Below are 41,482 nucleotides of genomic sequence, written 5' to 3' on the forward strand. Positions count from 1 at the left end.
CCGGGCATTACGGTGGGACACGAAGACCTCCGCGCGGTGAAGACTCGACACCTCCACCACACCGGAGGTCTTCGCCACGATCAAGACCGGCCAGTGTCAACAACGCTCGTGATCAATACACCTAGCCCGGCCGGCCCGGCGCGACGACCCAACGACCTGCCGCACGCCGGCCGGAGGCCCGGTGCCGACGTGCGCGCCCGCGCACCCGCACTGCCACACGGCCGGCACGGCCCGGGCAGCCCGAGCCGCGCACCGCGGCTTCCGGCGGCCAGACGTGCGCGCCAGCACAACCGGTCATCCCGCCCACGCCACGGGCCCGCGGCTCGGCGTGCGCCGGAACGAGCAGAGGCCGGGGCGCCGCCCAGCCGCCGGCGGTACCGCACCAGGCTCGCCACGTTCACCGAACGCCGCCCCCCGGGCGTGCTCGGCCGAACTCACTCGCACCGACCCCGCCACGTCCCGTGGCCCGGCCGGCAGGCCAGCTGGCAGGTCGGCCGTGGTCGAACCGGGCGTCAGGCCATCTCGTAGGCGTCGGCTATCAGTTCGTAGCTGCGCAGCCGCGCCTCCGGCGTGTGCACGTGGCCGGTGATCATCAGCTCGTCGGCGCCGGTGCGGCGGACCAGGTCGTCGAGCCCCTTGCGGACCGCGTCCGGGGTGCCGTGGACGACGTTGGACAGCCAGCCGTCCACCACCTCACGCTCCACCGGCGCGAACTGGTAGGACTCCGCCTCCTCCGGCGTCGGGATCAGCCCGGGCCGGCCGGTGCGCAGTCGCAGCATGGACAGCGCGCCGGTCATCACCTGCCGGTCGACCTCGCGCTCGTCCTCGCCGGCCAGCGCGTTGACGCCGATCAGCGTGTACGGCGCGTCCAGCACGGCGGAGGGCCGGAAGGTGTGGCGGTAGAGCTCGAGCGCCGGGATGGTGTTGGCGGCCGAGAAGTGGTTGGCGAAGGCGAACGGCAGGCCGAGCCGGCCGGCGAGTTCCGCGCTGAAGCCGGAGGAGCCGAGCAGCCAGATCGGTGGCCGCCCGGTGCCCCGCACCCCGCCCGGCGTGCTGCCCTGTACGGGGCCCGGCACGGCGTGGATCCGGGAGTAGGGGTGGCCGTCGGGGAAGTCGTCGTCGAGGAAGCGGGTGAGCTCGGCGACCTGCTGCGGGAACTCGTCGGGGCCGTCGGTGCGGCCGCGCCGCAGCGCGGCGGCGGTGGCGCCGTCGGTGCCGGGCGCGCGGCCGAGGCCGAGGTCGATGCGCCCCGGGGCCAGCGCCTCCAGGGTGCCGAACTGCTCGGCGACGGTGAGCGGCGCGTGGTTGGGCAGCATGACGCCGCCCGAGCCGAGCCTGATGCGCTCGGTGTGGGCGGTGAGGTGGGCCAGGATCACGGCCGGCGTCGAGCTGGCCACGCCCGGCATGGAGTGGTGTTCGGCGACCCAGAAGCGGTGGTAGCCGCGCCGCTCGGCGAGCCGGGCGAGCTCGGCCGTGGTGCGCAGCGCCTGGGTGGCGGTGCGGCCGGCGCCCACGGTGGCCAGGTCGAGCACCGACAACGGCACGGGCGCGAGCCCCCGGCGCACGCCCCTGATCTCGTCCGCCGCGCCCGCGCCGTCGCTCGCTTCGTCTCGTCCGGCCACCGCCGCCCGCCGCCTTTCCCTGGTCGCTGCCCGCGTCTGTCTCCAGGCGGCAACCAGGGCGTGGCGCGGATCATTCCGCGCCACGCCCCACGTCGGTGCCGGCCGCGCCGGCCGTGCCGGTCACGGCAGGTAGCGCTCGATGGCGGCCGCCCCTTCCTTCTCCAGCCGCCGCCGCGCCTCCGCCACTCGCTCGGGCGTGGGCTCGCGGCCACTGAGCCGCACCAGGTCCTCCGGGTCGATGGGCCGCTCGGAACCGGTGTGCAGCAGGTGATCGGGGGTGGGCAGATCGTCCTCGGGCTTCGATTGGGACTCGTCGGCCATGGCTACAACACCTCCCACACCCCAGCGTAGGAGCCGCCGGGCGGCCCTGCACACCGGCGCGGGGCCGCACCCTCCAAAATTGCTTGACCTCTATCAATGATTCGCCGAAGACTGCTCGCATGGAGTCGACGCAGCCCACGCAGCAGGACGTGGCGGCCGTCCGCCGCTTCAACCGGTTCTTCACCAGGCGTGTCGGGGTACTCTCCGACCGCTATCTCCAGCGGGCCCGCCCGCTGGGGCAGGCGCGGCTGCTGTTCGAGGTCGCCAGCGCCGCCACCCAGCGCGAGCTGCGCGAGCGGCTCGGTCTTGACGCCGGCCAGCTGAGCCGGATGCTGGCGTCGCTGGAGAGCCAGAGCCTGGTCCGCACCCGCCCGGACCCCGCCGACCGGCGCCGACGCGCGGTCGAGCTGACGGCGCGCGGCCGGCGCGAGCTGGCCGAGCAGAACCGCCGCGCCGACGAGTTCGCCGCCGGCATGCTGACCGGCCTGACCGACGACCAGCGCGCCCGGCTGCTGGACTCCCTGACCACCGCCGAGCGGCTGCTACGACTCGCCGCGTGCACCGTCGAGGCGCCCGCCGACCCGGCCTCGGCCGCCGCCCGGCAGTGCCTCGCCGCCTACGCCGCCGAGCTGGACGAGCGCTTCCCCGAGGGCTACGACCCGGCCGTGCTGGTCACGCCGGCCCAGGTCTCGGGCGACGCCGGCGTCTTCGCCCTCGCCCACGACGAGGACCGGCCGGCCGGCTGCGGCGCGGTCCGCGACCTCGGCGACGGCGTCGGCGAGCTGCGGCACCTGTGGATCGCGCCGCACGCGCGCGGCCTCGGCCTCGGCCGCCGGCTGCTGTCCGAGCTCGAACGACTGGCGGCCGACCGTGGCCACCGGGTGCTACGGCTCGGCACCCACCCCGTGCTGACCGAGGCCATCGCGCTCTACCGGGGCGCCGGCTACCGCGAGGTGCCCTCGTACGGCCCGGACGACCCGTACTCGCTCCTCTGCTTCGAGCGCGAGCTGCCCTCCGGCAGGCTTGCCCCATGACGTCCTCCTCCCCCGAGATCCCCGAGATCCTGCTGTGCCTCGCCCCCGAGCTGCGGTTCTTCGTCGCGCCGGCGCGGCGGGCCGAGCGGACCCCGGTCCGCGTCGACGGCGTCTCCTCGCTCGGCCACGTCGTCGAGTCGCTCGGCGTGCCGCTGACCGAGGTCGGCCGGCTGCTGGTCGACGGCCGCGAGGTGCCGGTCTCGCACGTCCCGGCGGCCGGCGAGACGGTGGAGGTGACCCCGGTGGCACGCCCGCAGCGGGTGCCGGGCGCGCCGTTGCGGTTCCTGCTCGACGTCCACCTCGGCACGCTGGCGCGCCGGCTGCGGCTGCTCGGGGTGGACGCGGCGTACGAGTCCACCGACATCGGCGACGCGGCCCTGGCCGCCCGCTCGGCCCGCGAACGCCGCGTGCTGCTCTCCCGCGACCGCGGCCTGCTCCACCGCCGCGAGCTGTGGGCCGGCGCGTTCGTGCGCAGCGACCGCCCGGACGAGCAACTACGCGACGTCCTGGGCCGCTTCACGCCCCGCCTGGCCCCCTGGACCCGCTGCACCGCCTGCAACGGCGCGCTTCGCCCGGCCGACAAGTCGGCGGTCGCCACCCGCCTGGAGGGCGGCACGCGGCGCTCGTACGACGTCTTCGCCGAGTGCCCCTCCTGCGGCCGCGTCTACTGGCGCGGCGCGCACCACGCCCAGCTGGCGCGCATCGTCGACGAGGCGCTGGCGGAGTTCGGGGCCGGGGACGTCGACTGACCCGGTCATTCGTTGGCTCGACCCACAAATCGGAGTATGGTTGGCCCAACCAACATTGGATACCCCAACGAATGGAGTGCCCTGCCATGTCCGCCACCACGATCGCCGCCCTCGCCGACCGCACCGAGGTCGCCGAGCTGTTCGCCCGCCTCGCCCGCCTTCTCGACGAGGGCCGCTACGACGACGCCCACACCGTCTACACCGACGACGTGGTCGTCCACTCCCCGCGCGGCGGCGAACTGCGCGGCCTCGCCGAGGTCACCGCCCACCTCCACCGCCAGCACCCGGAGGGCGAGCACACCCACCACCTGCACGGCGACGTCCAGGTGACGCTCGACGGCGACCGGGCCACGGCCACGGCCAACCAACTCGCCTTCTTCTACCGCGACGGCCAGCCGCCCTACCAGGAGGCCGGCACCCGCCTCACCTACCGCGCCGTCCGCACGACGGCCGGCTGGCGCTTCGACCAGGCCGACATCGCACTCACCTTCCTGCGCCCCCTGAGCTGAGCGCCGCGTAGGCCTCCCGCAGCCGCGCCCTCGGCCCGGCCAGGGCGACCGGGTCGAGCAAGCCGGCGCGCTCGTACCGCTCCAGGATGTTGAGCATCTCGGGAAACATCCACGGCTGGGGAGGCCCGGCGAGGAACCGGTCGAGCGCGCGGCCGGCCGCCTCCGGGTCGGGCCGCATGCAGTGCAGGAGCACGAGGTTCCCGAGGGCCACGTCGTTGCCCTCGGCCTTCGCCGTGAGGAGCTCCTGGGTCCGCCGCCAGTATGCGCCCTCCTCGGCATCGCCGAGACGCCGAGCGACCAGCGAGCGGACAAGGTACGCCCAGGCGTGGTCAGGTGCCCGCTCCAGCGCTTTGACGACGTCGTCGAGGGCCCCTTCGGCGGCGCCGGAGAGAAGCCGAGCCTCGCCGCGCCTGATCAGGACCCAGGTGTGTGTGGTGCTCGACTCGTGGGAGTCCTGGGTGAGCCCGCCGAGCCGCAGGGCCTGGTCGTAGTCGCTGATCGCGTCGTCGTAGGCCCCGGTCGCGAGGTGGCAGTGCCCCCGGTTGACGTATGCCGTCACCATCTCGGGATCGAGCCGGATGGCCTCGTCGAAGTCGGCGATGGCCGCCTCGTGATCGCCGGCGTCCTGGCGCGTCTCCCCCCGGTCGTGGCGCAGCCAGGCCGCGTCGGGGTTCAGCTCGATGGCACGGTCGTAGTCCTGCAAGGCAGCCTCGGAACGTCCGACCGAGCGGTGGACCCGCCCACGTGCGTGGAACGCCCATACGTGCTCGGGGTCGATGTCGATTGCCCGATCCAGGTCGGCGATCGCCGCGTCATACCGGCCGGCGAGCCGGTGCGCGTCCCCGCGCTCCGCGTACGCCCACGGATCGTCGGGGTTGAGTCGGAGCGCGCGATCCAGGTCGGCGATCGCCAGGTCTCGATGTCCAGCCAACCGATGGGTGGACCCTCGGGACAGGAGCACCCACGCCGTGTCGGGCTCCAGTTCGAGGGCACGGTCCAGATCCCGGACGGCCTCCTCGTAACGGCCCGCCAGCCGATGGACCTCGCCCCGCGCACCACGGATCCACGCGGCGTCGAGACCGAGTTCAGCGGCCCGATCCAGGTCGGCGATCGCCGCGTCGTACCGGCCCAGGCTCCAGTAGACCTGGCCCCGCACGCCGTGGTCCCACGCATAGTCGGGCCGCAGTGCGATGGCCCGGTCGAGGTCGCTGAGCGCGTCGACGTACCGCCCTAAGCTCCTGAACGTGCTGCCGCGGCTGCCCAGGGCGTCCGTGTCGTCCGGATCGAGTTGGAGGGCTCGGTCAAGATCGCGGAGCGCGTCGTCGTAGCGGCTGAGGAGGCGGTAGGCGTCCCCGCGGCAGGCGAGCGCCCACGCACCGTCCGGAGCGAGTCGGAGAGCCTCGTCGTATTGCAGGACGGCCTCTTCGTACTCCCCCTTGTCATAGTGCAGGCGGCCTCTGAGCGTGTGGGCGGCGGACCGAGCCTCGGCGTCGAGTTCCGGTGCGACCACCAGCAGAGTCAGGACGCGTGCTGTGGGCTGCTCGGACTCGGCCGCGTCGGCGAGTCGCCGCGCCCAAGGAGCCAACTCCGAGGCGTCGGCGTCCCGCCAAGCACTCCCCAGCATCTGCACCCACTGCCGCAGCGCGGACGCCCCCTGGCCGCAGGCCTGAACGGTGTCCGCCACCGCACCGGCGAGGGCAGCGGCCGGGTTGGCGCACAGGCGGTGGTAGGTCTCGTCCTGCCGCGCCTCGCGCCAGCGCTCACTGTCCCAGTACCCTCGGTCACGATGCGGCGTGAGGTCCGGTTCCAATGCCTCGCGGCGCTTCCCGTAGAAGTCCGCCAGCGTGGCCTGCTGCTCCGCCCAGCGCGTCGGATACTGGGTGCGCTGGTGCCGCAGCATCAGCGCCCGCACCGTGTCGTGGTAGCGGTGGTTGCCGTCGTGGTGACCCATGAACGGCAGGCCGCGCAGCCACGGGTACTGCTCGGCGGCGCCCTCCGGCGCCAGCGCCCGGTAGACGTCCTCGTCCAGATGGAGCGGCAGAGCGCAGGCGAGCGTCGCGGCGCGGCGGTCCGGGTCGTGTTCCCACTTCAGGAACCGCTCCACGGCTGTCTCCGCCGGATCGACCACCTCGCCCGGGGAGAGCGGGCGCGGGTGGGCCAACATGTCGAGGAGGACAGGCAGTCGGCCGGAGAGCCGCAGGATCACCTCGACGGTGTCCGGGTCGGTGACGCCGCGTGCCGTGAGCAGGTCGCGCGCCTCCTGCTCGCTGAACACGTCGAGCGGCACCTCGGCGACCTCCGACGCCCAGTCGGCCCAGTGGCGTGGGTCGAGCCGGCCCTGGCCGGACAGCACCACCACGACGTTGGCTTCCAGCACGCCGTGGGTCTCTTCCTGGATCACCTGCCGCAACCAGCCGTCGAGCAGCGGGCCGAGCCGCTCGTACACGTCGAAGAAGAGGACGAGCAGCGGCCGTTGGCGGGCCACCTCCGCGAGGTCGGTCAGGAAGACGGGGGTGAGCTGCTTCACCGGGGACAGGACCAGCTGCACGTCCTCGGGCGCACGCAGCCGTGCCGACGCCCACGAACGGATCCGGTCGACGCCCAGCGCGGTCGTCGTCGGGTCCATCGCCCCGGTGACCGCGCCGAGCAGCGGCACGGCGCCGGCAGCCGCGAGGCCGACCTGGGCGGTGACCATCCCACCGACCGACGGCACATCAGCCGCCGGCTCTGCGGCAGCCTGCCCCCGCTCGACCTCGTGGCGCCGCTGCCGGTACTCCTTCAGCCGCTTCTTGAACCGGTCGAGCGGCAGGCCCTCCTGCTCCAGCCGGTCCGCCACCGCCGTCATGGCCTCGACCACGTCGTGCACCTCGTCGCCGATGATCGCGGTGGCCGCGCCGCGCTCCCTGGCCTGCTGCTCCCACTGCCGGACCAACGACGTCTTGCCGACGCCGCCGTTGCCGTGCACGTGGAAGAGGTAGCGGAAGTCAGGACTCTGCGGATCGCGCCCGAGATTGCGGCGGAAGACATCCAGCTGCGCCTCCCGCCCGATGAAACCGCTCCGCCGCCGCTGCCGGTTCAACTCCTGCCGCGACAACCGCCGTTCGGCCACCTGTCCCCCTCTCGACCGGGACCAGCCTGTCGCAGCGCGCTAGCGGTCGGCAACGCCCCCGGTCCGGGCGCCGGTCAATGCCCCTCGTCTTCACGGCCACCGTCGATGACGCCCAATAGCTCGTCGATCGTGTAGTCAGCCGTCGCCGCCTCGCGCGCCCGGGCCAACGTGTCGTCATTGGCCGCCACGGCGCGGTCGCGGAAGTCCTCTCCAGTCATACCCGCACCGTAGCTGGGCCGGCGGCTCGTGGTGGTGTCGGAGCGGATCGGGGAGGTGCTGGACGAGGCGCCGGCGGGGCCGGCACCGGTTGACGACCGCGGCGCCGTCCGGGCCCGGGAGGGAGGGCCGGACGGCGCCGCGGTGGTGGTGAGGGGTGGATCAGTCGCGGGGGAACGTGTCGAGGAACGCCGACCACGAGGCGGGGGCGAACCTCAGGCGCGGCCCGGTCGGGGTCTTGGAGTCCCGGACGGCGAGGAGTTCCCGCGCCGGGGACTTCACCTCGACGCAGGCGCCGTTACCCCCGGAATATGACGACTTGGTCCAGGTGCGCGTGCTGCCGTGCTCGATTGCCATGTTCTCCGCTCCGGTCGGTTATGTCGGTGGGGAATGTCCTGACGACGCGGTGACCGTACTAGTCAGGATGGGTGGCGGTTGTGCTGCTTCACCCGACCGGATGGTTCGTCCACGGCTTTTCCCCACGCGACCGGAAACCTGGGTGTAGGCTGCGCCGGCCCCGCCGCGGAGCGCCCCGTGAGGCGCTAACTCCCGTACTCCTCCGCGATCTTGGTGATGAGCGTGCGCGACTCCTCGGGGCTGAGCGCCTGGGCCCTGAGGTGTTCGTACATCACGCTGTAGTGCTGGACGTCGTGCGGCTTCTCCAAATAGAGATCGCTGGTGCCGCCCTCCAGATAAATGACCGTGGAATCGGTCGCCTCGGGAAACTCCAGGATCGTGTACTGGCCATTCACGCCGGGGTGCGCGCCGGCGGTGAAAGGCATCACCTGGAGCGTGACGTGCGGCAACCGCGAACATTCCATCAGCCGCGCCAACTGGTCGGTCATCGTGGCGCGACCGCCGACCTGGCGGCGCAGCGCCGCCTCGTCCACCACGGCCCAGAGCCGCAGCGGCTGCTTGTCGTCCCAGACCCGCTCCTGGCGCCGCATCCTGACCTGCACCCGGCTGGCGACCTCCTCCTCGCCGACCTCCGGCAGCGCGCCCGATATCACGGCCGAGGCGTACGCCGGCGTCTGCATGAGCCCGGGGACCACCTGCGGCTCGTAGACGCGTAACGAGGACGCGTCGGTCTCCAGGCCGATGTAGACGCTGTAGGTGGGCGAGAGTTCGGCGAAGGCGTGCCACCAGCCCTGCTGGCGCGACTCCTTGGCCATCTGCATCAGGGAGTCGACCAGGCGCCGGTCCTCGACCTCGTAGACCCCGCACAGGTCGCGGACGTCGCGCGGGCTGATGCTGCGACGCCCGTTCTCCAGCCGGCTGATCTTCGACTGGGAGACCAGCAGCCGGTCCGCCACCTCCTCCGCGGTCATCCCGCGGTCCTCACGGAGCCGCCGCAGCTCCTGGCCGAGCCGGCGTCGCCGGACAGTCGGATTGACATTGCCCGCCACGGACTGTGCACCTCCGTCGTGATCAGCTGACTTCCCACCAGCAGACTGCCATCCAACGGGGCGTCTCCGCTGGCTATTGGCGACAGAACGTGCCCAGGAACAGACAGGGGGTGTGGCGACGGCCGCCGTTCCTCACGGCCCTCGCCACACCCCGTGCCCGAAACGCGGCTCCCGGTCAAGTCAAAGGGGTGCTCAAGGTGCTTGCACGCATGCGTGGTGCGTGGTGTGTGGTGCTGCTCGGTGGTGCGCGCCGTGCGCGTTGCGCTCAGTGCGACAGCGAAGGACGTACTGCGGCTCGCGTCACTCCTCTCCGCCGAATCTGCTCAGGAGCTTGGCTCGACTGTCCGACCACAGCCATGGCCGCCGGCGCCGGCGTGCGCGCCGCCTTGCGCGGCGCGGCGCTCGGCTGCGCGCGCCGGGCGGCGGCGGCCGCCACCTGGCCGGCGACACCGTTCTGCACGTCCATCACGGCGTGCGCCACGAGACCGCCCATGGGGTCGTGCCTGATGAGGTCCCGGAGCCGGGAGCGGGAGGACCGCCCCTCGTTCCCGGGGTACAGGTGCTTACCCAGGCCGACCGCGTGAGCCAGCGCCGCCAGGGCCGCGGTCCGCGCGTCCGGCGGGGTGCCGGTGCGGATCGCGGTGTCCAGCCGAGCCCGGATCTGTCGACTGACCGCGGTATCCGTCGCCTGGTACCTGGTCGTCGGCAGCACCCCACACATCTGGTTCTCCACCGCGGCGACCATGCCGCAGCGCTCCAGGTGTGTGAGATAGGTTTGGCGTAGCCCGAGCCTGGGCCCGCCGATCCAGTGGACGGCCCGCACCGGGCTGCCGCGCCTGCGCAGCAACTCCAGGGCGGTGTCCAGGGTGGGATCTCCGGTCGGCCGTGGCAGTATCACGGCTATTCGGTCCCCGTCAGGGGCTATCCGCCCGGCCAAGGCCAGCTCGACGAGCTGCGCCCCGGCAAGGCCGAGGTCGAGCGACTGCGGCTGCGCTGTGGTACCCGTGGCCGGGTCCAGAGCGAGCAACAGCAACTCCTCCGGAATGGTTCTACGACTCCTGCCCATCCATGCCTCCCCGCGTGGATGAAAGACAGGGTGACGCCTCTCACATTGTTCTGTCGAGAGTGCGTGGTTGATTTGTGATGGAACCCGTAGATATGTCGTTGTCGTCCAAGGGGTCGAGCCGCGCGTTTCCGCCATCGCGGGAGTGGCGTACCGAGGTGCACAGGACCCGGCAGACTGGTAGGGCGAGCGGTTCGGATCATGAACAACTGCAAGGAGGCACGGGTGTCGGGCGAGTCCCCGGACATTTCGGGACGGGATCGGGAGCGGGAGTCATCGGTGAAGACGCCTGAGGGGCCGGAAAGGTTTCCCGACGACGCGAAGGTTCCCGAGACCGACACGGACTCGCCCACGGCGGGCGGCGAGAGCGACACGACACGGCCCGCCGCCGGCGAGAACGACGCCCAGCCCGCAGACGCGGGCGAGCCGCCGGCCCAGCCCGCGAACGCGGGCAAGGCGCCGGCGAAGCGGGCCACGGCGCAGCCGGCCACGGATGCCGCGCCGAGCGCGGCCGACGGCCGGCGGGCCGGCAAGGCCGGCGCCGACGAGGACCCGAACACCGCCGACCAGCCACCGGCAGCGGACGCGCAGCGTGCGGACGCCGCCAGCGACGGCGACGAGCCGGCCGCGGACGCCGACGAGTCGAAGCCAGCAAGCGCGGCGAACGAGGCCACGCAACGCCCCGCGGAGGCCGATGACGGCGGTACGCCGGCAGCGGACGGCGGCCGGCGGGCCGCCAAGGCCGGCGCCGACGAGGAGCCGAGCACCACCGGCCAGCCGCCGGCGGCCGCCGCGCGGGGTGCGGACGCCGCCAGCGACGGCGACGAGCCGGCCGCGTTCACCGACGAGTCGAAGCCGGAGAAGCCGGCAAGTGCGGCGGACGAGGCCGCGCAACGGCCCGCGGAGGCCGATGACGGCGACAGGCCAGCAGCGGATGCCGCGCCGAGCGCGGCCGACGGCCGGCGGGCCGGCAAGGCCGGCGCCGACGAGGACCCGAGCACCACCGGCCAGCCGGCGGCAACCACCGCGCAGCGTGCGGACGCCGCCAGCGACGGCGACAGGCCTGCAGCGAACGCCACGCCGGGCGCGGACGACAGCCAACAAGCCGCCAAGACCGGCGCCGACGAAGAACCAGGCCCCCCCGGTGGTGACGGCGGTAAGCCGGCAGCGGATGCCGCGCCGAGCGCGGCCGACAACGCCCGGCAGGCCGCCAAGGCCGGCGCCGACGAGGAGCCGAACACCGCCGACCAGCCGCCGGCTGCCGCCGCGCAGCGTGCGGACGCCGCCAGCGACGGCGAGGAGGCGCCTGCAGCGGACGCCGACCGTACGGCCGTCGGCGAGCGCCCGGCAGCGGGCGCCACGCCGAGCGCGGGCGACAACGGCCGGCAGGCCGCCGAGACCACCGCTGACGAAGAACCAGGCGCCGGCGACAGCGAGAAGCCGGCCAGCGCGGCGGACAAGGCCGCGCAACGCCCCATGGGGCTGCCCGCCGCGCGGAGCGCCGGAGACGGCGACGAGCCGGCGGCGGACCGCCCCGCAGGGGACGCGTCCCGCCCGGCTGGCAAGGCCGCCGGTGGGGAGCGGACCGCCGTGTTGCGGCTGCCGGAGCAGGCGAGGGACGGGGTCGATCAGACGACGACGTTCCTCCGCGTGCCGGCCGAAGCCGATGCCGACGAGGCTAAGCAGGAGCGGGAGGAGGCGCGGGAGGAGAAGGCCGTCGACCAGGCCACGACGTTCCTCCGGGTGCCCGCCGACAGCAAGCCCAAGACGGACCAGGCCACCACGCACCTCCGCACGCCGCCCGCGGCGGACGCGGCGGACGCGGCGCCGAAGCCGGCCGACCAGGCGACCGCGCACCTCCGCACGCCACCACGCGAGCCGGACGCGGCGCCGAAGCCCGCCGACCAGGCAACCGCGCACCTCCGCACGCCACCACGCGAGCCGGACGCGCCGGACGTGGCGTCGAAGCCCGCCGGCCAGGCGGCCGCGGCCGCCCCGCCCAGGCCCGAGAGCGCGCCGGCGCCCGCCGCGCAGGCGCCCGCTCCGCCCATGCCGTCCGTTCCGCCGCCGCCGGCGGACGCGGAGCGGGATCCGTTGGAGCTGCTGGCCGCGCTCACCAACCGGCCGGCGCCGCCGCCGACGCCGCTGCGGACGGCGATCCGGCGGATCAAGATCTACACGCCGCTCGCGGTGCTGCTGCTGATCGTCTTCGTCGTCGCGCAGTCGCTGCGGCCGCTGCCCGAGCCGGGGCTCACGCTGACCGCCGCGGAGAGCTTCACCTTCGACGGCGAGGCGCCGTCCGTGCCGTGGCCCGCCTCCGGGCAGGCCGCGCTCGAGGTGGAGGGCCTGGGCGACTTCGGCACCTCGGGCGAGCAGCAGCCGGTGCCGATCGCCTCGGTGGCGAAGGTCATGACCGCCTATGTGATCCTCCGGGAGCACCCGATGGAGTCCGGTTCGCCGGGCGCCGCCATACCGGTGGACGAACAGGCCGAGGAGGACGCGGGGTTGAGCGACGACGGCGAGTCGACCGTGGAGGTCACCGCCGGCTCGGAGATCTCGCAGTACGAGGCGCTGCAGGCGATCATGATCGCGTCCGCGAACAACGTGGCGCGGCTGCTGGCCCGTTGGGACGCCGGGTCCGAGGAGGCGTTCGTCGACAAGATGAACGAGACCGCCGCGGAGCTCGGCATGGAGAACACCACCTACACCGACCCGAGCGGCCTCAACTCCGACACGGTCAGCACCGCCGAGGACCAGGTGCTGCTCGGCCGGGCCGCGATGGAGGACCCGGTGTTCAGGGAGATCGTCGCGAGCCTCTCCTACGACGACAGTCAGGGCGAGAACCACCCCAACTGGAACCAGTTGGTCACGCCGGGCAGCGGCGTGGTGGGCATCAAGACCGGCACCACGACCGCCGCCGGCGGCAACCTGCTGTTCGCCGCCGTACAGGAGATCGGCGGCGAGCAGCAGACGATCATCGGGGCGGTGCTGGCCCAGCCGCCGGACGCGGTGAACAACTCGATCCTCACGGGGGCCCTCAACGCCGGGCGCGAGCTGATCGAGTTCGCACAGGAACGGTTGCGCGGGGAAACGGTGTTCAGCGCGGGCCAGGAGATCGGCCACGTGGACGACGGGCTCGGCGGGCACACCCCGCTGGTGGTCACCGAGGACGTCCAGGCGGCCGGCTGGGACGGCCTCGAGGTGCGGGTCGAGTTGGCGGCGGGCGGGGACGGCGTGCCCGGCACGGCCGACGCCGGCACCGAGGTGGGCACGGTGACCGTCGGCGGCGCGTCCGTGCCCGTGGCGCTCGGCGAGGAGCTGACCGAGCCCGGGTTCACCGACAGGCTGCTGCGCCTGGGCTGAGGTCGCGCTAGAGTCGTTGGCCCGGCGGCCGGGGAGGCGCGAGGAAGCGTCCCTCGTCCCACCCCTCCGGCGGGCCTGATGGCTTTGGCTTGACAACGGCATGGGGCACCGACTGTGGCTCGGTCACCGCAGGATGAGGCGGCGTGGCGGGACCTCGATCCCGCCACGCGGGAACGGCTGGACTTCCTGGACCCGGAGGACTTCACCGTGGGTCCGACCGCTGAGGCCGCCGCGCAGTGGGAACGCTTCACGGCGATCCTGGACAAGGCCGAGCGATACCGCTCGCCGCGCTGAGCCGACGGCCGCCGTGGGCGGCGTCAACCCGGCCTTCCTCCGTGCCCCGGACGTGCCCCCGCCGGGGATCGTTGACGGCCACCTCCGCTTCCATCCGGTGGCTATCCCTGAACTGCCCGGCCGTGCACGGCTGTTGACCGGCGCGGGGGCGGCGGCCGGCGCGGGGGCGCCGGGGTCCTGGCCGGGCGTGGTCACGCCGCGGCAGGTGGCGTGAGCGCCGGGTGAGGCGGGTGAGGTGAGGGTCGGCCGCGGGCGGGCGTGGCTTACCCTTCGCAGGATCTCAGCGTGATTCGTGACGTGCCGTGATTGGGACGTGGTTCGCGCGTTTTCTCGTAGACACTCGTCGACATGTCATAGAAAGTCTTCCCGCCATGACACAGGACCTCAGCCAGGTGCGTTTCCCGGACGGATTCGTCTGGGGCACGGCGACCGCCAGCTACCAGATCGAGGGCGCGGTGCACGAGGACGGCCGGCTGCCGTCCATCTGGGACACCTTCTCGCACACCCCTGGCAGGACCGCGGGCGGCGACACGGGGGACGTCGCGGACGACCACTACCACCGTTACCCGGAGGACCTGAGCCTGCTGGCCGACCTGGGCGTGAGCCACTACCGGTTCTCGCTCGCCTGGCCCCGCATCCAGCCCGAGGGGCGCGGCCAACTCAACGGCGCCGGCGTCGACTTCTACCAGCGGCTGGTGGACGGGCTGCTGGAGCACGGCATCAAGCCCTGGGTGACGCTGTTCCACTGGGACCTGCCGCAGACCCTGGAGGACGCCGGCGGTTGGCCGGCCAGGGACACGGCCGAGCGGTTCGCCGAGTACGCGGCGCTGATCCACCAGCGGCTCGGCGACCGGGTCGAGGACTGGACGACGCTCAACGAGCCGTGGTGCGCGGCGTTCCTGGGCTACGCCAGCGGCCACCACGCGCCGGGCCGCACGGACGGCGCGGCGGCGGTGCGGGCCGCGCACCACCTGCTGCTCGGCCACGGCCTGGCGGTGCGGGCGCTGCGCGCGCAGGGCGCGACGAACCTGGGCACCACCGTCAACCTCTACCCGGTGGACCCGGCGACGCCGGCCGAGGCGGACCGGGACGCGGCGCGCCGCATCGACGGGCTGATGAACCGCTTCTTCCTCGACCCGCTGCTGCGCGGCTCCTACCCGGCCGACGTGTTGAAGGACCTGACGAAGGTCACGGGCACCGACCACGTGCGGGACGGCGACCTGGGCGTGATCTCGACGCCGATCGACTTCCTCGGCATCAACTACTACTCGCGGCACGTGGTGCGGGCCGGCACCGCGCGGCCCGGGCAGCCCTCGCACTGGGTGGGCTCGGAGGACGTGGAGTTCGTGAAGCGGCCCGGCGTGCCGGTGACCGAGATGGGTTGGGAGATCGACCCGGACGGCCTGCACGAGACGCTGGTCCGGGTGTGGCGGGAGTACGGGCCGCTGCCGCTGTACGTGACGGAGAACGGCGCGGCGTTCCCCGACGAGGTGACGCCCGACGGGCGGGTGCGCGACGAGGACCGCCGCTCGTACCTGGAGCGGCACTTCGCCGCCGCGCACCGGGCGATCGGCGACGGCGTGGACCTGCGCGGCTACTTCGTGTGGACGCTGCTGGACAACTTCGAGTGGGCGCACGGCTATTCGAAGCGGTTCGGGCTGGTGCACGTGGACTTCGAGACCCAGCGGCGGACGCTGAAGGACAGCGGCCACTGGTTCTCGGAGATCACCCGCGCCAACGCGCTCTAGGGCTGGCGCCCTGACCGGCTCAGAAGGTTCGCGCGCCGAACGCCGCCGGCGGTGTTCGGCGCGCCAGGGCCCACCCTCGGGGCGGCTGGGGCCGCCCCCGGTGCGGCGCACCGGCACGTGCCGCGGCGCGCCGGCCGTCCGGCCAGGGCCGGCGCCACGCGCCGCGTCGTCAGGTCGGGCAGCCGTCCAACAGGGCGGTGAGCGTGTCGCGTTCGGCGGCCGTGACGGTCAGCTCGTAGGTGTCCTTCACGGCCGTCCACGCGGCGGCGTACGCGCAGTGGAAGTCCTCGGCGGGCGGCAGCCACTCGTCCGGGGACTGGTCGCCCTTGGAGCGGTTGCTGGCGGCGCTGACGGCGAGGAGCTGGGGCCCGGTGAGGTCGTTGGCCAGCTCCTCGCGCCGGTCGTCGGTCCAGGAGTCGGCGCCGGAGCGCCAGGCGTTGGCGAGCGGGACGATGTGGTCGATGTCGAGGTCGCCTGGGTCGTCGAAGGTCTCGCCGTCGTAGGCGCTGACCCAACTCCCGGACGTCGGCTGGCAGTCGTCGTCCACGGTGACGTCGGCGCCGTCGCGGGCCAGCACGGTCTGGCGGGTGGTGCAGCCGTCCGTGGTGGTCCAGTGCGGGAACTCGTCGCGGGAGTAGCCGGTCATGGGGCGGGGTTCGGCGACGGTGAGGCCCGCGAGCAGGTCGCGGGCCTCGTCGGCGGTGGGCAGTCCTGGGAGTCGGGCGTCGGTGCCGGACTCGGCCGGGGCGCTGGGGGCGTTGGCCCCGTCGTTCTCCTCGACGGCCTCGTCGAGGGCGCAGCCGCCGACGGCGAGGGCGAGCGCCGCCGCCCCGATCGCCCTCGCCACTATGTGGGTTCCGCCGCCTCGCATGGTGATGCCCCTCCCGGTCCGCCGTGGTCACGCCTGCACCCAGAACGGTAACCCCCGGTCAGGCGTGGTGGCTTCGACGGAACCTGAGGTAGAGCAGGGCGGCGCCGGCGAGCAGCAGCGGCCACAGCAGGTAGCGCCCGGACATCAGGAACAGCGCGAGCACCGCGGTCAGGGAGACGAGCGCGGCGACCCAGCCGGGGCTGCGGCGGGGCAGCAGCCTGAGGGCGGCGGCCACGCCGACGGCGTAGACCGTGACGAAGCAGCCGGTGCTCAGCAGCACCAGCGGTTTCGGCCCGAGGTCGAGCGCGACGACGACGGCCAGCGAGAGCGCCGAGCCGCCGGCGACCACGGCGAGGCTGCGGCGCGGCACCTCGCCGGCGACGCTGCCGCGCGCCAGCCACGGCGGCAGCGCGCCGTCCCGGCCGAGGGCGGCGCCGAGCTTGGCGGCGCTGGCGAAGTAGGCGTTCATGGTGCCGAAGCAGAGCAGCAGCGCGGGCCCGGCGGCCAGCAGCCGGCCGTCGCCGCCCAGGGCGTGGGCCATCAACTCGCCGAGCGGGGCCTCGGTGTCGGCGGCGGCCGGGCCGAGGACGGCGACCACGGCGAAGGCGACGGCGAGGTAGATCAGTCCGACCACCAGCACGGCGACGGCGGTGGCACGCGGCAGGTCGCGGGCCGGCCGGCGGAACTCGCCGGCCAGGTGCGTGATCGCCTCCCAGCCGGCGAAGCTCCACACCAGCAGGGTGGCGGCGGTGCCGACGGCCGCCCAGCCGTGTGGCGCGAAGGGCTGGAGGTTGCCGGTGTCGGCCTCGGGCAGCGCGAGCAGGGTGGCGCCCAGGACGAGGGTCACCAGCAGCCCGGCCAGGACGAGTTGGAGTCGGCCGGTGAGCCGCAGCCCCACCGCGTTGGCGCCGGTGACGGCGAGGATCAGTCCCGCCGCGGTGATCACGACGGTGCTGGTGCCGCCACCGACGGCGGCCTCGACGTAGGCGCCGGCGAACAGGGCGGCGGCCGGCGCCCCGGCCGGCACGGCGAAGAAGAAGCACCAGCCGACGACGGCCGCGGCGCGGTCGCCGAAGGCCAGCCGGGCGTAGGTGGAGACGCCGCCCGCGTCGGGGTGGCGGGCGCCGAGCGCGGCGAAGGTGGCGGCCAGCGGCGCGGACAGCGTGACGAGCGCGAGCCAGGCCAGCAGGGAGGCGGGCCCAGCCGCCTCGGCGGCCAGCGCGGGCAGCGCGATCACGCCGGTGCCGAGCACGGCGCCGACGTACAGGGCGGTGCCCTGGGCGGCGGTGAGCCGGCCGGTGGGCGGGCCCTGGACGAGCGGGACGACGGGTGGGCGGCGCGCCGACGGTTCGGTGGGTGTCGTGGTCACCCCGGAAGCGTCGGTCCTGCGGCCGGTCCCCGGCCATGGGCGGAAACGACGTGGTGCGATAAATTCCCGACATGAGCGCGAACGGTTCCGCGAGGCGGCACGTGGTGGCGCTGGCCGTGACCGACGGCCTGCCCACCTTCGAGCTGGCCGTGCCCTGCGAGGTGTTCGGCATCGACCGGCCGGACATCGCCGACCCCTGGTACGAGCTGCGGATGTGCGCGGCCGGTCCGGGGCCGGTGCGGACGGCGCACGGGCTCGTGGTGCCGACGCCGTTCGGCCTGGACGAGCTGCTGGTCGCCGACACGGTGGTGGTGGCGGCGTGCGACCCGGCGTTGACCAGGGAGCCGCCGGCGGAGCTGCTGGCCGCGGTGCGGCGGGCGCACGAGCTCGGCCGGCGGATCGTGTCGCTGTGCGCCGGGGTGTACATCGTGGCCGCGGCCGGGCTGCTGAGCGGCCGGCGGGCGACCACGCACTGGCTGTACGCCGAGGACTTCGCGCGCCGCTTCCCCGACGTGCGGGTCGACCCGGCGCCGCTGTACGTCGACCACGGCGACGTGCTGACCTCGGCCGGCACCGGCTCCGTCATCGACCTGTGCCTGCACCTGGTGCGCGCCGACCTCGGGGCGGCGGCGGCCAACGAGGTGGCGCGCCGGATGGTGGTGCCGCCGCACCGGGAGGGCGGCCAGGCCCAGTTCGCGCGGCGGCCGCGCCGCGTCTCGGCGGCCGTCACCGGCGGCGGCGCGGGGCTCGGCCCGGTGCTCGACTGGGCCCGGGCCCGTCTCGAACAGCCGTTGACGGTGGCCGAGTTGGCGCGGGCGGCGGGCCTCGGCGAGCGCACGTTCGCGCGCCGCTTCCGGGAGACGCTCGGCACCACGCCGTTGCAGTGGCTGCTCCAGGAACGGGTGCGCCTGGCACAGGAGTTGCTGGAGACCACGGACGCCCCGATCGAGGCCGTGGCGCACCGCACGGGCTTCGGCACGGCGCCGAACCTGCGGCACCACTTCCGTCGGCTCGCGGGGGTGGCGCCGGCGACCTACCGGGAGGTGTTCCGGCACCGGGCGGGGCGTCCGCGGGGCGCGGCGGCTACTCGACGATCAGCGTGACCGGCACGTTCCCGCGGACGGCGCGCGAGTAGGGGCAGACCTGGTGGGCGCGCTCCACCAGCTTCTCGCCCGCCTCGCCGGCCAGCTCCTCGGGCAGCTCCACGCGGAGCGCGACGTCGAGGCCGAAGCCGGCCTCGTCCTTGCCTATGGTGACCTCGGCGGTCACCGAGACCTCGCTGACGTCGGTCTTCTCGGCGCGCGCGACGTTGGCCAGCGCGCTGGCGAAGCAGGCGGCGTAGCCGGCGGCGAAGAGCTGCTCGGGGTTGGTGCCCTTGCCGTCGCCGCCGAGGGCCGGCGGCAGGGCCAGCGCCAGGTCGAGCTGCCCGTCGGTGCTGACGGCGCGGCCGTCGCGCCCGTTGGCGGTGGCCGCGGCGGTGTAGATCGCGTCCATGGGGTCCCACTCTCTCTCGTCGTCGTCCGTCGATCCGTCGTCGATCAACGCGGCATAGCATTGCACGCTATTAAATTGTGCGCAACCCAATTGGGGGCGACTCGGCTACCCTGGAGCCATGACCTCCGAGTACCTGCGCCTCGACCAGCAGATCTGCTTCGCCCTGAACGCGGCCTCCCGCGCCTTCGGCAACGTCTACCGCGTGGTGCTCAGGGACCTGGGGCTCACCTACCCGCAGTACCTGGTGATGCTGGTGCTGTGGGAGCACGGCGAGCTGCCGGTCAAGCGGATCGGCGAGCTGCTGCGGCTCGACTCGGGCACCCTCTCGCCGCTGCTGAAGCGCCTGGAGGCCGCGGGTCTGGTGCGCCGCCGGCGCAGCGCGGACGACGAGCGCTCGGTCACCGTCAGCCCCACCGAGGCCGGTCTCGCGCTGCGCGCGGACGCCGAGCGGATCCCGCGCCGGATCGCCGAGGCCACCGGGCTGCCGCTGGCCGAGGTCGTGGACCTGCGGGAGCGGCTGACCCGGCTCACCGCCGCGCTGGACGCGGCCGTGCCGTGATCCCCGCCACCCACGCTTGACCCTGACACCGATGTGAGGTCCTAGCTTCGGCCGCATGACCACCTCAGCCTCCACCGGCCTGGGCCGCGTCGTGCGCGGCTCGGGACCCGGACTCCTCCTCGCGCACGGCGCCACCGGCTCGATCGACGGCAACTACGGCCCGCTCCTGGACGGGCTCGCGGCGCGGCACACCGTCGTCGGCCCCGACTACCCCGGCTCCGGCCGCACGCCACGCGCCACGGCGCCGCTGGACGTCGACCGCCTCGTCGACGACCTGGTGGCCACGGCCGTCGAGGAGGGTCTCGACACCTTCGCCGTCCTCGGCTACTCGCTCGGCGGCGCGCTGGCCGTCCGCGCCGCCACCCGGTACCCGGAGCGGGTGACGGCGCTGGTGCTGACCGCCACCTTCGCGCACGCCGGCCCCCGGATGCGGCTGCTGGTCGAGGACTGGCTCGACCAGCTCACCAGCGGCGACCGCGAACGCTCCGCGCGCTGGGCGGCGCTGCACGGACCGGGCACCCCGTTCCTGGACGGGCTCGACGCGGCCGGCCTGGCCGCGCTCGTCGACTCCTGCCGCGCCCCGGCGCCGCCCGGCGCGCTCGACCAACTCGGGCTCGTGGCCGGCCTGGACGTCCGCCCCGACCTCGGCCGGATCTCGGTGCCCACGCTGGTCGTCTCCACCGTCCACGACCTGCTGGTGACCCCGCACCAGCACCGCGCGGTGGCGGCCGGCATCCCGGGCGCGGAGTTCGCCGAACTGCCCTCGGGCCACCTGCCGTTCGTCGAGGCACCCGCCGAATGGCTCGCGCTGGTCACCGACTTCCTCGCCCGGGCCCACACCGGCTGACCGGGCCCTCTGGTCCGCGCCCCGGCTCTCGGGTCACTATCGTCGCGGAAAGAGGTGATCTCCATCGCTCTCGTGGCGCGGACCTTCTACCGGTATTTATGTGACAATCCAGACTGCACGTGGCAGTCGCAGCTCACCGGGTATCAAGCACGTGCACAGGAACAGTACGCACACCACGTCGACCAGCACCACGGCGGGGACGTCGCCTCCCCGTGCGGCCGCTGCGCGGGCGGCGGCCACGGCGCGGGGGAGCGCCGCGGCGACCCCGGACAGCGGAAGAGAGCGACCCAGGTATGACCACCACAGCCACCGAACTCGCAGCCCAGAGCACCCCCGTCGCGCTCAAGCAGTGCCCCGACTGCGGGGCCACCTGCCCCGACGACCGCGTGGCCTGCCTGGCCTGCGGGCACCGCTTCTGAGCGACTTCTGCGCGGCTTCTGAGCAACCGGCGCCCCGGCGGCGTCAGTCGGCGAGCGCGGCCCGCACGTCCGCCTGCCCCAACACCTCGACGCACCAGGCGAAGTGCCCGTCCCGGCCCGCCGGGTCGTAGACACACGCGCCGGCCACGGCGTAGCCGGCCAGCTGCGCCAGCAGCCACCGGCGGTCGTACCCCAGCGTCTCCGCCAACCGGCCGGCCAGCGCCTCGTGGTGGGCCGCGGCCTCCGGGCCGTACATGTCGAAGAACGCGGCGGCCGTGGCGGCGTCGAAGGCGTTGTCGCCGGCCGTGGTGAGCAGGCCCCAGTCGAGCAGCGCGGTCGGCCGACCCGCCGTGTCGACCAGGATGTTGGGCGGACAGATGTCACCGTGCACGATCCGCTCGCCGGCGGCCGGCGCGGCCGGCTCCCCGCCCGGCCCGGCGTCCAACACCGCGAGCAGCCGGGCCAGCAGCGCGTCGAAGCCGGGCACGGACGCGGCCAGCACCGGGCGGAACGCGGCGCCCCGCCGCCGGACCAGCTCGGGCAGCACCGGCCGGTCCGCGATCCGCTCGTTCAACACCGGCAGCGCGCGGGTCGCGGGACCGGCCGTGGTGGCGGCGAGGGCCGTCACCACGGCCACCACGGCGTCGTGCGCGGCGGCCGGCGCGAGGCCGGCGTCGCTCAGCGGCGTGCCCGGCAACTCCCGCTCCACGGTGCACGCCCGGCCGTCCCGCTCCGCCACCTCGACGATCAGCGGGGTGGCGAACGGCAGCCCCTGCGCGGCCAGTTCCCGGTAGAAGTCGACCAGCGGGCGCAGTTCGTCGACGCCGCGCTCGCGCCACACCTTGCCGATCAGCCCGCGACCGAGCCGGTAGACGGTGCCTTCCATCCCCTCGCCGACGAGTTCGGCACGCGACAGGTCCATGGTCGACCAGGGTAGACACCCCGACATGATCCGACCAATTCCCACCCGGCCCGCCGGAGAACGCCAGAAACCGCCCCGCGCACGAGGGTTGACGGCGGATACATCGGATCTCTACCGTCGTGGACACTGAGCCGCCCGAGCACAGCGCACAGGCCGAACAGCCGGGCCACCGGCGGGCGCTCAGGAGCCGCCCGTCCCCACCGCCGCGACAGCGCCCCCGCACGCCCCGGCTCCCCCCGGGACGGCGATCACCGACGCACGTCACCTCCCCCGGTACGACCCCGGTCAAGAAAGGGACACCTGTGCGCCCCCACACCGATCGCAGAGACTTCCTGGCCCTCTCCGCCGCCGCCGGCGCCGCCGCCGTGGGCGCGGCCAACGCCCCGGCCGCCGCCACCTCGCCCGCCAGCAGCACCGCCAGCAGCACCGCCACCGCCGCCGACCACCGGCTGCGGCTCTGGTACCCGGAACCCGCGGGCGAGTGGCTCCGGGCGCTGCCCGTCGGCAACGGCCGGCTCGGCGCCATGGTCTTCGGCGGGGTCGAGGAGGAGCGGCTCCAGCTCAACGAGGACACGGTCTGGGCCGGCGGGCCCTACGACCCCGCCGCGCCCGAGGGGCTCGCCGCCCTGCCGGAGATCAGGCGCCGGGTCTTCGACGGCGACTGGGCGGGCGCGCAGGAGCTGATCGGCAGCTCCTTCATGGGCACGCCCCTCGGCCAACTGCCGTACCAGCCGGTCGGGAACCTGCGGTTGACGTTCCCCGCCGGCGGGGCGGCGACCGACTACCGCCGCGAGCTCGACCTCACCACCGCGGTGGCCCGCACCCGCTACACGCGCGACGGCGTCACCCACACCAGGGAGACCTTCGCCAGCGGCGCCGACCAGGTGATCGTCGTCCGGCTGACCGCGAGCCGCGCCGGCCGGATCTCGTTCACCGCCGCCCTGGACGGCCCGCACCCGGACGCCACGTCCCACTCGCCCGACCCGCTGACCATCGCCCTGGACGGCACGGGCGAGACCTTCGAGGGGGTCGCGGGCCAGGTGCGGTTCCGCGCCCTGGCGACGGTGCGCGCCACCGGCGGCACGGTGACCAGCCGGGACGGGACCCTGACCGTCGCCGAGGCGGACGCGGTGACCCTGCTGGTCTCCGTCGGCACCAACCACCGCGGCTACCAGGACCTGACGGGCGACGCCGAGCGCCGCGCCCTGGAACCGCTGCGCGCCGCGGCCGACCGCCCCTACGCGCGGCTGCGCTCCCGCCATGTCGCCGACCACCGGCGGTACTTCGACCGCACCACCCTGGATGTCGGCGCCACCTCGGCCGCCGACCTGCCCACCGACCAGCGGGTCGCCGCGTTCGCCGACGGCGCCGACCCGCAACTCGTCGCGCTGCTCTTCCAGTTCGGCCGCTACCTGCTGATCTCCAGCTCCCGGCCCGGCACCCAGCCGGCCAACCTCCAGGGCCTCTGGAACGACCAGCTGCGCCCGCCCTGGGACTCGAAGTACACCATCAACATCAACACCGAGATGAACTACTGGCCCGCCGGCCCCACCAACCTCGTCGAGACCATGGAACCGGTCCTCGACCTGCTGGACGACCTGGCCGTCGCCGGCCGGCACACCGCCCGCGTCCAGTACGGCGCCGGCGGCTGGGTCTGCCACCACAACACGGACCTCTGGCGCGGCACCGCGCCCGTCGACGGCCCGTTCTGGGGCATGTGGCAGACCGGCGGCGCCTGGATGGCGCTGCACGTCTGGGAGCACTACCGCTTCACCGGCGACCTGGCGGCGCTGCGCCGCCGCTACCCGGTGCTCCGCGAGGCCGCGCGGTTCTTCACCGACTCGCTGGTCGAGGACCCGAACACCGGCCACCTGGTGACCTGCCCCTCCAACTCCCCGGAGAACGCCCACCACCCCGACGCCTCGGTCTGCGCCGGCCCCACCATGGACACGCAGATCCTGCGGGACCTCTTCCAGGCCGTCGCCGACGCGGCCGAACTCCTCGGCACCGACGCCGACTTCCGCGAGCTGGTGCTGCGGCTGCGCGACCGGCTGGCCCCGACCACGATCGGCGCCCAGGGCCAGATCCAGGAGTGGCAGGAGGACTGGGACGCGATCGCGCCCGAGCAGCACCACCGGCATGTCTCGCACCTCTACGGCCTGCACCCGAGCAACCAGATCACCGTCCGCGGCACCCCGGAGCTCGCCCGGGCCGCGCGCGTCACCCTGGAGCAGCGCGGCGACGCCGGCACCGGCTGGTCCCTGGCCTGGAAGATCAACTTCTGGGCCCGTCTGGAGGACGGCGCCCGCTCCTACCAGCTGCTGCGCGACCAGCTCACCCCCGAACGCACCGCCCCCAACCTCTTCTGCCTCCACCCGCCGTTCCAGATCGACGGCAACTTCGGCGCCACCGCCGGCATCGCCGAGTGGCTGCTCCAGTCGCACACCGACGAGCTCCACCTGCTGCCCGCGCTGCCGCCGGAACTGCCCGCCGGCCGCGCCACCGGACTCGTCGCCCGCGGCGGCCACACCGTCGATCTCGCCTGGGCCGGCGGCCGGCTCGACCACGCCGTGCTGCGCGCCGGCCACGGCCGCCGGGTCACCGTCCGCACCGCCTCCCCCGTCGAGGTGACGGCGGGCGGCCGGCGGGTCGCCGTCACCCGCCCGGAACCCGGCGTCGTCGCCTTCGCCGCCACGCCCGGCACCGCCTACCGGCTCGCCCCGGCCGCCGGCTGAGCGTCGGCGGTCCTTCACCGGTCTGGGTGTTCAGCGGGCACCCCGGGTTGACGACCCTGAAGGGGTGTGACGGCACCCGCGCACTTTCACGCGTACCACTGGCAGGGGGAGCGCCGCGTCTACGACCAGGAGGCCGACCGCAGGCCGGGCCCCTGGTCCTCCCCCACCCCCGGTTTCCTGGCCAACACCTGCACCCCGGTCGTGATCAGCCACTGGCTGCTGCGGCCGGCATCCGCCATCACCCACACCTGCCGGACGGCCGAGGAGGCGGCCGAGTGGTTCCGGCGCGAGCTGGGCCGCGCCGCGCCCGCCTTCGCCGTCGAGCACGACCGGGAGCGGGCGGCGGCCCGCGCCGCGCTCGCCGCCGAGACCCTGGCCTGGGGCGGTGACGTGCACGCCGGCTGGTACCTGCGCGGCACCGGCTACCTCACGCTGGACGTCATCGGCTGCTCCCCCAACCACACGGACCCCCGGCTGCCGTGCCCGCTACGCGGCGGGCCCCGGCCCTGAGCCGTCCCGCTCCCGGCGCCCCGGCTCCAGCGGTGGCGCGTTGACGGCGCAGTGCCGGGTGCACTCCGGCGTCGGCGCCGGCTCGCCCTCCCCCTGCGGGAGCCGGCCCGGCACCGTCGCCAGGGTGAGCAGGCCGCCGGCCGCCATCAGGCCGGCGCAGATCCACACCGCCCGGCCGAACGCCGCGTCCACGGCCGCCGAGGAGCGGTACTGGTCGGCGGCGAGGCCGATGACCAGTGGCAGCGCGGCGACCGCGACCAGCTGCGCGACCCGCGCCGCCGCGTTGTTGACGCCGCTGGCCACGCCGGCCCGCCGCACCGTCACGGACGCCAGCACGGTCGCCGTCAGCGGCGCCACGAACAGGCTCAGCCCGAGGCCGAGCACCACCACGCCCGGCAGCACGTCACCCAGGTAGGAGCCGCCAGGACGCACCCGGTGCAGCAACAGCAGCCCGCACGCCCCGAGCAGCGCGCCGAGCGCCATCGGCAGCCGCGGCCCGATCCGCTGCGCCAGCGCCCCGGCGGGCCCGGACAGCGCCGTCAGCAGCAGCGTCATCGGCAGCGTGGCCAGGCCCGCGCCCAGCGCGTCGTAGCCGAGGCCGTTCTGCAGCTGGGTCGGCAGCAGGAAGAACACGCCACCGAGCGCCGCGTAGAGGCAGAGCGTCACCAGGTTGGTGCTGGTGAAGAGCCGGGACCGGAAGACGCCGAGCGGCAGCATGGGCCGCGGGGCGCGGCGCTCCCACCACACGAAGGCGGCCGCGACCAGCAGGCCGCCGACCGCCGCCGGCCAGAAGCGGCCGATCAACGCGTAGGTGACCCCGCCGAGGCCGAGCGCGGCCAGCGCGGCGCCCAGCACGTCGAACCGGCCGGTGGCCCGCCAGTCCCGGCTCTCCGGCACGCCACGGGACAGCAGCAGGATGACGGCCGCGAACGGCACGTTGATGAAGAAGATCCAGCGCCAGCCGGGGCCGTCCACCAGCCAGCCGCCGAGGAACGGACCGAGGGCGGTGGCGACCCCGCCGAGCCCCGACCACAGGCCGACCGCCTTGGCCCGCTCCTCGGTCCTGAACGAGGACTGGATCAGCGCCAGCGACCCCGGCGTGAGCAGCGCGCCGCCCACCCCCTGCAGGGCGCGCGCGCCGATCAGCGCCGGCCCGCCGGGCGCCACCCCGCACAGCAGCGAGGCCACCGTGAACCACACGACGCCCCAGACGAAGACGCGCCGCCGCCCGTAACGGTCCCCCAGCCCGCCGCCGAGCAGGATCAACCCGGCCAGGGTGAGCATGTACGCGTTGAGCGTCCACTGGAGGTCGGAGAGCGGCACCCCGAGGTCGGCCCCGATGCGGGGCAGCGCCACGGTGACGATGGTGCCGTCGAGCATCGCCATCCCCGAGCCGAGCACGGCGCAGGCGAGCACCCGCCGCCCGGCCGGGGAGCCGGCCGTCAGCTCCCCGGCCTCGGCCTGTCCCGTCCGCGCCATGCCCACATCATCCCCGGCGGGCGCCGGGGCCGCCCCCTCAGCCGAGCCGTTCCACGGCCGTGCCCGTGGTGTCGCGGAACTCCTCGACGGGCGCGGAGTCGAGCCGGCCCAGCTGCCCCCACACCACGACCGTGACCACGTCGCCCTCGCGGCCGACGCCGAACAGGTGCACGTCCTGGGTGTAGCCCTCGTGGGACGAGTCGATGCCGTAGACGTGGCCCCCGTCCCCGGCGGCGACGCCCCCGTAGTCGACCCAGTCGGCGGTGTTGTCCGGGTGCTGCCGCTCGAAACCGTCCGCGCAGTCCTCGATGGCCGCGCGCAGGCTGTTCACCGTCCGACGGGCGGCGGCCGCGCTGTTCCGCTCGATGATGAGCTGGGTGGCCGAGGTGTCCAGCTCGGTACGGAAGTCGCGCCGCACCGTGCCGCGGTCCGAGACCACGCCCTCCAGGCAGAACAGCGGGTCGCCCGCGCCCGCCGTGAGCGCCCCCGCGGTCCACGGCGTCGAACTGGCCGGCAGGTCCCCCGCCTCCAGCGGCCGGTACCCGGTGTCCGCGCTCGCGGTGCCCCCACCGAACGCGAGGGTGCCGGCGAGCGCGGCCACGCTGATCCCGACGACACCGGCGGCGCGGGCGAGGCCAGAACGGTTGGTCATGACGAAAGTCCCCCTGAGAAACCGGATGGACGTGCCATCCGAATGGTTGTGCCAACGCCACGGAGTCTCGACCGGCCCCCGTCCCACCCACAACGCCCACTCCCCGATCAGACATGCGGGAACGCGAAAACCGCTCCTGACCTGCGGAGACCTTGGAGGGGTGGGACGGCGCGGCGGGACGCCCGAGCGCCTGCCGCCGGCGGGGGCGCGCGCCCGCTGGCCTCCCGGCCATGACCGTTTCCTCGTCTCTCTCCGCGTTCGTCGAACCGGCGCTGGTGGGTGAGCGGCTCGTCCCGGTGCTCGCCCGCCGGGTCGCCGCCGCGCTCGCGGCCCGCGCGGAGGGGCGGACGGCCGAGCTGCGCGAGGGGGTCGTCGTTCCGGATGCGGTGTGGGGGTAGCGCTGCCAGCATGGTGGGGTGGCCAGGGACGACCTCACCGAGTACCGGCGGAAGCGGGACTTCGGCAGGACGGCGGAGCCGCGGGGCGGCGAGTCCGCGCCGGGTGCGGAGCCGCGGTTCGTGGTGCAGATCCACGACGCCTCCACCATGCACTTCGACTTCCGCCTCGAGGCGGACGGCGTCCTGAAGTCCTGGGCGATCCCCAAGGGGCCCTCGACCGACCCGCAGGACAAGCGGCTCGCCATGCCGACCGAGGACCACCCGCTGGAGTACCGGGACTTCGAGGGCGTCATCGGCGAGGGCGAGTACGGCGCGGGCCCGGTGATCATCTGGGACGAGGGCACCTACCACGTCGAAGGCCGCCCGGTGGCCGAGGCGTTGGACCGCGGCCACCTGTCGTTCCGGCTCGACGGCGCGAAGCTGCACGGCGGTTACGCCCTCACCCGGTTCCGCGAGAACGCCTGGCTGCTGGTCAAGCGCGCCGACCGCCACGCCTCGTCCCGCGGCACCCCCGACCCGCAACGCGCCCGCTCCACCCGAACCGGCCGCACCCTGCGGCAGGTCACGGCCGAGGAAAGATAGCGTCCGCGACGGCGCGCAGCTTGTCGGGGTTGGCGACGTTGTGGATCGCGGTCACCCGGCCCTCGGCGTCGAAGTCGAGGGTGACGGTGGCGATCACCCGGCCCGGCGCGCTGAACAGGATGCCGGGGCCGCCGTTGAGCTCGACGAGTTCGGCGCGCATGTCGGCCGGGTCGACGCCCTGGTAGGTGACGGTGCCGATGGCCGCGAACCAGGAGGCCACCGTCGCCGCGCCCACCACCGGGCGCAGCGCCTGGCGCACCTTGCCGCCGCCGTCCGTCCACAGCGTGACGTCCGGGGAGAGCAACTCCATCAGGGCGTTGACGTCACCGCCGGTCGCCGCCGCGAAGAACCGCTCGGTGACGTCGCGTTGCCGGGCGCGGTCGGCGGTGAAGCGGGGCCGCCGGGCCCGCACGTGCTCCCGCGCGCGGTGCGCGGCCTGCCGCACGGCGGGCTCGGAGCGCTCCACCGCCTCGGCGATCTCGGCGTGGCTGAAGTCGAAGACCTCCTTCAGCACGAACACCGCGCGCTCCAGCGGGGAGAGCGTCTCCAGCACCACCAGCATCGCCATCGACACGGACTCGGCGTTGGTGACGACGTCCGCGGTGTCACCGCTGGTGAGGATGGGCTCCGGCAGCCAGGGGCCCACGTAGCTCTCCCGCTTGTGCCGGGCGGAACGCAGCTGCGCCAGCGCCTCGTTGGTCACAATCCGCGTCAGGTACGCCCTGGGGTCGGCCACCTGGGAGCGGTCGGCGGCCGACCACCTGAGCCACGCGTCCTGGACGGCGTCCTCGGCGTCGGCGGCCGAGCCGAGGACCCGGTAGGCCACGGAGAACAGCAGCCTCCGGTGCTCATCGAACACCCGCTGGTCGTCGTCGGTCCCCGGCACGGTCACCGCGCCTTCCGGACGCGGGTGAAACGGCCGCCGCGCGGCCAGAACGCGCCCGAGGCGGGCAGCTTCCTCATCCGGCCGTAGGTCGGCCACGGCGCGGCGGTCACCGTCTCCTTGTACCAGACCGCCGCGCGGCCGGTGAGGCAGACCCGGCGCGGGCTGTCGTCGGGGCGGGTGAACTGCACCACCGCGTCGCCCCGGCCCAGGCTCACCGGCGTGTGGTAGTAGCCGAACCTGAACGGCCTGGGCCGCCGGCCCGCCAGCACCCGCAGGATCGTCAGGGCGGCGTGCACACCCGTCGGCATGCCGCCCTGGCAGGTGCCGTGCATGACGCCGTAGCCCTGGGTGATCGCGGCCGCGTCCCCGACCGCGTACACCTCCGGGTGCGACACCGACCGCAGCGCGGCGTCGACGACGACGCGTCCCCGCTCGTCCACGGTCAGCCCCGCGGCGGCCGCCAGCGGCGAGACCCGCGTGCCGCTGGTCCACAGCACCGCGTCGGCGGGCACGCTCTCGCCGCCCACCAACTCGACCGATCCCGGCAGCACCTTCGCCACCTCGACCCCGGCGCGCACCCGGACCCCGAGCCGGTCGAGCGCGGCCCGCACATGCGCCCGGGCCCTGGGGTTCATGGTGGCGCCCGGCTCGGTCCTGCCCAGCAGGACGACGTCGAGCCCCGGGTGCCGCTCGGCGATCTCGGCGGCCGCCTCGACGCCGGTCAGCCCGCTGCCGCCGACCACGACGGTCCCGGCCCCACCGAGCCGCGCCAGCCGCTCGGCCAGCACCTCGGCGTCCTGCGCGCCGTCCAACGTGTGGCCGTGCTCCCGGGCGCCCGGCACCGCCGCCGTGTCCGCCACCCCGCCCAACGCGTACACCAGCGTGTCGTAGCGCAGCACCCGCTCGTCGTCGACCCGCACGGTCCGCGCGTCGGCGTCCACCGCCGTCACCCAGCCGCGCACGAACCGGGCGCCGGTGCCGTCCAGCAGCTCGGGCACGCTCAGCTCGGCCAGCCGCTGCCCGCTCGCCGCCGCGTGCAGCCGCATCCGCTCGGTGAACCGCTCCTGCCCGTTCACCACGGTGACCGCCACGTCGGCCCGCTTCCTCGTGCGGGCCGACAGCTGCACCGCGGCGGCCAGGCCGGCGTACCCCGCCCCCAGGACGACCACGTGGTGCTGCCGCCGCTCTTCGCGCTGTGCGCTCATCGCTCCGCCTCTCCATCAGCCGTTTGACGACCAGCAGATGCGGCGGCCCCTCCCATCCGTGACACGGCCCGAGTGTGACGTGCGCCACCCAGCCCTCTGGCTTCAGGCGGTGACGATGTCGGCCCGGAGCGGCCCGAGCCTCGCGGCGATCACCCCGATGGTGTCCTCGTCGACGCCGGCCTCGGCGAGCGAGGCCGCGAGATGCCCCACCACCCGGTCGAACGCCGCGTCCGTGACGCCGAGATGCCCGTGCGCCTTCTCCATCGACCGCCCGCTGTAGGGCCTGACGGCCCCGAGCGCCTGCCCGATGAAACGACTCTGGTGCCTCTTGAGCCGGTCGACATCGACGCCGTCGAAATACCCGGCGAGCGCCTCGTCGGCCAACACCTTCCCATAGAAGATCTCGACGACCGCCCCCACGGCGGCCTCCCCGCCGAGCCGGTCGTACAGCGTCTCCTCGGTCACCTGCTGGTCTGCTGCTGGGGAGTGAGTCATGCGCTCCACTGTGCCGAACGACACGCACATTCTGATGAGCCGTCAGTTTCCGTCTTGCCACGTTCCGTCCACACGGACCGACGGGTGATGGTGAACCGAATGACTCCCATTCGTAACGTTCCGTTACTGGCGAGCCGGGGGAGACAGGCGGGAAACACGCGAGCCGACGCGGCGAGTTCGACACGGACCCCGCGCACGGGGACGCCCTCGATCGCCCCGGGCCCTCCGGCGCTCTACGCGGAACGCATCCGATGCAGTAGGAGAAGCGCCGCAGCCGCGTTGGCCGCGCGCACCTCTCCGCCGGCGACGAGCCCCGGCACATCCGCCAGAGGCACCCACTCACGCTTCTCGGACTCGAAGGCGTCGACCGGTTCCCCGACATACTCGGCACCTTCACACCAGTACACGTGATGCCGGGCATCGCTGAACCCGTTGGACGGCTCGACAGTCATCAGGTGCCGAAGCGGCGCAGCCGGCCGCCACCCCGTCTCTTCGAGCATCTCCCGCGCCGCGGCGACTTCGACGTCCTCGCCGTCCTCGACGACGCCGGCGGCGATCTCCCAGCCCCACGAGTCGGTGATGAACCGGTGCCGCCACAGCAGGAGAACCTCGTCGCGCTCGTTGACGGCTGTCGCGAGGGCGACGGGCCGCTGGCGCAGCAGGTAGTGGTCGAGATGCCGCCCGTCCGGCAGTTCGACGTCGGCGAGGTTCAGCCGGACCCAGGGGTTCTCGTACACGGTGTGCTCGCTCAGGTTCTTCCACTGCACGCCTGCTCGCCCTCTCATCATCGGGAGTGCTCATCCCAGCACACCGAGAGGCGGCGAAGGCGCGGTCAGCCGATCGGCACGTTCAACGTCTCGTCGATCATCTCGACGGCGCTCGCGGCCGCGGCACCGCCCGCCTGTGCGAGCGTGCGACGCACGGAGACGAGTCGGTCTCGGAGCCGACGGGACTCCATCCCCTGCACCATGTGAACCATCTCCGCGGCCGTCGCGGCGCCCTGTTCGGCATCGCCTGCGGCCACCTCCGCGCGGGTGAGCGTCGCGAGCCGGTGCACCCGGCCCCGGGCATGGGCCTGGATGTCCGCGGCTTCGACGGCATACGCCTGAGCCGGCTTCACGTCTCCAAGGCTCATCAGCGCCTCGGCGAAGTGCGCCTCAACGAGGCCGGGCTGGACGTAGCCGGTCTCGTCCGGTTCCTCGTCCCGACGGATCCGGCCGGCCGAGGCTTCCGCGAGCCGCATGGAGCGATGCGCCGAGTGTTGGTCTCCCATGCGCGCGAACGCCTTGGCCTGCATGGCGTGCAAGTCCGTCGCGAGCGCCGGTGAGATGTGCGCGCCCGCCGCGCGCAGCCCGGCCTCGGCGAACGCGACGGCCTGGCGGTACTCCCGCAAGTACACGGACTGGTTGACGAGCAGGGCCATGATGTAGCCGCCGAAAGCACGGTCGCCACTCGCCTTCGCCAGCCGCAGTGCCTGATGAAAGTACCTTTGGGCCAGCCCCTGCCGATCGGAGTCGTAGGAACAGATTCCGGCGATGGCCACGAGGCCACCGACCGCTCGGTGGAGTTCACGGCCGATGGCATCCGAGTAGGAGCCACGCAGCAGCAGTGCCGCTTCTCCGTTGAGGAAGGCCAGGATCCGGCCGCGAGCGGCGACCCCGCCGGCCTGCGGTACATCTGCTCGAAGTGAATGCGTGCCGCGCGCAGTACGGCGACATCGTCACCGCTGACCCGCAGCGAGCCGCGGCGGGAGACATCCGCGTCGTCGGGCGGATTCTCCCATTCCCACACCGGGGCTGCGGCGGCCATGCCGGTCAATATGGTCAGGTTCGGCATGCGCCGTTGCTCGTCGGATCGCCAGAGCGCGGTGGCCCGCTCGACGAACCCCGGCAGGGGCGCGTTCGCCGCCGGTGGGGCGCCCGGCTTGCCCATGCCGACATCATCCAGGGAGACCGGGCGCTGCAGCCGGGCGGCCAGGATCGCGCAGATGAGATCAGGTACCTGGCCGCGCGGGCGCTGGCCCTTGAGCCAGCGGATGACGGACGTGTTGTCGTAGCGGAGGCGCATGCCTCGGGCATGGCCCGCCTGGTTGACGCGGGCGGCGAGGCCGACGTGCGAGATCCCCGCTTCTTCCAGTAGGGCGTCAAGCAGCGTGTTGGGCTCCATCGCTCCCCCTCGGTGGGTGGGAGTCGATTCTAGTGACGCCCCGATCACACAGTGTGTGAATCATTCGCCCTCGCCTGGGACAAACACACACTGCCCATCTCGGGTCGGCCCGGACATTCTGATCGCGATTTCCGATCGATGCTCCCGCCCACCTTGGAGGAAGATGTGGGTGCGCTCGCTGTTCCCTGGATTCCCACCGCCGAGCTCGGGGTCCGGACCGTTCCGGCCGGCCGCTGGTGGGACGCCGTCGAGGCCCACAGCTTCGCCGCCGTCTGCGTGCTCGGCGAACTGACCGGCCGGTGCGGGCCGGTGGTGGAGGACGAACCGCGAAGGCTCGCCTGGTGGCTGGCACCGGTCGGGACCGCGAGCGCCTGGGACCTACCCGAGGCACGCGTGCTCGGTCACGGGCACTACCTCACGATCCCACCGGCCGAATGGCGCTGGCGGCTCTGGGAGGGCGGCCCACCGATCCGCTGGCTGGTACCTCCGCTCAGCGAACGCCATCTGGCCGATCCCGCCGTCCTGCGACCCGCATTGACCCGCGCCATTCGGCACGGGATGAACCATGACTGACCCACCGCACGAAAGCACCGCGGTCACCGTGGTGACCGGCCTGGAAGGCCCCGTGGAACCGACCGTGCCGGTCCGCTGCCTGTACTGCGACCGCGGGACCGTCACGGACGACGACCACGCGACCGACTGCTTCTGGAAACGCGGAGAGGCCCCGCCCCGATGACCGGTCGCCGCCGACGGCCCCGCCGCGACCTCCGCGGCGCGCTGGACTCCGAAGCCGCGCATGCCCGCGTTGGAGTTCGGTCGAGACACTCGGTCAGCAGCGGCGGGCGGTTCCACGTAGGGACCTCGATTCCGTGTTCGTCCACGTGGCTCCGCCGTCGCTCACACCCGTCGTCGTCGGCCGTGGACGTCCAGGAGAGGCTTCCGCCGTGTCACTTCCTACGCGTCTTAGCGGCTGGACCCAACGCCCCGATGCTCGTGGCAACGAGAGTGCCCCTTCATCCTCGGCCGCTTGCACGGCTTACCTGTCGTTGTTTGCAAGCTCCCGCATTTGCCCTGCTTCCACTCCATGACTTCCTCCCCTGTCAGCCATTGCTTCTGGACTCGGGCACGATGGCCCTGAGCTTCACTCTGGATTCCTTCTCAGCTGTGGGGCAGGCGCATTTCCCATGACCTGAAGCACGCTCTGAGCGCATACGGCTTCGGCGACAGGGCAGTCGGGACGACTGCGCGGCGCCTGACACCTGCGTCGGGGAGTCACAGCACCATCAGCGAACCAAGAAGCGCAGGTACCGATCGCATGGGCCCCGTGTCGCCCGGTGGTCCAAGCGGACCAGGACGCACGATGGCCAGCTGACTGAAGGGGCCATGGGCTTCACCGTCGCGGCGACTCTGACCGGTTAGGCGAGAGCCGCGAGGCCGTCGCCCCAGGAGAAGGCAGCGATGTCGCCCTGTTTAGGCGGGTGCGGCTCGCCGGCGCCGAAGATGACGCGCACCCCCTGCTCGCGCAGCGTCGCCACCGCTCGGTCAACCGCCGGCTGCGCGCCGAGTGCGGTGGACCAGAACGGCATGGCCACCACGGGCACGCCGAGGTGCACGCCCTCGGCAGGGAGGCCGAGGGCGACGGTGTCGGTGATGCCGGCCGCCCACTTGCAGGCGCTGGTGGTGGTCAGCGGCGCCACCAGCATCGCCGTCGCCTTCGGCAAGGCGTCCTTCTCCCAGGGCAGTTTGTACTGCGAGCGCACCGGGTGACCGGTCAGCTCGGCCAGTTCGGGCAGACGCGGCTCCCACCAGCGGGCGGCCGACGGCGTGAGGATCAGGCACACGTCCCACCCCGCAGCCTGCGCCTGCCGAACACCCTCGTCCACGTGCTGCGCGGGACCGGCCGCACAGGCGATGAGGTACAGCACCTTGGTCATGCGTGAACCCCACAGCGTTCGGCCAGCGTTCGCAACTCCAACGAAGGGACCGGCACGAGCAGCAGATCCCACACACGACCGCCAGCACGGCCGGCCGACACCTCGTCGCGCCGACAGGCCAGGGCGCGTGCCGTCGTGACGAGGTGCCGGGCGCGGCGCTCGCGACCGAGGGCCGCCAGGGCGCCGGGGGCGATGCCCGTCTCCTACACGTTCTGGAGGGGACGGAAGCGCTGTCCGTGTCGGCGAACTGGCCCGGACGCCTTCCGCTCCCTCAACGCGCTCGGCTGGTCCAGCAGAACAAGCAGCGAGCACACGTCGTTGGGCCGCTCGATACGCCGCCTTTGTGGGGACCGTGCACGAGTAGGCCGGCTCCTTGGGCGTCACGGCGGCTGGCCGGTCGCCTGGAAGGCGCTTATGGCGCGGGGCCGGTTGGCTCTACAGGGCGTCGGGCAGAAGGCGAAAGGCGTGGTTGCCGGTGAGTGGGGTGACGGCTCTGAAGTCCCGGCGGTCGAGGGTCAGGATGGTCTCGGTGTCGAACGCCTCGGCCAGGACGACGTTCACCGCGTCGGTCAGGTCGAGTCGCAGAGCCGCGTAGCGGTTCTGGACCATGCGGGCCTTACGCAGCGTGTCGGCTGACAGCTCGGGGATGGCTACGCGTCCGGTGCGTTCCTGGGCCAACAGCCAGTCGTTCACCACGTAGGCGGCCCGGCGGTCGACATTGCGCGTGGTGATGTGCTCGATCTCAAGGATCACGAGCGGCGACACCACGGTGAGCGCCGCCTGGCGCATGGCGGTGCGGGCGGCTTTGTGCTCGGGATCCGAGGTGTTGAGGGCGGCGACCAGGCCGGAGGTGTCGCCGACGACGATCACTCGGCGTCCGCCACGCCGTCCGAGACCGCTCGGTCGATTTCCTCGGTGGTGACCGGGCCGCCGAAGTCCAGGCGCGGGATGTCCCACTCCTCGTCCCAACGCCGGGTGCGGAGGGCGGCGAGATGGAAGGCCTCCCGGAAGTACTCCGACTCCGGCCGCCCCTCCCGCGCCGCCGCCTCCTTGATCAGCGCGAGGTCCTCCTCGTCGACCATGACGGTCGTCTTCTTCAAGGCCATATGGTTATGGTACCTCCGCCATATGCTCCTCCCGGGGCCGTCCGCGACCGCGCTCGTTCATGCCGGAAGGGGATGCCAAACGCCCCGGACCGTGCTCGGTCCGGGGCGTTCGCACTGGTGCCCCCGGCAGGATTCGAACCTGCGACACCCGCTTTAGGAGAGCGGTGCTCTATCCCCTGAGCTACGAAGGCGCGTCGTGGACGACCAGTGTAGCGGGTGGTGGGGTGGGGGGCGGGGGCACGTGTGACAGGGGGCGGGGGCGGCTACTAGCATCGAAAGTGGCGGAAATGTCGCGATTCTCCTGATGGAGGTGAGCCGCCATGACACTTCCCACACGACGGCAGCGGCCGATGCCCGAGAGTCGGCGGTCGTGGGGTCGGGACGCGATGTCCGAGTTCGATGATCTCTTCAGTCGGATGGGGACCCTGCTCGAGTCGACCGTCGGCGGTGGGCTCGCGCGTGGCACGGCGTGGACGCCGTTCGCGGATCTGACGGAGTTCGACGACGCGTACGTGATCGAGTGCGAGCTGCCCGGGATGGCCCGCCAGGACATCGACATCGAGCTCGACGAGCGCGAGGTGACGATCAGCGGCGAGTACATCCAGCAGGAGCGGCAGGGCACGCTGCACCGCGGGACCCGGCGCACCGGCCGGTTCGAGTACCGGACGATGCTGCCGGGTCAGGTGGACGCCGAGCGCGTGACCGCGACGTTGCGCGAGGGGCTGTTGACGGTGCGCATCCCGAAGGCGGCCGGCGCCGGCACCCGGCACATCGAGGTCACGACCGAGGAGTGAGGCGGTCCGCGCGGCTCAGGCCGGCACCGCGAGGAGCACGGCGAACCGTTCCTGTTGGTCGGTCCACCAGTGTTCGAGCGTGAAGCCGGCCTGGGCCAGTTCCGGCTCGAGCCCCTCGCGCCGGAACTTGACGGAGATCTCGGTGCGCAGGTCCTCGCCGCGCAGGAAGTCCAGGGTGAGGTCGAGGGTGGGGATCTTGACGCTGTGGGTGACGCGCGCCCGCAGCCGCATCTCCATGCGTTCCTCCTCCTCGTTCCAGATCGCGCGGTGGTCGAAGGCGCCGGGGTCGAAGTCGGCGTCGAGCTCGCGGTTGAGGATGGTGAGCAGGTTCTTGTTGAACTCGGCCGTGACGCCCTGCCCGTCGTCGTAGGCGCGCAGCATGCGGGCCGGGTCCTTGACGAGGTCGACGCCGAGCAGCAGCGCGTCACCCTCCGTGGTCAGTGCCTGGCGCAGGCGGCCGAGGAAGGCGGCGCGCTGTTCGGTGTCGAGGTTGCCGAGCGTCGAGCCGAGGAACGCGACCAGGCGGGGCCCGGCGGAGGGCTCGGGGAGAGCGAGGTCGGTCTCGAAGTCGGCGACGGTGGCGGTGATCGCCAGCCCCGGGTAGGCGGCGGCGAGCGCCTGGCCCGCGGCGGTGAGCGCCGACTCGCTGACGTCGAGGGGGGCGTAGCGGCGCAGGGTGCCGGCGGCGGTGAGGGCGTCGAGCAGTATGCGGGTCTTCTCCGATGATCCTGAGCCGAGTTCGACGAGGGCACGGGCGCCGGTGAGTTCGGCGACGCGTGGGGCGTTGGCGCGCAGCACCATGCGTTCCGCGCGGGTGAGGTAGTACTCGGGGAGCCGGGTGATGCGGTCGAAGAGCATGCTGCCGCGGGCGTCGTAGAACCACTTGGGCGGCAGGGACTTGGGGCTCTCGGTCAGCCCGGCCTGGGCGTCGGCGCGCAGCGCGCGGGTGAGGTGGTCGGCGGCGATGCGGCGTTCGACGGTGAAGTGGCCTGTGGCGTCGCCCGTGGTGGACGGGGTCATGGGGGGTTCCTTTCGGGTGGGGTCACAACGGGGCTATCTCCGCGGTGTGTTGGGTGGTGAGGAGGAGCGACTGGTCGGGGACCTCCTGCCAGTCGCGGTCATCGGTGGTGGGCTCGGACGCGACGGTCACCTCGTCGCTCGTCCTGCGGTAGTGGAGGGAGGCGCCGCGGCGGATCGCGGCGATGGCGCGGCCGTCGGTGAGCAGGAGGTTGAGGCGGGCCGCCGGGCGGGCCGCGGCGGTGAGCCTGGCGACCTCGGCGAGCGCGTCGCCGGCCGGGGCGCCGGCGGTGAGGCGGCGGGCGACCATGACCCAGAGCAGGGCGGCGTCGGTGTGCGCCTCCATGGTCAGCAGGTCGGCGGCGGACAGCGACTCGCCGGTGTCGCCGGGCAGCGACTCCCAGCGCTCCACGAAACCGTTGAGGGAGAACAGCCAGCGGCCCAACGCGTAGGGCGCGGCGGCCGACTCCTCCAGGCTGTTGCCCGGGGAGGCGGAGCGGACCGCGGCGAGCACCGCGCCGCTGCGCAACAGGTGGGCGAGACCGGGGAAGTTGGCGTCCGCCCAGATGGGGACGGCGCGCCGGTAGCGGACCGGTCCCGCGCGGTCGCCCGGCGGGTACCAGCCGATGCCGAAGCCGTCGGCGTTGACGACCCCGTCGGTCCCTCGCCGGGGCGCGTAGGACTGTTCGTAGAGGCTGTGCGGCGGGTCGGTGACGATCTCGGCCAGCGCCCGGGGCGGGCCGAGGTAGGCCAGGTGCCGGCACATCAGGCGCTCCTGGCGGTGCGGAAGCCGGCGAAGATCTGGCGGCGGACGGGGAAGTCCCAGTTGCGGAAGGTGGATCGGCAGGCGACGGGTCCGGTGCCGAAGGAGCCGCCGCGCAGCACCTTGTACTCGCTGCCGAAGAAGACCTCGCTGTACTCGCGGTAGGGGTGCGCGGCGAAGCCGGGGTGGCCGGTGAAGTCGGTGGCGGTCCACTCCCAGACGTCGCCGAGGAGTTGCCTGGCCCCGCAGGGCGCGGCGCCGGCCGGGTAGCTGCCGGCGGGCGCCGGACGCAGGTGGCGCTGGCCGAGGTTGGCGTGGTCGGGGGTGGGTGGCGCGTCGCCCCAGGGGTGGCGCCGGGAGCGGCCGGCGGCCGGGTCGTGGCGGGCGGCCTTCTCCCACTCGGCCTCGGTGGGCAGCCGGCGTCCCGCCCAGCGGGCGTAGGCGTCGGCCTCGTACCAACTCACGTGCAGCACGGGTTCGTTCGGCGGCACCGGCTCGACGTGGCCGAAGCGGCGGCGCAGCCAGGTGTCGCCGTCGCGGTGCCAGAAGGCGGGGGCGGTGAGCTCGGCGCGCCGACGGTGGAGCCAGCCGTCCGGGTGCCACCAACGGGCCTGTCGGTAGCCGCCGTCGGCTATGAACTCCTGGTAGGCGGCGTTGGTGACGGGCACCGTGTCCAACCAGAAGGCGGGGACGTCGACGCGGTGCGCCGGGCGTTCGTTGTCCAGCGCGTCGGGGTCCGTGGCCAGGTCGGTGCCCATGGTGAACGGGCCGCCGGGGACGAGGACTTCGCGGGGCAGGGTGGCGGCGTCGGCGGGCGCGGCCGGCGGGTTCGGCGCGGCGAGGACGGCCGGGCCGCGGCGGAGTTGGTGGGTGGCGAGCATGGTCTCGTCGTGCTGCTGCTCGTGTTGGGCGATCATCCGGAAGAGGAAGCGGGCCTCGGACGGCGCGGTGGCCAGCACGTCGAGGGCCTGGGCGCGGACCTGGGCGAGGTAGCGGCGGGCCGGATCCGGGGCGAGCAGCGGCAGGCTGGGGCGGTCGGCCCGGGGGTGGCGGAACGCGTCGTAGTGGGCGTCGAGTTCGGGCCGCAGCGCGGGGCGGCCGCCGGCGGTGCGGACCAGCCAGATCTCCTCCTGGTTGCCTGTGTGCGCCAGGTCCCAGACCAGCGGGGACATCAACGGGGAGTGCTGGGCGGTGAGTTCGTCGTCCGGGAGGCAGTCGGTGAGGGCGCGGGTGCGGCGCCGGGCGGCGGCCAGGGCCTCGACGAGGTCGTCGACGTCGTCCGAGGGGGGCCGGGTGAGGGTGTGGTCAGTCATGGCGCGCCCCTTCCCGTGGGGGTCGTGCGGGGCGGTCGAGGCTGTCCAGGTGGTCGTCGGCCGGGCAGCGGCCGCGTTCGGCGTAGCGGTCGGCGAACCGGCCGACGGCGGCGCGCAGTCGGGCGTCCGCCGGGTCCCGGGCCAGCGCGGACTCGGCGGCGGCGAGGCAGGCGCGGACGGCGGGACCGAGCAGCGGGTCGGCCGGTCCGTGGCGGGCGGCACGCAGCCAGAGCTCCGGGCGGGGCCACCCGGCGGGGCCGACCAGCGGCTCGGTGGCGCGGCGCGCCGCCTCGGCCGCCACCGGATCGTCGAGCAGGGTGCGGACGACGGCGACCGGCACGATCCAGTCGTCGCCCGACTGGGCGTCGATCATGCGGAGTTCGAGCCAGCCGCGGGGCCGGACCGGCGGGAACAGGGTGCTGAGGTGGTAGTCGAGATCGGTCAACGCGGGAGGCCGTTCCGGGTGGCGGTGCGGTCCGCGCAGCCAGGAACGGAACGAGCGGGCGCGGGGGGTCGTCCAGGTGGCGGGCGGGTCGCGGCGGACGCACAGCAGCGGCGCGTCCAGGGCGTAGCCGGCCCAGGCGGCGCGCGGGTCGCCGTCGGGGCCGCCGGCCGGCTCCGGCGGGCGGGTGCGGCCCGGGTCGACGCGCGCCCACACCGCCTGCCGGGTGGACCGCCAGCCGGTCGGACGGCCGCGCCACAGCGGCGAGTTGGCGAACGCGGCGACCAGCACCGGGCCGAGCCTGTGGGCCAGCTCCCAGCGGGCACGGTAGCCGCTGGGCCCGTCCGACTCGTCGCCGGCGTCGACGCAGACCTGCACGGAGGCGCTGGCCCGCATCATGATCCGGCCGCTGGGACCGAAGTGGTCGAAGTACGCCTCCATCGCGCGGTAGCGGGGGGCGTCGAGGACGCGCGGCCGGAGCCGGTACGGGTCGAGCCCGAGGCCGACCGGGGTCAGCCCGGCGGCGGCCAGCGCGTGGCGCAGGGCCGCCACGTCGTCGGCGGCGGCGCCGACACAGCCGACCAGGCTGGTGGCCGGCGGCCCGCTGAGCTCGACCTGGCCGCCGGGCTCACGGGTGACACGGGAGCCGCCGGGCAGCGCGCCGGGGACGGCCAGCGGGGCGAGGGCGGCGTCCAGCGCCTCGGGCGGGACCAGGCGAGCGGGGTCGTGGCGGTCGTGGACCAGCCATTCGAGCTCGACGCCGGTGCGGAGCGGGGGCGCGGCGGCGAAGCAGGTGCGGCGGACGTGTGCCTCCGCCTCGGCGGCGGAGAGCGGCCGCGGCGGCTCGTCGGCGTCTAGGGTGGCGCCGACCGTGGCGCCGACCGTGGCGCCGACGGTGGTCGTGGCCGCCGTCGTGGTGGGATCCCATGCCATCCGGGCCGCCCTCCGCGTCTGTCCGATACGCCCCGGTTTTTCCGGAGCGCCGGATTCACGGTACGGCGGGGGTGTCGGCGGCGTCCTGCGGCGGGGGTCCACCTGGGTGTTTCGCGGCGGAGCGCGGGGCGCTTCGCGCGCGGGGGTTTCCCCCACC

At 73.8% G+C, this 41,482-nt stretch carries 41 protein-coding genes, 1 tRNA gene and 1 pseudogene; 17 read left to right on the forward strand and 26 right to left on the reverse strand.

From position 1 onward, the window contains the following. Positions 1-512: 512 nt before the first annotated feature. Both RNC47_RS28080 and RNC47_RS28085 read right to left on the reverse strand, forming a co-directional pair. Complete coding sequence (locus RNC47_RS28080) at positions 513-1,622, reverse strand: LLM class flavin-dependent oxidoreductase (RefSeq protein ID WP_311602699.1); 1,110 nt, start codon at positions 1,620-1,622, stop codon at positions 513-515. A gap of 120 nt (positions 1,623-1,742) precedes the next feature. After that, a complete protein-coding gene (locus RNC47_RS28085) occupies positions 1,743-1,943 on the reverse strand; it encodes a hypothetical protein (protein WP_311602701.1) in 201 nt (66 codons plus the stop codon). Positions 1,944-2,062: 119 nt separating this feature from the next. On the opposite strand from RNC47_RS28085, the gene RNC47_RS28090 reads away from it, so the two are divergent. The 3 genes from RNC47_RS28090 to RNC47_RS28100 all read left to right on the forward strand — a co-directional run bounded on the left by RNC47_RS28090 (position 2,063) and on the right by RNC47_RS28100 (position 4,235). Continuing rightward, a complete protein-coding gene (locus tag RNC47_RS28090; protein WP_311602702.1) occupies positions 2,063-2,977 on the forward strand; it encodes a MarR family winged helix-turn-helix transcriptional regulator in 915 nt (304 codons plus the stop codon). After that, positions 2,974-3,726: a Mut7-C RNAse domain-containing protein gene (locus RNC47_RS28095; protein WP_311602703.1), complete on the forward strand. Its 753-nt coding sequence runs from the start codon at positions 2,974-2,976 to the stop codon at positions 3,724-3,726. Before RNC47_RS28090 ends, RNC47_RS28095 begins: the two co-directional genes overlap by 4 nt. A gap of 86 nt (positions 3,727-3,812) precedes the next feature. Beyond that, positions 3,813-4,235, forward strand: coding sequence for a nuclear transport factor 2 family protein (locus tag RNC47_RS28100; protein ID WP_311602704.1), 423 nt, complete (start codon positions 3,813-3,815; stop codon positions 4,233-4,235). Here RNC47_RS28100 and RNC47_RS28105 read toward each other — a convergent pair. The 5 genes from RNC47_RS28105 to RNC47_RS28125 form a co-directional block, all read right to left on the reverse strand. Beyond that, positions 4,210-7,344 carry a tetratricopeptide repeat protein gene (locus RNC47_RS28105; protein WP_311602706.1) on the reverse strand — a complete coding sequence of 1,045 codons (3,135 nt, stop codon included), beginning with the start codon at positions 7,342-7,344 and terminating at the stop codon, positions 4,210-4,212. The genes RNC47_RS28100 and RNC47_RS28105 overlap by 26 nt on opposite strands. Positions 7,345-7,418: 74 nt before the next feature. Further along, positions 7,419-7,562, reverse strand: a complete 144-nt coding sequence (locus RNC47_RS28110) for a hypothetical protein (RefSeq protein ID WP_311602708.1) — start codon at positions 7,560-7,562, stop codon at positions 7,419-7,421. A gap of 160 nt (positions 7,563-7,722) precedes the next feature. Beyond that, entirely contained in the window at positions 7,723-7,917 is a 195-nt protein-coding gene (locus RNC47_RS28115) for a DUF397 domain-containing protein (protein WP_311602709.1), read from the reverse strand. Positions 7,918-8,102: 185 nt separating this feature from the next. Then, entirely contained in the window at positions 8,103-8,966 is an 864-nt protein-coding gene (locus RNC47_RS28120; RefSeq protein ID WP_311602711.1) for a helix-turn-helix domain-containing protein, read from the reverse strand. Between the two features lie 265 nt (positions 8,967-9,231). Further along, positions 9,232-10,032, reverse strand: coding sequence for a GOLPH3/VPS74 family protein (locus tag RNC47_RS28125; RefSeq protein WP_311602712.1), 801 nt, complete (start codon positions 10,030-10,032; stop codon positions 9,232-9,234). Between the two features lie 276 nt (positions 10,033-10,308). Here RNC47_RS28125 and RNC47_RS28130 point away from each other — a divergent pair, with 276 nt between their 5' ends. The 3 genes from RNC47_RS28130 to RNC47_RS28140 all read left to right on the forward strand — a co-directional run bounded on the left by RNC47_RS28130 (position 10,309) and on the right by RNC47_RS28140 (position 15,434). Continuing rightward, positions 10,309-13,392, forward strand: a complete 3,084-nt coding sequence (locus RNC47_RS28130) for a D-alanyl-D-alanine carboxypeptidase (protein ID WP_311602713.1) — start codon at positions 10,309-10,311, stop codon at positions 13,390-13,392. A gap of 114 nt (positions 13,393-13,506) precedes the next feature. Beyond that, a complete protein-coding gene (locus RNC47_RS28135; protein ID WP_132930458.1) occupies positions 13,507-13,686 on the forward strand; it encodes a hypothetical protein in 180 nt (59 codons plus the stop codon). Between the two features lie 371 nt (positions 13,687-14,057). Further along, complete coding sequence (locus tag RNC47_RS28140) at positions 14,058-15,434, forward strand: GH1 family beta-glucosidase (protein WP_311602714.1); 1,377 nt, start codon at positions 14,058-14,060, stop codon at positions 15,432-15,434. A gap of 169 nt (positions 15,435-15,603) precedes the next feature. Here the strand turns inward: RNC47_RS28140 and RNC47_RS28145 are convergent, their stop codons facing one another. Together RNC47_RS28145 and RNC47_RS28150 are read right to left on the reverse strand one after the other, a co-directional pair. After that, a complete protein-coding gene (locus tag RNC47_RS28145; RefSeq protein WP_311602716.1) occupies positions 15,604-16,281 on the reverse strand; it encodes an HNH endonuclease family protein in 678 nt (225 codons plus the stop codon). A gap of 82 nt (positions 16,282-16,363) precedes the next feature. Next, positions 16,364-17,674, reverse strand: a complete 1,311-nt coding sequence (locus RNC47_RS28150) for an APC family permease (protein WP_311602717.1) — start codon at positions 17,672-17,674, stop codon at positions 16,364-16,366. A gap of 71 nt (positions 17,675-17,745) precedes the next feature. Here RNC47_RS28150 and RNC47_RS28155 point away from each other — a divergent pair, with 71 nt between their 5' ends. Beyond that, complete coding sequence (locus tag RNC47_RS28155) at positions 17,746-18,777, forward strand: helix-turn-helix domain-containing protein (protein ID WP_311602719.1); 1,032 nt, start codon at positions 17,746-17,748, stop codon at positions 18,775-18,777. Here RNC47_RS28155 and RNC47_RS28160 read toward each other — a convergent pair. Further along, the gene (locus tag RNC47_RS28160) at positions 18,758-19,168 is read right to left on the reverse strand and encodes an organic hydroperoxide resistance protein (protein WP_311602756.1); all 411 of its coding nucleotides are present in this window, start codon (positions 19,166-19,168) and stop codon (positions 18,758-18,760) included. The two genes, RNC47_RS28155 and RNC47_RS28160, sit on opposite strands and share 20 nt — an antisense overlap. A 118-nt stretch (positions 19,169-19,286) precedes the next feature. Here RNC47_RS28160 and RNC47_RS28165 point away from each other — a divergent pair, with 118 nt between their 5' ends. The 3 genes from RNC47_RS28165 to RNC47_RS28175 all read left to right on the forward strand — a co-directional run bounded on the left by RNC47_RS28165 (position 19,287) and on the right by RNC47_RS28175 (position 20,993). Further along, positions 19,287-19,727, forward strand: a complete 441-nt coding sequence (locus RNC47_RS28165; RefSeq protein ID WP_311602720.1) for a MarR family winged helix-turn-helix transcriptional regulator — start codon at positions 19,287-19,289, stop codon at positions 19,725-19,727. Between the two features lie 55 nt (positions 19,728-19,782). Continuing rightward, the gene (locus RNC47_RS28170) at positions 19,783-20,574 is read left to right on the forward strand and encodes an alpha/beta fold hydrolase (protein WP_311602722.1); all 792 of its coding nucleotides are present in this window, start codon (positions 19,783-19,785) and stop codon (positions 20,572-20,574) included. 293 nt (positions 20,575-20,867) lie between these two features. Next, positions 20,868-20,993: a hypothetical protein gene (locus RNC47_RS28175; RefSeq protein WP_311602724.1), complete on the forward strand. Its 126-nt coding sequence runs from the start codon at positions 20,868-20,870 to the stop codon at positions 20,991-20,993. A gap of 43 nt (positions 20,994-21,036) precedes the next feature. Here the strand turns inward: RNC47_RS28175 and RNC47_RS28180 are convergent, their stop codons facing one another. Beyond that, a complete protein-coding gene (locus RNC47_RS28180; RefSeq protein WP_311602725.1) occupies positions 21,037-21,915 on the reverse strand; it encodes a phosphotransferase in 879 nt (292 codons plus the stop codon). A 302-nt stretch (positions 21,916-22,217) separates the two neighbouring features. Here RNC47_RS28180 and RNC47_RS28185 point away from each other — a divergent pair, with 302 nt between their 5' ends. Both RNC47_RS28185 and RNC47_RS28190 read left to right on the forward strand, forming a co-directional pair. Beyond that, complete coding sequence (locus RNC47_RS28185) at positions 22,218-24,650, forward strand: glycoside hydrolase family 95 protein (protein WP_311602727.1); 2,433 nt, start codon at positions 22,218-22,220, stop codon at positions 24,648-24,650. 66 nt (positions 24,651-24,716) lie between these two features. After that, positions 24,717-25,160 carry a hypothetical protein gene (locus RNC47_RS28190; RefSeq protein WP_311602729.1) on the forward strand — a complete coding sequence of 148 codons (444 nt, stop codon included), beginning with the start codon at positions 24,717-24,719 and terminating at the stop codon, positions 25,158-25,160. On the opposite strand, the gene RNC47_RS28195 is transcribed toward RNC47_RS28190, so the two are convergent. Next, a complete protein-coding gene (locus RNC47_RS28195; protein WP_311602730.1) occupies positions 25,137-26,639 on the reverse strand; it encodes an MFS transporter in 1,503 nt (500 codons plus the stop codon). The genes RNC47_RS28190 and RNC47_RS28195 overlap by 24 nt on opposite strands. A gap of 37 nt (positions 26,640-26,676) precedes the next feature. Next, complete coding sequence (locus RNC47_RS28200; protein WP_311602732.1) at positions 26,677-27,291, reverse strand: hypothetical protein; 615 nt, start codon at positions 27,289-27,291, stop codon at positions 26,677-26,679. 230 nt (positions 27,292-27,521) lie between these two features. On the opposite strand from RNC47_RS28200, the gene RNC47_RS28205 reads away from it, so the two are divergent. Beyond that, positions 27,522-27,689 (forward strand): hypothetical protein, encoded by a 168-nt coding sequence (locus RNC47_RS28205; RefSeq protein WP_311602733.1) that lies wholly within the window; start codon positions 27,522-27,524, stop codon positions 27,687-27,689. 18 nt (positions 27,690-27,707) lie between these two features. Then, positions 27,708-28,271: a DNA polymerase ligase N-terminal domain-containing protein gene (locus RNC47_RS28210; protein WP_311602734.1), complete on the forward strand. Its 564-nt coding sequence runs from the start codon at positions 27,708-27,710 to the stop codon at positions 28,269-28,271. On the opposite strand, the gene RNC47_RS28215 is transcribed toward RNC47_RS28210, so the two are convergent. The 5 genes and pseudogenes from RNC47_RS28215 to RNC47_RS28235 form a co-directional block, all read right to left on the reverse strand. Further along, on the reverse strand, positions 28,252-29,157 hold the full coding sequence (locus RNC47_RS28215; protein ID WP_311602736.1) for an RNA polymerase sigma-70 factor: 906 nt from the start codon (positions 29,155-29,157) through the stop codon (positions 28,252-28,254). The two genes, RNC47_RS28210 and RNC47_RS28215, sit on opposite strands and share 20 nt — an antisense overlap. Positions 29,158-29,159: 2 nt before the next feature. Beyond that, the gene (locus tag RNC47_RS28220; RefSeq protein ID WP_311602737.1) at positions 29,160-30,362 is read right to left on the reverse strand and encodes an NAD(P)/FAD-dependent oxidoreductase; all 1,203 of its coding nucleotides are present in this window, start codon (positions 30,360-30,362) and stop codon (positions 29,160-29,162) included. 102 nt (positions 30,363-30,464) lie between these two features. Continuing rightward, entirely contained in the window at positions 30,465-30,857 is a 393-nt protein-coding gene (locus tag RNC47_RS28225; protein WP_311602739.1) for a group I truncated hemoglobin, read from the reverse strand. 233 nt (positions 30,858-31,090) lie between these two features. Then, positions 31,091-31,624, reverse strand: coding sequence for an NUDIX hydrolase (locus RNC47_RS28230; protein WP_311602740.1), 534 nt, complete (start codon positions 31,622-31,624; stop codon positions 31,091-31,093). A gap of 65 nt (positions 31,625-31,689) precedes the next feature. After that, a pseudogene (locus RNC47_RS28235) lies at positions 31,690-33,023 on the reverse strand (transcriptional regulator). 153 nt (positions 33,024-33,176) lie between these two features. Here RNC47_RS28235 and RNC47_RS28240 point away from each other — a divergent pair. Together RNC47_RS28240 and RNC47_RS28245 are read left to right on the forward strand one after the other, a co-directional pair. Then, a complete protein-coding gene (locus tag RNC47_RS28240) occupies positions 33,177-33,596 on the forward strand; it encodes a hypothetical protein (protein ID WP_311602742.1) in 420 nt (139 codons plus the stop codon). After that, a complete protein-coding gene (locus RNC47_RS28245; protein WP_311602744.1) occupies positions 33,589-33,759 on the forward strand; it encodes a hypothetical protein in 171 nt (56 codons plus the stop codon). Before RNC47_RS28240 ends, RNC47_RS28245 begins: the two co-directional genes overlap by 8 nt. A gap of 679 nt (positions 33,760-34,438) precedes the next feature. Here the strand turns inward: RNC47_RS28245 and RNC47_RS28250 are convergent. The 4 genes from RNC47_RS28250 to RNC47_RS28265 form a co-directional block, all read right to left on the reverse strand. Beyond that, positions 34,439-34,957: a flavoprotein gene (locus RNC47_RS28250; protein WP_311602746.1), complete on the reverse strand. Its 519-nt coding sequence runs from the start codon at positions 34,955-34,957 to the stop codon at positions 34,439-34,441. 435 nt (positions 34,958-35,392) lie between these two features. Further along, positions 35,393-35,827, reverse strand: a complete 435-nt coding sequence (locus tag RNC47_RS28255) for a PIN domain-containing protein (RefSeq protein WP_311602747.1) — start codon at positions 35,825-35,827, stop codon at positions 35,393-35,395. Further along, positions 35,824-36,063 (reverse strand): ribbon-helix-helix protein, CopG family, encoded by a 240-nt coding sequence (locus tag RNC47_RS28260; protein ID WP_311602748.1) that lies wholly within the window; start codon positions 36,061-36,063, stop codon positions 35,824-35,826. The genes RNC47_RS28255 and RNC47_RS28260 overlap by 4 nt, the downstream gene beginning before the upstream one ends. Positions 36,064-36,178: 115 nt before the next feature. Continuing rightward, positions 36,179-36,254 (reverse strand) — tRNA-Arg (locus RNC47_RS28265). Between the two features lie 225 nt (positions 36,255-36,479). Between RNC47_RS28265 and RNC47_RS28270 the strand changes: the two genes are divergently transcribed. Continuing rightward, positions 36,480-36,857, forward strand: a complete 378-nt coding sequence (locus RNC47_RS28270) for an Hsp20/alpha crystallin family protein (RefSeq protein WP_311602750.1) — start codon at positions 36,480-36,482, stop codon at positions 36,855-36,857. Positions 36,858-36,872: 15 nt separating this feature from the next. Here the strand turns inward: RNC47_RS28270 and egtD are convergent, their stop codons facing one another. Genes egtD through egtA form a run of 4 tightly spaced genes read right to left on the reverse strand, consistent with a single transcriptional unit; the run spans position 36,873 to position 41,325 of the window. After that, positions 36,873-37,877 carry an L-histidine N(alpha)-methyltransferase gene (egtD, locus tag RNC47_RS28275; protein WP_311602752.1) on the reverse strand — a complete coding sequence of 335 codons (1,005 nt, stop codon included), beginning with the start codon at positions 37,875-37,877 and terminating at the stop codon, positions 36,873-36,875. Positions 37,878-37,899: 22 nt separating this feature from the next. After that, a complete protein-coding gene (gene egtC, locus RNC47_RS28280; protein WP_311602753.1) occupies positions 37,900-38,640 on the reverse strand; it encodes an ergothioneine biosynthesis protein EgtC in 741 nt (246 codons plus the stop codon). Next, positions 38,640-39,950: an ergothioneine biosynthesis protein EgtB gene (gene egtB / locus RNC47_RS28285; RefSeq protein WP_311602754.1), complete on the reverse strand. Its 1,311-nt coding sequence runs from the start codon at positions 39,948-39,950 to the stop codon at positions 38,640-38,642. Before egtB ends, egtC begins: the two co-directional genes overlap by 1 nt. After that, the gene (egtA, locus tag RNC47_RS28290; RefSeq protein WP_311602755.1) at positions 39,943-41,325 is read right to left on the reverse strand and encodes an ergothioneine biosynthesis glutamate--cysteine ligase EgtA; all 1,383 of its coding nucleotides are present in this window, start codon (positions 41,323-41,325) and stop codon (positions 39,943-39,945) included. Before egtA ends, egtB begins: the two co-directional genes overlap by 8 nt. Positions 41,326-41,482 lie beyond the last annotated feature (157 nt).

The sequence above is a fragment of the Streptomyces millisiae genome, assembly GCF_031845425.1.
Taxonomy (GTDB): Bacteria; Actinomycetota; Actinomycetes; order Streptomycetales; family Streptomycetaceae; genus Streptomyces; species Streptomyces millisiae.

Coding starts and splice junctions, on each gene's coding strand:
- egtD (WP_311602752.1), bottom strand. CDS start 37,877: ATGACCCCGTCCACCACGGGCGACGCCACAGGCCACTTCACCGTCGAA.
- RNC47_RS28195 (WP_311602730.1), bottom strand. CDS start 26,639: ATGGCGCGGACGGGACAGGCCGAGGCCGGGGAGCTGACGGCCGGCTCC.
- RNC47_RS28160 (WP_311602756.1), bottom strand. CDS start 19,168: ATGGACGCGATCTACACCGCCGCGGCCACCGCCAACGGGCGCGACGGC.
- RNC47_RS28115 (WP_311602709.1), bottom strand. CDS start 7,917: ATGGCAATCGAGCACGGCAGCACGCGCACCTGGACCAAGTCGTCATAT.
- RNC47_RS28270 (WP_311602750.1), top strand. CDS start 36,480: ATGGGGACCCTGCTCGAGTCGACCGTCGGCGGTGGGCTCGCGCGTGGC.
- RNC47_RS28100 (WP_311602704.1), top strand. CDS start 3,813: ATGTCCGCCACCACGATCGCCGCCCTCGCCGACCGCACCGAGGTCGCC.
- RNC47_RS28205 (WP_311602733.1), top strand. CDS start 27,522: ATGACCGTTTCCTCGTCTCTCTCCGCGTTCGTCGAACCGGCGCTGGTG.
- RNC47_RS28245 (WP_311602744.1), top strand. CDS start 33,589: ATGACTGACCCACCGCACGAAAGCACCGCGGTCACCGTGGTGACCGGC.
- RNC47_RS28260 (WP_311602748.1), bottom strand. CDS start 36,063: ATGGCCTTGAAGAAGACGACCGTCATGGTCGACGAGGAGGACCTCGCG.
- RNC47_RS28250 (WP_311602746.1), bottom strand. CDS start 34,957: ATGACCAAGGTGCTGTACCTCATCGCCTGTGCGGCCGGTCCCGCGCAG.
- RNC47_RS28085 (WP_311602701.1), bottom strand. CDS start 1,943: ATGGCCGACGAGTCCCAATCGAAGCCCGAGGACGATCTGCCCACCCCC.
- RNC47_RS28110 (WP_311602708.1), bottom strand. CDS start 7,562: ATGACTGGAGAGGACTTCCGCGACCGCGCCGTGGCGGCCAATGACGAC.
- RNC47_RS28225 (WP_311602739.1), bottom strand. CDS start 30,857: ATGACTCACTCCCCAGCAGCAGACCAGCAGGTGACCGAGGAGACGCTG.
- RNC47_RS28200 (WP_311602732.1), bottom strand. CDS start 27,291: ATGACCAACCGTTCTGGCCTCGCCCGCGCCGCCGGTGTCGTCGGGATC.
- RNC47_RS28090 (WP_311602702.1), top strand. CDS start 2,063: ATGGAGTCGACGCAGCCCACGCAGCAGGACGTGGCGGCCGTCCGCCGC.
- RNC47_RS28140 (WP_311602714.1), top strand. CDS start 14,058: ATGACACAGGACCTCAGCCAGGTGCGTTTCCCGGACGGATTCGTCTGG.
- RNC47_RS28180 (WP_311602725.1), bottom strand. CDS start 21,915: ATGGACCTGTCGCGTGCCGAACTCGTCGGCGAGGGGATGGAAGGCACC.
- RNC47_RS28170 (WP_311602722.1), top strand. CDS start 19,783: ATGACCACCTCAGCCTCCACCGGCCTGGGCCGCGTCGTGCGCGGCTCG.
- egtC (WP_311602753.1), bottom strand. CDS start 38,640: ATGTGCCGGCACCTGGCCTACCTCGGCCCGCCCCGGGCGCTGGCCGAG.
- RNC47_RS28095 (WP_311602703.1), top strand. CDS start 2,974: ATGACGTCCTCCTCCCCCGAGATCCCCGAGATCCTGCTGTGCCTCGCC.
- egtA (WP_311602755.1), bottom strand. CDS start 41,325: ATGGCATGGGATCCCACCACGACGGCGGCCACGACCACCGTCGGCGCC.
- RNC47_RS28165 (WP_311602720.1), top strand. CDS start 19,287: ATGACCTCCGAGTACCTGCGCCTCGACCAGCAGATCTGCTTCGCCCTG.
- RNC47_RS28175 (WP_311602724.1), top strand. CDS start 20,868: ATGACCACCACAGCCACCGAACTCGCAGCCCAGAGCACCCCCGTCGCG.
- egtB (WP_311602754.1), bottom strand. CDS start 39,950: ATGACTGACCACACCCTCACCCGGCCCCCCTCGGACGACGTCGACGAC.
- RNC47_RS28220 (WP_311602737.1), bottom strand. CDS start 30,362: ATGAGCGCACAGCGCGAAGAGCGGCGGCAGCACCACGTGGTCGTCCTG.
- RNC47_RS28155 (WP_311602719.1), top strand. CDS start 17,746: ATGAGCGCGAACGGTTCCGCGAGGCGGCACGTGGTGGCGCTGGCCGTG.
- RNC47_RS28125 (WP_311602712.1), bottom strand. CDS start 10,032: ATGGGCAGGAGTCGTAGAACCATTCCGGAGGAGTTGCTGTTGCTCGCT.